56 protein-coding genes, 1 tRNA gene and 1 pseudogene (2 of these 58 only partly in view) are annotated in these 54820 nt (G+C 71.5%); 32 read left to right on the top strand and 26 right to left on the bottom strand.

Annotation, left to right across the window (positions count from 1 at the left end; genetic code table 11):
• Positions 1-272: the 3' end of a HelD family protein gene (locus STRCI_RS19175; RefSeq protein WP_269660188.1), read on the top strand. It extends 1735 nt beyond the left edge of the window; 272 of the gene's 2007 nt are visible here — the last part of the coding sequence; its start codon lies off the left edge, out of view; it ends in the stop codon at positions 270-272.
• A gap of 6 nt (positions 273-278) precedes the next feature.
• On the opposite strand, the gene STRCI_RS19170 is transcribed toward STRCI_RS19175, so the two are convergent.
• Positions 279-1196: an NAD(P)-dependent oxidoreductase gene (locus STRCI_RS19170; protein ID WP_269660187.1), complete on the bottom strand. Its 918-nt coding sequence runs from the start codon at positions 1194-1196 to the stop codon at positions 279-281.
• Positions 1197-1245: 49 nt separating this feature from the next.
• On the opposite strand from STRCI_RS19170, the gene STRCI_RS19165 reads away from it, so the two are divergent.
• Positions 1246-1584 (top strand): winged helix-turn-helix transcriptional regulator, encoded by a 339-nt coding sequence (locus tag STRCI_RS19165; RefSeq protein ID WP_269660186.1) that lies wholly within the window; start codon positions 1246-1248, stop codon positions 1582-1584.
• Positions 1585-1653: 69 nt separating this feature from the next.
• On the opposite strand, the gene STRCI_RS19160 is transcribed toward STRCI_RS19165, so the two are convergent.
• A complete protein-coding gene (locus STRCI_RS19160; RefSeq protein WP_269660185.1) occupies positions 1654-2085 on the bottom strand; it encodes a hypothetical protein in 432 nt (143 codons plus the stop codon).
• A gap of 72 nt (positions 2086-2157) precedes the next feature.
• Between STRCI_RS19160 and STRCI_RS19155 the strand changes: the two genes are divergently transcribed.
• From STRCI_RS19155 to STRCI_RS19145, 3 genes are all read left to right on the top strand, one after another.
• Positions 2158-3084, top strand: coding sequence for an NAD-dependent epimerase/dehydratase family protein (locus STRCI_RS19155; RefSeq protein WP_269660184.1), 927 nt, complete (start codon positions 2158-2160; stop codon positions 3082-3084).
• Positions 3081-4016 carry an RNA polymerase sigma-70 factor gene (locus tag STRCI_RS19150; RefSeq protein WP_269660183.1) on the top strand — a complete coding sequence of 312 codons (936 nt, stop codon included), beginning with the start codon at positions 3081-3083 and terminating at the stop codon, positions 4014-4016. Before STRCI_RS19155 ends, STRCI_RS19150 begins: the two co-directional genes overlap by 4 nt.
• A 76-nt stretch (positions 4017-4092) precedes the next feature.
• Positions 4093-4989, top strand: a complete 897-nt coding sequence (locus STRCI_RS19145) for an RNA polymerase sigma-70 factor (RefSeq protein WP_269660182.1) — start codon at positions 4093-4095, stop codon at positions 4987-4989.
• Between the two features lie 24 nt (positions 4990-5013).
• Here STRCI_RS19145 and STRCI_RS19140 read toward each other — a convergent pair whose 3' ends face one another.
• The 3 genes and pseudogenes from STRCI_RS19140 to STRCI_RS19130 form a co-directional block, all read right to left on the bottom strand.
• A complete protein-coding gene (locus STRCI_RS19140) occupies positions 5014-5424 on the bottom strand; it encodes a peptidase inhibitor (protein WP_269660181.1) in 411 nt (136 codons plus the stop codon).
• A 110-nt stretch (positions 5425-5534) separates the two neighbouring features.
• Positions 5535-6052: pseudogene (locus STRCI_RS19135) on the bottom strand (AAA family ATPase).
• Positions 6053-6118: 66 nt separating this feature from the next.
• Entirely contained in the window at positions 6119-6622 is a 504-nt protein-coding gene (locus STRCI_RS19130; RefSeq protein WP_418953358.1) for an NUDIX domain-containing protein, read from the bottom strand.
• A 144-nt stretch (positions 6623-6766) separates the two neighbouring features.
• On the opposite strand from STRCI_RS19130, the gene STRCI_RS19125 reads away from it, so the two are divergent.
• The 3 genes from STRCI_RS19125 (at position 6767) to STRCI_RS19115 (ending at position 8496) form a co-directional block, all read left to right on the top strand.
• A complete protein-coding gene (locus STRCI_RS19125) occupies positions 6767-7279 on the top strand; it encodes a helix-turn-helix domain-containing protein (protein ID WP_269660179.1) in 513 nt (170 codons plus the stop codon).
• Positions 7280-7365: 86 nt separating this feature from the next.
• On the top strand, positions 7366-8025 hold the full coding sequence (locus STRCI_RS19120; RefSeq protein WP_269660178.1) for a hypothetical protein: 660 nt from the start codon (positions 7366-7368) through the stop codon (positions 8023-8025).
• A 135-nt stretch (positions 8026-8160) separates the two neighbouring features.
• Entirely contained in the window at positions 8161-8496 is a 336-nt protein-coding gene (locus STRCI_RS19115) for a DUF2516 family protein (protein WP_269660177.1), read from the top strand.
• 111 nt (positions 8497-8607) lie between these two features.
• On the opposite strand, the gene STRCI_RS19110 is transcribed toward STRCI_RS19115, so the two are convergent.
• From STRCI_RS19110 to STRCI_RS19100, 3 genes are all read right to left on the bottom strand, one after another.
• On the bottom strand, positions 8608-9948 hold the full coding sequence (locus tag STRCI_RS19110; RefSeq protein WP_269660176.1) for a PP2C family protein-serine/threonine phosphatase: 1341 nt from the start codon (positions 9946-9948) through the stop codon (positions 8608-8610).
• Between the two features lie 283 nt (positions 9949-10231).
• Positions 10232-11317 carry a C40 family peptidase gene (locus tag STRCI_RS19105; protein WP_269660175.1) on the bottom strand — a complete coding sequence of 362 codons (1086 nt, stop codon included), beginning with the start codon at positions 11315-11317 and terminating at the stop codon, positions 10232-10234.
• A 206-nt stretch (positions 11318-11523) separates the two neighbouring features.
• On the bottom strand, positions 11524-12336 hold the full coding sequence (locus STRCI_RS19100; protein WP_269660174.1) for a class I SAM-dependent methyltransferase: 813 nt from the start codon (positions 12334-12336) through the stop codon (positions 11524-11526).
• 171 nt (positions 12337-12507) lie between these two features.
• Here STRCI_RS19100 and mshA point away from each other — a divergent pair, with 171 nt between their 5' ends.
• The 3 genes from mshA to STRCI_RS19085 all read left to right on the top strand — a co-directional run bounded on the left by mshA (position 12508) and on the right by STRCI_RS19085 (position 16078).
• The gene (gene mshA, locus STRCI_RS19095) at positions 12508-13845 is read left to right on the top strand and encodes a D-inositol-3-phosphate glycosyltransferase (RefSeq protein ID WP_269660173.1); all 1338 of its coding nucleotides are present in this window, start codon (positions 12508-12510) and stop codon (positions 13843-13845) included.
• Positions 13838-14323 (top strand): type III secretion system chaperone family protein, encoded by a 486-nt coding sequence (locus tag STRCI_RS19090; protein WP_269660172.1) that lies wholly within the window; start codon positions 13838-13840, stop codon positions 14321-14323. Before mshA ends, STRCI_RS19090 begins: the two co-directional genes overlap by 8 nt.
• A gap of 114 nt (positions 14324-14437) precedes the next feature.
• Positions 14438-16078, top strand: coding sequence for a glycosyl hydrolase family 28-related protein (locus tag STRCI_RS19085; RefSeq protein WP_269660171.1), 1641 nt, complete (start codon positions 14438-14440; stop codon positions 16076-16078).
• Here STRCI_RS19085 and STRCI_RS19080 read toward each other — a convergent pair.
• On the bottom strand, positions 16057-16857 hold the full coding sequence (locus STRCI_RS19080; protein ID WP_269660170.1) for a helix-turn-helix transcriptional regulator: 801 nt from the start codon (positions 16855-16857) through the stop codon (positions 16057-16059). The genes STRCI_RS19085 and STRCI_RS19080 overlap by 22 nt on opposite strands.
• A gap of 49 nt (positions 16858-16906) precedes the next feature.
• Here STRCI_RS19080 and STRCI_RS19075 point away from each other — a divergent pair, with 49 nt between their 5' ends.
• A complete protein-coding gene (locus STRCI_RS19075; protein WP_269660169.1) occupies positions 16907-17350 on the top strand; it encodes a DUF2000 domain-containing protein in 444 nt (147 codons plus the stop codon).
• A gap of 5 nt (positions 17351-17355) precedes the next feature.
• Here the strand turns inward: STRCI_RS19075 and STRCI_RS19070 are convergent, their stop codons facing one another.
• Positions 17356-18606: an MDR family MFS transporter gene (locus STRCI_RS19070; RefSeq protein WP_269660168.1), complete on the bottom strand. Its 1251-nt coding sequence runs from the start codon at positions 18604-18606 to the stop codon at positions 17356-17358.
• Positions 18607-18758: 152 nt separating this feature from the next.
• On the opposite strand from STRCI_RS19070, the gene STRCI_RS19065 reads away from it, so the two are divergent.
• Positions 18759-19520: a phosphoglyceromutase gene (locus tag STRCI_RS19065; protein ID WP_269660167.1), complete on the top strand. Its 762-nt coding sequence runs from the start codon at positions 18759-18761 to the stop codon at positions 19518-19520.
• A gap of 66 nt (positions 19521-19586) precedes the next feature.
• On the opposite strand, the gene STRCI_RS19060 is transcribed toward STRCI_RS19065, so the two are convergent.
• The 4 genes from STRCI_RS19060 to phoU form a co-directional block, all read right to left on the bottom strand.
• Positions 19587-19838, bottom strand: coding sequence for an SCO4226 family nickel-binding protein (locus STRCI_RS19060; protein ID WP_269660166.1), 252 nt, complete (start codon positions 19836-19838; stop codon positions 19587-19589).
• A gap of 15 nt (positions 19839-19853) precedes the next feature.
• The gene (locus STRCI_RS19055; protein ID WP_269660165.1) at positions 19854-20102 is read right to left on the bottom strand and encodes an SCO4226 family nickel-binding protein; all 249 of its coding nucleotides are present in this window, start codon (positions 20100-20102) and stop codon (positions 19854-19856) included.
• 116 nt (positions 20103-20218) lie between these two features.
• Positions 20219-20374 (bottom strand): hypothetical protein, encoded by a 156-nt coding sequence (locus tag STRCI_RS19050; protein ID WP_269660164.1) that lies wholly within the window; start codon positions 20372-20374, stop codon positions 20219-20221.
• 103 nt (positions 20375-20477) lie between these two features.
• On the bottom strand, positions 20478-21167 hold the full coding sequence (gene phoU, locus STRCI_RS19045) for a phosphate signaling complex protein PhoU (RefSeq protein ID WP_015659561.1): 690 nt from the start codon (positions 21165-21167) through the stop codon (positions 20478-20480).
• A gap of 233 nt (positions 21168-21400) precedes the next feature.
• On the opposite strand from phoU, the gene phoR reads away from it, so the two are divergent.
• Entirely contained in the window at positions 21401-22678 is a 1278-nt protein-coding gene (gene phoR / locus STRCI_RS19040; protein WP_015659562.1) for a two-component system sensor histidine kinase PhoR, read from the top strand.
• A gap of 5 nt (positions 22679-22683) precedes the next feature.
• A complete protein-coding gene (gene phoP / locus STRCI_RS19035; RefSeq protein WP_004000192.1) occupies positions 22684-23355 on the top strand; it encodes a two-component system response regulator PhoP in 672 nt (223 codons plus the stop codon).
• 79 nt (positions 23356-23434) lie between these two features.
• Here phoP and STRCI_RS19030 read toward each other — a convergent pair whose 3' ends face one another.
• A complete protein-coding gene (locus tag STRCI_RS19030) occupies positions 23435-24130 on the bottom strand; it encodes a copper chaperone PCu(A)C domain-containing protein (protein ID WP_269660163.1) in 696 nt (231 codons plus the stop codon).
• A 615-nt stretch (positions 24131-24745) separates the two neighbouring features.
• Here STRCI_RS19030 and STRCI_RS19025 point away from each other — a divergent pair.
• The 6 genes from STRCI_RS19025 (at position 24746) to STRCI_RS19000 (ending at position 31020) form a co-directional block, all read left to right on the top strand.
• The gene (locus STRCI_RS19025) at positions 24746-25228 is read left to right on the top strand and encodes a CarD family transcriptional regulator (protein ID WP_003953493.1); all 483 of its coding nucleotides are present in this window, start codon (positions 24746-24748) and stop codon (positions 25226-25228) included.
• Between the two features lie 323 nt (positions 25229-25551).
• Positions 25552-26316, top strand: coding sequence for a 2-C-methyl-D-erythritol 4-phosphate cytidylyltransferase (ispD, locus tag STRCI_RS19020; protein ID WP_269660162.1), 765 nt, complete (start codon positions 25552-25554; stop codon positions 26314-26316).
• A complete protein-coding gene (gene ispF / locus STRCI_RS19015; RefSeq protein WP_269660161.1) occupies positions 26306-26812 on the top strand; it encodes a 2-C-methyl-D-erythritol 2,4-cyclodiphosphate synthase in 507 nt (168 codons plus the stop codon). Before ispD ends, ispF begins: the two co-directional genes overlap by 11 nt.
• Before the next feature lie 33 nt (positions 26813-26845).
• Entirely contained in the window at positions 26846-28246 is a 1401-nt protein-coding gene (gene cysS, locus STRCI_RS19010) for a cysteine--tRNA ligase (RefSeq protein WP_269660160.1), read from the top strand.
• A 98-nt stretch (positions 28247-28344) separates the two neighbouring features.
• Positions 28345-29286 carry a 23S rRNA (guanosine(2251)-2'-O)-methyltransferase RlmB gene (rlmB, locus tag STRCI_RS19005; protein WP_269660159.1) on the top strand — a complete coding sequence of 314 codons (942 nt, stop codon included), beginning with the start codon at positions 28345-28347 and terminating at the stop codon, positions 29284-29286.
• A 117-nt stretch (positions 29287-29403) separates the two neighbouring features.
• On the top strand, positions 29404-31020 hold the full coding sequence (locus STRCI_RS19000) for a DoxX family protein (protein WP_269660158.1): 1617 nt from the start codon (positions 29404-29406) through the stop codon (positions 31018-31020).
• Positions 31021-31135: 115 nt separating this feature from the next.
• On the opposite strand, the gene STRCI_RS18995 is transcribed toward STRCI_RS19000, so the two are convergent.
• From STRCI_RS18995 to STRCI_RS18985, 3 genes are all read right to left on the bottom strand, one after another.
• Complete coding sequence (locus STRCI_RS18995; RefSeq protein ID WP_269660157.1) at positions 31136-31867, bottom strand: nucleotidyltransferase family protein; 732 nt, start codon at positions 31865-31867, stop codon at positions 31136-31138.
• Between the two features lie 102 nt (positions 31868-31969).
• Positions 31970-32425 (bottom strand): hypothetical protein, encoded by a 456-nt coding sequence (locus tag STRCI_RS18990; protein ID WP_269660156.1) that lies wholly within the window; start codon positions 32423-32425, stop codon positions 31970-31972.
• A gap of 205 nt (positions 32426-32630) precedes the next feature.
• Positions 32631-33767 (bottom strand): ABC transporter ATP-binding protein, encoded by a 1137-nt coding sequence (locus tag STRCI_RS18985; protein ID WP_269660155.1) that lies wholly within the window; start codon positions 33765-33767, stop codon positions 32631-32633.
• Positions 33768-33972: 205 nt separating this feature from the next.
• Between STRCI_RS18985 and STRCI_RS18980 the strand changes: the two genes are divergently transcribed.
• The 3 genes from STRCI_RS18980 (at position 33973) to fxsT (ending at position 39937) form a co-directional block, all read left to right on the top strand.
• Positions 33973-34046 (top strand) — tRNA-Thr (locus tag STRCI_RS18980).
• Positions 34047-34133: 87 nt separating this feature from the next.
• Complete coding sequence (locus STRCI_RS18975; RefSeq protein ID WP_269660154.1) at positions 34134-35606, top strand: VMAP-C domain-containing protein; 1473 nt, start codon at positions 34134-34136, stop codon at positions 35604-35606.
• A 5-nt stretch (positions 35607-35611) separates the two neighbouring features.
• A complete protein-coding gene (fxsT, locus tag STRCI_RS18970) occupies positions 35612-39937 on the top strand; it encodes an FxSxx-COOH system tetratricopeptide repeat protein (RefSeq protein WP_336298806.1) in 4326 nt (1441 codons plus the stop codon).
• Positions 39938-40009: 72 nt separating this feature from the next.
• Here the strand turns inward: fxsT and STRCI_RS18965 are convergent, their stop codons facing one another.
• From STRCI_RS18965 to STRCI_RS18955, 3 genes are all read right to left on the bottom strand, one after another.
• The gene (locus STRCI_RS18965) at positions 40010-41785 is read right to left on the bottom strand and encodes an HEXXH motif domain-containing protein (protein ID WP_269660152.1); all 1776 of its coding nucleotides are present in this window, start codon (positions 41783-41785) and stop codon (positions 40010-40012) included.
• 17 nt (positions 41786-41802) lie between these two features.
• A complete protein-coding gene (locus tag STRCI_RS18960; protein ID WP_269660151.1) occupies positions 41803-41985 on the bottom strand; it encodes a hypothetical protein in 183 nt (60 codons plus the stop codon).
• Positions 41986-42103: 118 nt separating this feature from the next.
• Positions 42104-43072 carry an effector-associated domain 2-containing protein gene (locus STRCI_RS18955; RefSeq protein ID WP_269660150.1) on the bottom strand — a complete coding sequence of 323 codons (969 nt, stop codon included), beginning with the start codon at positions 43070-43072 and terminating at the stop codon, positions 42104-42106.
• 205 nt (positions 43073-43277) lie between these two features.
• Here STRCI_RS18955 and STRCI_RS18950 point away from each other — a divergent pair, with 205 nt between their 5' ends.
• Together STRCI_RS18950 and STRCI_RS18945 are read left to right on the top strand one after the other, a co-directional pair.
• On the top strand, positions 43278-43451 hold the full coding sequence (locus tag STRCI_RS18950; protein ID WP_269660149.1) for a hypothetical protein: 174 nt from the start codon (positions 43278-43280) through the stop codon (positions 43449-43451).
• The gene (locus STRCI_RS18945) at positions 43448-45139 is read left to right on the top strand and encodes an HEXXH motif domain-containing protein (RefSeq protein WP_269660148.1); all 1692 of its coding nucleotides are present in this window, start codon (positions 43448-43450) and stop codon (positions 45137-45139) included. Before STRCI_RS18950 ends, STRCI_RS18945 begins: the two co-directional genes overlap by 4 nt.
• 24 nt (positions 45140-45163) lie before the next feature.
• On the opposite strand, the gene STRCI_RS18940 is transcribed toward STRCI_RS18945, so the two are convergent.
• On the bottom strand, positions 45164-45637 hold the full coding sequence (locus tag STRCI_RS18940; RefSeq protein ID WP_269660147.1) for a GNAT family N-acetyltransferase: 474 nt from the start codon (positions 45635-45637) through the stop codon (positions 45164-45166).
• A 9-nt stretch (positions 45638-45646) separates the two neighbouring features.
• Positions 45647-46462 (bottom strand): aminoglycoside phosphotransferase family protein, encoded by an 816-nt coding sequence (locus STRCI_RS18935; protein ID WP_269660146.1) that lies wholly within the window; start codon positions 46460-46462, stop codon positions 45647-45649.
• Between the two features lie 95 nt (positions 46463-46557).
• On the opposite strand from STRCI_RS18935, the gene STRCI_RS18930 reads away from it, so the two are divergent.
• Both STRCI_RS18930 and STRCI_RS18925 read left to right on the top strand, forming a co-directional pair.
• Positions 46558-47964, top strand: a complete 1407-nt coding sequence (locus STRCI_RS18930; RefSeq protein WP_269660145.1) for an NAD(P)/FAD-dependent oxidoreductase — start codon at positions 46558-46560, stop codon at positions 47962-47964.
• 45 nt (positions 47965-48009) lie between these two features.
• The gene (locus tag STRCI_RS18925; RefSeq protein WP_269660144.1) at positions 48010-48957 is read left to right on the top strand and encodes a bifunctional GNAT family N-acetyltransferase/NUDIX hydrolase; all 948 of its coding nucleotides are present in this window, start codon (positions 48010-48012) and stop codon (positions 48955-48957) included.
• Positions 48958-48966: 9 nt separating this feature from the next.
• Here the strand turns inward: STRCI_RS18925 and STRCI_RS18920 are convergent, their stop codons facing one another.
• Positions 48967-50367 carry a M1 family metallopeptidase gene (locus STRCI_RS18920; protein WP_418953357.1) on the bottom strand — a complete coding sequence of 467 codons (1401 nt, stop codon included), beginning with the start codon at positions 50365-50367 and terminating at the stop codon, positions 48967-48969.
• A 7-nt stretch (positions 50368-50374) separates the two neighbouring features.
• Here STRCI_RS18920 and STRCI_RS18915 point away from each other — a divergent pair, with 7 nt between their 5' ends.
• Positions 50375-50875, top strand: a complete 501-nt coding sequence (locus STRCI_RS18915; RefSeq protein WP_269664586.1) for a hypothetical protein — start codon at positions 50375-50377, stop codon at positions 50873-50875.
• Between the two features lie 6 nt (positions 50876-50881).
• On the opposite strand, the gene STRCI_RS18910 is transcribed toward STRCI_RS18915, so the two are convergent.
• Entirely contained in the window at positions 50882-51556 is a 675-nt protein-coding gene (locus STRCI_RS18910) for a pentapeptide repeat-containing protein (protein ID WP_269660142.1), read from the bottom strand.
• Between the two features lie 152 nt (positions 51557-51708).
• Here STRCI_RS18910 and STRCI_RS18905 point away from each other — a divergent pair, with 152 nt between their 5' ends.
• Positions 51709-52866, top strand: a complete 1158-nt coding sequence (locus tag STRCI_RS18905) for an NAD(P)-binding protein (protein ID WP_269660141.1) — start codon at positions 51709-51711, stop codon at positions 52864-52866.
• A gap of 67 nt (positions 52867-52933) precedes the next feature.
• Positions 52934-53914, top strand: a complete 981-nt coding sequence (locus tag STRCI_RS18900) for a zinc-binding dehydrogenase (RefSeq protein ID WP_269660140.1) — start codon at positions 52934-52936, stop codon at positions 53912-53914.
• 58 nt (positions 53915-53972) lie between these two features.
• Here the strand turns inward: STRCI_RS18900 and STRCI_RS18895 are convergent, their stop codons facing one another.
• Positions 53973-54548: a TerD family protein gene (locus tag STRCI_RS18895; RefSeq protein ID WP_015659590.1), complete on the bottom strand. Its 576-nt coding sequence runs from the start codon at positions 54546-54548 to the stop codon at positions 53973-53975.
• A gap of 177 nt (positions 54549-54725) precedes the next feature.
• On the opposite strand from STRCI_RS18895, the gene arfB reads away from it, so the two are divergent.
• Positions 54726-54820: the beginning of an alternative ribosome rescue aminoacyl-tRNA hydrolase ArfB gene (arfB, locus tag STRCI_RS18890; protein WP_269660139.1), read on the top strand. It continues 343 nt past the right edge of the window; 95 of the gene's 438 nt are visible here — the first part of the coding sequence; the start codon lies at positions 54726-54728; the stop codon falls past the right edge of the window.

Below are 54820 nucleotides of genomic sequence, written 5' to 3'. Positions count from 1 at the left end.
CGGTACGGCACGCACTCACCCAGGAGGGCGCCATCGGCGTGATCGCCGCCGACGCGGACGTCCCGCGCCTGCGCGACGCCCTCCCCGGCGACCCCCGCGTCACCCTGACCCCGGCCGGTCTCTGCAAGGGTCTGGAGTACGACCACGTGATCGTCGTCGAGCCCAGCACCATCGCGGAGTCGGAGGAACGGGGCCTGCACCGCCTCTACGTGGCCCTGACGCGGGCGGTGTCACGACTCGACGTGGTGCATACGCGGGGGTTGCCGTTCTGAGCCGGACTACTTGGGCCGGCCGGTCAGCAGGTCGGCCACCCGGATGAAGCCGCCCGTGCCGTGGCCCTGGGCCACCACCCGGCGGGCGTAGCCCTCGATCAGGCGCATCAGGCTCGCGTCGATGCCGTGGGACTCGGAGGCGTGGACGACGTGGCTCATGGTGGAGACGGCGGAGGTGATGGGGTTGAGCTCGCCGGAGTACGTGGCCTCGTCCAGGTCCGTGGCGAACTCCGTGAAGAGGTCCGGCAGGATCGCGGCGATGCCTCCGGCGAAGGGGGCCAGCTCACGGCCCGTGATGCCCTCGGCGCGGGCCACCGCGAGGGCGTGCGCGTAGCCCGCCATCGTCGTCCAGAAGATGTCGAGCAGGGCGACGTCGTAGGCGGCGGCCCGGCCGATGTCCTCGCCGAGGTGGGTGTGGCTGCCGCCCAGGACGGCGAGCGTGTGGTGGTGCCGGTCGTAGAGGTCCTTCGGGCCGCTCAGGATGAACACCGCGTCCGGCGTGCCGATGCTCGGCGTCGGGGTCATGATCGCGCCGTCGAGGTAGGAGATCCCGTGCGCGTCCGCCCACTCCGAGGTGGACCGCGAGCGGTCCGGGATGTCGGCGGTGAGGTTGACGACGGTACGGCCCTTCAGCGCGGCGGTGACCTCGTCCTGGCGCAGGATCGCGTCGGAGGCGTCGTAGTTCACGACGCAGACCACGGTCAGCGGGCTCGCCGCGACCGCCTCCGCCGCCGTGGCCGCGCTGATCGCGCCGGCGGCGACCAGGTCACGGTCGCGGCCCGGCGTACGGTTCCACACCGTGGTCCGTACTCCCGCCGCCACGAAGGCCCCGGCCAGCGCGCGGCCCATCGGTCCGAGGCCGATGACCGTGACGGCGGACTCGGCGACGGATTCGGTGACGGCAGACTGGTCGTACGTGGACATGCTTCTTCAACTCCCATAAGCGAATACGTGCGTATAAAAAGGGGCGATGATGACGCGCAGCCGTGCTCATGATCCGAACGTCTGTGGAGTGACCGCCGCCATCGCGGTGATCGACGGCAAGTGGAAGACGGGCGTGTTGTGGCTGCTGGAATCAGGCCCGCAGCGCCCCGGTGAACTGCGGCGCAAACTGCCCGGGCTCAGCGAGAAGGTGCTGACGCAGGCGTTGCGCGAGATGGTGGAGGACGGTCTGGTGCACCGGGAGGTGCATGACGTGCTCCCGCTGAAGACGGTCTACTCGCTGACCGACTTCGGCCGTGAACTCTCCGGACTCCTCGGCCCCCTCTCCGACTGGGGTCACCGCCGACTGGAGCGGCTGGCGGCTTCCTGATCAGGTGAGTTCAGCCTCGCTGGTGCGCGGGGCGGTGCCAAGTACCCACTTTTTTGTGGGTACGGACGGTCACAGATAGTCGAAGAAGCGGGTCCACCAGGTCGCCCCGGGGACGTGGTCGGCGAGCGGGGTCACCCCGTCGTACGGGTGCCGGAGCGGCTGAGGCGGTACGACGTCGTAGCCGAGCCCGGAGAGCACCGCCTCGGACTGCCCGTCCGGTGCCGGCGCGGTGAACGCGGCGAGATCGCCGTAGTTGCTGAGCCGTACCCCGAAGCCGGGGCCGCTCACGGTGAAGCCGAAGGAGGCGTCCTGCACGGCGTCGTCCAGCAGCCACCCGGGGCCGAGGGCCCGCGTGAGGCGGCGGGCCTGGGCTCGCGCCCGCTCGCGGTCGTACCCGTCGGGGAACTCCAGGTGGTCCGGCCCGGGGAGCCGGTCCAGGGTGCGCAGCAGATCCAGAAGCCGCGGGTCGTCGTGCATGGTGAGGAGCTTACGGCGGGGCATGTCACAGGACGGTGGGGCTGTCTCGTCCCAGGGAGTGAGGGGCGGGTACACGGAACCGGGAAGGTGAGGGTCATGCGGGTCTTCGTGGCGGGTGGAGCCGGGATGCTGGGCCGTCGGCTGGTGCCGCGTCTTGTGGCCCGTGGGCACGAGGTGACGGCGACCACGACCGGCGCGGGCAAGGTCGCGCTGCTGGAGCGGCTCGGCGCGCGGGCGGTCGTGATGGACGGGCTGGACGCGATGTCGGTCGGCGAGGCGGTGGGCACGGCCCGGCCGGACGCGATCGTGCACCAGATGACCGCCATCCGCGGCAAGCCCGACATCCGGCACATGGACCGCTGGTTCGCCGTCACCAACCGCCTGCGCACCGAGGGCACCGACCATCTGCTGGCCGCCGCCGAGGCGACCGGCGTCCGGCATGTCGTCGCGCAGAGCTACGGCGGCTGGAACGGGATCCAGGAAGGCGGCTGGATCAAGACCGAGGACGATCCGACGGACCCCATGACGGGCACGGCCGCCGAGCCGGTCATGACGGCGATCCGGCACGTCGAGGACGCCGTCACCAAGGCGGGCGGCGTGGCACTGCGCTACGGCGCGTTCTACGGCGACGGCGCCCTCGACAGCCAGATCGCGCTGCTCCGGAAACGGCAGTTCCCGCTGGTCGGACAGGGCACCGGGTACTGCTCGTGGATCCACCTCGACGACGCGGCGAGCGCTACGGTGCTGGCGCTGGAGCAGCGGGCGACGGGCGTGTACGACATCGTCGACGACGAACCCGCCCCGGCCGCCCAGTGGCTGCCGTACCTGGCGGACTGCGTGGACGCGAAGCCGCCGATGCGGGTGCCGGTGTGGCTGGCGCGGCTGCTGGCGGGGGAGGTCGCGGTGGCGATGATGACGCGGGGGCGCGGTTTCTCCAACGCGAAGGCGAAGCGGGAGCTGGGCTGGGAGCCGCGGTACCCGTCGTGGCGTGAAGGGTTCAGGAAAGAGGAGTCCTCGGCGTGACCCGTACCGACGATTTCGAGGAACTGCGGCCCCTGCTGTTCGCCATCGCCTACCGGATCCTCGGCAGCGTCAGTGAGGCGGAGGACGCGGTGCAGGAGACCTGGCTGCGCTGGGAGGCGGTGGCGACCCGGCCCGCGTCGACCAAGGCGTATCTGTCGGCGGTGGTCACCCGGATCTCTATCGACGTCCTGCGTTCGGCGCGGGTCCGCCGGGAGCAGTACGTCGGCCCCTGGTTCCCCGAGCCCCTGCTGAACGACCCCTACGAGGACCCGGAGCGCTCGGCGGAGCTGGCGGACTCGCTGTCGATGGCGGCGCTGGTCCTGCTGGAGCGGCTGTCCCCGCTGGAGCGGGCGGTGTTCGTGCTGCGGGACGTGTTCGGCTTCGGCTTCCCGGAGATCGCCTCGGCGGTGGACCGCTCGGAGTCGGCCTGCCGTCAGCTGGCGGTACGGGCGCGGCGGCACATGGACGCGGGGCGGCCCCGTTTCGAGGCGGACCGCAAGGAGCGCGAGGAGCTGGCGGAGCGGTTCTTCGACGCGTTCCGGGAGGGGGACGTCGACGGGCTGCGGGAGCTGCTGGCCGGGGACGTCCAGATGGTCGGCGACGGCGGCGGGAAGGCCCCGCAGTGGGCGCGGGCCATCGCGGGCGCCGAGCATGTGTCCCGGCTGCTGGTGGCGCTGGCGCACCCCTTCGTCCAGATCGGCGTGGGCGCCGAGCCGCACGAGATCAACGGCCAGCCGGGTGTGATCTTCCGGGACCGCGACGGCAAGGTCATCAACATCATGGCGCTCGACATCGCGGACGGCCGGATCCAGACCATCCGCTCGGTGATCAACCCCGAGAAGCTGACCCACCTGGGCCCGGTGGCGGACGCCTGGGCGGTGATGCGGGAGGCGAACCGGGCGCGGCGGGAGGGGGCGGAGTCCGGAAGGTGATCCGGATCACCCGGTGTCACAGCGGTCCCGGACGCGGTGTCTGGTGTGCGGACCCACTGGAGGGAAGACACCGACCATGAGTGATCACGCCACCGACGCGGCGACGGACGTCTTCGTCGCCCACCGCAATCTGCTCTTCACCGTCGCCTACGAGATGCTCGGCTCGGCGGCCGACGCGGAGGACGTCCTCCAGGAGACCTGGCTGCGCTGGGTCGCGCTCGACCTGGACGAGGTGCGCGACCCCCGCGCCTACCTGGTGCGGATCACCACCCGCCAGTCGCTCAACCGACTGCGCACCATGAAGCGCCGCAGGGAGGCCTATGTCGGCCCCTGGCTGCCCGAACCCCTGCTCACCTCGCCGGACGTGGCCGAGGACGCCGAACTCGCCGAGAGCGTCTCGATGGCGCTGATGCTCGTCCTGGAGACACTCACACCGACCGAACGCGCCGTCTTCGTCCTGCGCGAGGTCTTCGATGTCGGCTACGACGAGATCGCCACCGCCGTCGACAAGTCCCCGGCCGCCGTACGCCAGATCGCCCACCGTGCCCGGCTCCACGTCGAGGCCCGCCGCCCCCGCGAGGCGGTCTCCGCCGACCGGACCCGCGCGGCGCTGGACTCCTTCCGCCGCACCATCGAGACCGGCGACCTCCAGGGCCTCCTGGACGTCCTCGCCCCCGACGTGGTCCTCATGACCGACGGCGGCGGCGTCAAGCAGGCCGCGATCCGCCCCGTCATCGGCGCCGACCGCGTGGGCCGCTACATCATCGGCGGCACCGGAAAGGCCCCGGTCACCATCGACTACGTGCCCACCGTGGTGAACGGCCACCCGGCCCTCGCCCTGCACGCCGACGGCGTCACCGACGGCATCATGGCCATCCGTTTCGAGTCCGACCGCATCACCGGCATCTACTACGTCCGCAACCCCGAGAAGCTGACCCACATCGCTTCGGAGACCCGGCTGACGCTGCGCTGAACTCCGTGACGAAGACGGCTGCTTCTACGGTCGCCTGGCGCCGCCAATGCAGATGTACCCGTTGTCGCCGAAGTTCCCGCTCTTGCTGTCGGAGCTGAAGCCGCCGGACCGGATGGTGCCGTCGAGATGGAGGGTGTACTTGATGGGGTCCAGGTGGTAGACGTCGACCTTCACCGGCAGCCGGTTCCAGTACGACCCGATGCCCCAAGTGAACGTGCCGACGCCGTACTTGGGATCGGTCAGGTCGAAGCAGGCCGCGGTGCTGCGAGCCACGAACTCCGGGTTCGTCACCCACCCGGTGCGCTGCCAGAGACACAGCGCGTTCGCCGGGCAGTTGTCCTTCGCCGCCGAGGCGGGCGACGTGGTCGCCGCCAGTCCGCCCACGGCCAGTCCGCCGGCGAGTGCCAAATTCACGAGCTTTCGCTTGAAGTTCACTACTACTCCTGGTCAGAGAGTGCACAGTGTGGTGTTGCGCGGCGGCACCATCCTTCCGACCCTCGATCCCCCTTTCCACGTCGGGAAATTGCAGACAAATCCATGACCGCTCACGCCTTGACCGCCTCCGCGATCCGCTGGGCGGCCTGCGCCGGCGTGAGGTGCGTGGTGTCGACGACCTCGGCCTCGGCGTGCAGCCAGGTGCGGGCCGCCTCGGCGTAGGGCTCCAGGTACCGGAGGCGGAAGGCGGACGGGCCCATGACTGTGTCCCCCTCGATGCGCCCGCGCAGGGTGTCCTGGTCGGCGTGGAGGACGAAGTGCCGTACCGGAATGGCGTGCTGGGCGAGACCCGCGCTGATCTCCCGCCAGTACTCCTCGACCAGGACGGTCATCGGCATCACCAGGGTGCCGCCGGTGTAGTCGAGCACGTGCCGGGCGGTCTCGACGACGAGCGGCCGCCACGGCGGCCAGTGCTGGAAGTTGTCGGTCCCGGGCAGCCCCGGCGAGATGTCCATGAGCGTCTCGCCGACCTTCTCCGCATCTAACACCCGCGAGTCAGGAGCCGCTGCACGAGCGAACTGGTCGTCGTCTTGCCCGCGCCGTGGGTGCCGTTGAGCCATACGATCATGGCCCCGACGCTAGGGCCTGTCGTCACCGGGCCGGGAATGAGCCCGGAAGGTGTCGTCCTCCGGGGTCAGGACCGCGTGGCCGGGGATGCGGGATACCGGCTGAAGACCTCGTGGCTGTCGGGGGTGAAACGCCACTCCAGCAGGGCCGACCGCAGCTCCGGCTCGGTCAGCCGGCCATGCCAGGCGACCTCCTCGGGATCGGGGACCACGGAGTCCGGCACCAGGGCCTCGTGCACGCCGAGCCAGTGAGGGCTCAGTCCGCCGCGGTTGAGGAACGTGAACAGCAGGCGCGGCAGCACATGGATGCCCAGCTCTTCGGCCAGCTCCCGCGCGGCGGCCTGTTCATAGGACTCACCGACAGCCACGGCGCCACCGACCACGACCTCGTAGCGCCCGGGGTAGCGCGACAGCTGCTCCGACCGCCGGTGGACGAGGATCCGCCCGCGCTCATCACGGCACACCGTCACGGCGACCCGGTGCAGCCACCCCTCCCGGACGGCCTGCCGGCGGCTGACCACCACCCCCAGCTCACGATCCCGGTCGTCGACACGCTCCACCAGTTCCTCCACGACGCACACCCTGGCAGAGCACACTGACAACGCCGCGTCCCGAGAGCACCCGTACCAGGGGGCCGCACCGGGCCCGGCATGACCTAGCGCACTTTTGCAAGCGGGTGCTTGCAATAGTTAGCGCGACTGGGGCAAGGTGGGGGTATGGCAACGCTCAACGTCGGCAATCTCGGTGAGTACCTGCGCGAGCAGCGGCGCAACGCCCAGCTCTCGCTGCGGCAGCTCGCCGAGGCCGCCGGGGTGTCCAATCCGTATCTGAGCCAGATCGAGCGCGGGCTGCGCAAGCCGAGCGCGGAGGTGCTCCAGCAGGTCGCCAAGGCGCTGCGGATCTCCGCCGAGACGCTGTATGTGCGGGCCGGGATCCTGGACGCCGAACGGGACCGGGACGAGGTGGAGACGCGCGCCGTCATCCTCGCCGACCCCACGCTGACCGAGCAGCAGAAGCAGGTGCTGCTCCAGATCTACGAGTCGTTCCGCAAGGAGAACGGCTTCGGGATCACGGCGGCCGAGGACACCGACGTGGCGCGTCACGGGCACGACGACGTGCCGGATGCGCCGGAAACGCTCGATGCGCTCGATCCGTCAGACCCGCTCGATCCGCAGAACGCACCGGACGACACCGAGGACCCGCGGGAGCCGCGGCAGTCGGCCGGCTGAGCCGGGCAACCGGCCGCCGTCGCACCGCCCCGGCGGGACCTCACCACAAAACCCTCAGCTCCAAGCGACCCGGGAGGACCAGCACCATGGCCATCACCGACGACCTCCGCAAGACCTTCAGCGACCCGACTCCCCTCTACTTCGCCGCCGGCACCGCGGACCTGGCCTTCCAGCAGGCAAAGAAGGTCCCCGGCCTGGTGGAGCAGCTGCGCGCCGAGGCCCCGGCCCGGATCGAGGCCGTGCGCGGCACCGACCCCAAGGCCGTCCAGGAGCGGGCCGCCGCCCGTGCCAAGGAGGCCGGCGCCCGCGTCAAGGAGACGCAGGAGACCCTCCAGGCCCGGGTCAACGAGTTCATCAGCACCCTCGACGGCGACCTGAAGAAGCTCGGCACCACCCTCGACGCCGACCTCAAGAAGCTCGGCGAGTCCGCCCAGGACATCGCGCTGCGCGGCGTCGGCGTGGCCGCCGAGTACGCCGTCAAGGCCCGCGAGACCTACGAGAAGGTCGCCGAGCACGGCGAGCAGGCCGTGAAGACCTGGCGCGGCGAGGTGGCCGAGGAGATCGAGGAGCTGGCCGTGGCCGTCGAGCCGAAGGCCGAGCCCGTCGAGGTCAAGGACGAGGCCAAGGCGGACAAGCCGGCCGAGGCCAAGCCCGCCACGGCGGCCGCTCCGGCGAAGAAGCCCGTCGCCAAGAAGTCCGCTCCGCGCAAGGCCACCGCGAAGAAGACGACCCCGCCGGCGAAGTAAGCGGCGCCCGGGGCGATAACCGGACGGGTCGGGCACTTACCGGGTGCTCGGCCCGTTGACCGGGTAGCGGGCGGGCGGTTGCGGGTACGGTGACCGCGTAGGGACGAGCCGAGTCGGGTGGTGGACGTTGTGCTGATGCAGGGCTTCGCAAACTTCATGTGGCTGCTGAGCATGGCCCTGATCCTTTTCAGCGGCTTCGCGCTGATCGACGCCGCCACGCGCCGCGAGGACGCCTACCGTGCGGCCGACAAGAAGACCAAGCCGTTCTGGCTGATCATCCTCGCCCTCGCCTTCGTGGTGAACCTGATCTTCAACATCCTGTCGTTCCTGCCGATCATCGGCCTCATCGCCACGATCGTCTACATGGTCGACGTCCGCCCGGCACTGCGCTCGCTGCCCGGTGGTGGCCGCAACCAGCGCCGCGGCTCCAGCAGCGATGGCCCCTACGGGCCGTGGAACGGCGGCCGCTGAACCAGGAGTACGGGGAGCGCGCCCCATCAGGGGCGCGGGGAACTGCGCGACCAGCCACGACGAACCCGCAGACGGCCTACGACAGCCCCCGCAACGGCGCCGAACCGCTGCTCACGCCACCCGATCCAGCAGCAACACAGCCACGTCATCGGTCAGCTCGCCGCCATTGAGGTCCCGCACCTCGTTCACCGCGGCCCGGAGCAGAGCCTCGCCCTGCAACCCCTCCGCCAGCTGCCGCCGAACCATGGACACCATCCCGTCCTGCCCCAGCCGCTCCCGACCCTCGCCGATCCGTCCCTCGATCAGCCCGTCGGTATAGAGCATCAGGCTCCACTCGGCCCCCAGCTCGACCTGCGTCCGAGGCCACCGGGCCCCAGGCAGCAGACCCAGCGCAGGCCCGTTCTTCTCATACGGAAGCAGCCGGGCCGCCCGTCCGGGCCGGGCGAGCAGCGGCGACGGATGCCCGGCCAGACACAGCCCGGCACGACGACCGTCCGGCGCGATGTCAACGGTGCACAGTGTCGCGAAGATCTCGTCGTCCGCCCGCTCGTGCTCCAGCACCTGCTGAAGCGTCCCCAGCAGCTCGTCCCCGCACAGCCCGGCCAGCGTCAGCGCCCGCCAGGCGATCCGCAGCTCGACACCGAGCGCGGCCTCGTCGGGCCCGTGTCCGCAGACGTCACCGATCATCGCGTGCACGGTCCCGTCGGAGGTCCGTACGACGTCGTAGAAGTCACCGCCGAGCAGCGCCCGCGACCGGCCGGGCCGGTAGCGCGCGGCGAACCGCAGCGGTGAGCCCTCCAGCAGCGGCGTAGGCAGCAGCCCACGCTCCAGGCGGCGGTTCTCCTGGGCGCGGACGCGGCCCTCGGCGAGACGCCGCTCCGCGGAGTCGGAACGTTTCCGCTCCACCGCGTACCGGATCGCGCGGCTCAGCAGCCGGCCGTCCAGTTCGTCCCGGTGGAGATAGTCCTGGGCGCCCACCCGCACCGCCTCCGCGCCGCGCTCCGCGTCACCGGACGCGGTGAGGGCGAGGACGGCGTGCCGGGGCGCGAGCTCCAGCACGTGCTTGAGCACGGCGAGCTCGTCACTGTCGTCGCCGCGGCCGGGCGCGGACAGCGCCAGGTCCAGCAGGATGCAGTGGACGTCGTCGGTCAGCAGCCGCTCGGCCTCGGTGAGGTTGCGGGCGGTGCGGACGCGGATCGGCCTGCCGGAGCGGTCGAGCAGCTCGGGCAGCACCGTGGAGCCGCCGGGATCGTCCTCGATCAGCAGCAGCGTCAGATGGGGGTGCGCGGCGCCGTTGGCACCGGTGTGGTGCGTGTTCTCGGTGTGCTCGCCCGTGTTGTCCGGGCGCGGGGCCGGCTCGGCCGAGGGGCCGCCGTTGATGGGTGCGGCCGTCGGCGCCTGACCACTCTCCACGGCCGGGATCGCTCTCTGCCGCGGTACGGGTACGGGCATCGTCTTGGGTTCCTTCCCTCCCCCCGAGGGCATGGCGGGGACGAGGGACCTCGACCCACCGACGGGGACCATAGCGGTAGTCGGCACCGCAAAGGAATGGTGCAGGCCACGCCGCCCCGCGGCTGGCCGCTGTCATATGCCGCGTTCCGTACCGCAGTTGGGCAGGGTGCTGGGCGCCGAGGAATGACGAACGTCACGTCCACCCCGGGTTTGGGGCGGCATTTGGGGTGCGGTGCGTCACGTGGCCCCGGTCACCACCCGGACATTTAGGGTGACTTCGGTCTCAGGCGCCCGGCCGTACGACCGCCAGGATCGGCATCGAACCGGCCCCCGCGACCGTCACCGTGCGCCCCGGCCGCGGGGCGTGCACGATCGCGCCGTCCCCGACGTACATCGCGACATGGCTGGCGTCGTCGTTGTAGATGATGAGGTCACCGGGCCGCATGTCCTTGATGTCGATGCGCTTGAGCTGCTTCCACTGCTCCTGCGAGGTGCGCGGAATCGGCTGTCCCGCCGCGGCCCAGGCCTGTGAGGTGAGCCCGGAGCAGTCGAAGGTGTCCGGCCCCTCGGCGCCCCATTCGTACGGCTTGCCCAACTGTGCGGTGGCGTACGCCACGGCCTTCTTGCCCTGCGCGGTCGCCTTGCCGTCGATCTCGTCGAGTATCCCGGAGTCCAGCCAGTCGGTCTGGGCCTCGTGGGCGGCCTGCCGTTCCAGCTCGGCGAGGCGCTCCTTCTCCTCCGCCTCCAGCTCCGACTCCAGCTCCTCGGCGGCCTTGATCTGCTTCTTGATCTTCGCCTTCGCCTTGGCCTTGGCCTTGCGGTTGGTCTCCAGCTTCTCCCACTGGGCGGAGGCGTCCTTGGAGTACTGCTCCAAGTCCTCCTGGGTGCGGGTCATTTCGCCGAGCAGCCCCTTGGTGGCGCGCTCGCCCTGGATCACCCGGCCCGCGCCGTCGAGGAACTCCTGGGGGTCGTCGCTGAGCATCAGCTTGGCCTCGTCGGGCAGTCCGCCGCTGCGGTACTGCGCGGCGGCCGCGGCGCCGGCCCGCTTCTTCAGCTCGTCCAGCTTCTTCTTGCCCTGGACGATCTTCTTCGCCAGCGCCACGATCTCGGCCGACTGCTTCTCGGCCTTCTCCTCGGCGAGGTTGTACGCGTCGGTGGCGACGGCGGCGTCGTGATAGAGCCGGTCCAGCTTCTTGCGTACGGCCTCAAGCTCCGCGTTGGTGACCGGAGTCGGGGTGGGCGTCGCGCTGGTGCTGGGCGTGGGTGTGGGCGTCGGACTCGCGAAGGCGGTGCCCGGTGCCGCCAGGACGGTCACCGCGCAGACCACGGTGATGGCAGCGGCGATGAGGCTGCGCCTGCCCGTACCCATACCACTTCCCCCAACCTGATTTACCGTCAGTAACTTACGGACGTCTGGGGGATGGTGCCATGTCCCGACGTAAAACGACAGAGGCTGTGCATCCTGCTGCTTCCCCCCTTACCCGCCCCGTCATGACGATCTCCCCGCCTATGTGACGAACGACTCACGGAGATCGTTCCCCGCAGGTCGCAGGGGGCGAGCCGGTCCTACGGCTCTCACCGGACCGGCGCCAACGCCCCCCACGCCACCGTCACTTCCCCCTGCCGCCACCGCACCGGCCCGTCCGTCACCGGCCAGTCGGCCGTCAGATCCCGCACCGCGCGCATCCAGCGCTGTCGGGCGCCGTAGGAGGCGTAGGGCGCGGCGGCGGCCCAGGCGCGGTCGAAGTCCCGCAGGAAGGCGTGCACCGGTTCGCCGGGCACGTTCCGGTGGATGAGCGCCTTCGGCAGCCTTTCGGCGAGATCCGAGGGGCGCTCCAGCGACCCGAGCCGGGTCGCGAAGGTCACCGTGCGCGGCCCCTCAGGACCGAGCGCGACCCACACGTGCCGGCGCCCGATCTCGTCACAGGTCCCCTCGACCAGCAGTCCGCCCCGCGAGCCGTTCGCGGCCGGGGCGAGCCGCGCGCACAGCCGCTCCCACACGGCGGCGACCTCGCCCTCCTCGTACTGGCGCAGCACATTGGCGGCCCGGACGAGCATCGGCCGCCCGGCGAGGGGGATCTCGAACCCGCCGTGCCGGAAGACCAGTCCGGCGCGCTCGTAGGGGCGGGCCGCCGCGACCCGGGCCGGTTCGATCTCGACGCCGACCACCCGCGCGCGCGGGGCGACGGTTCGCAGTCGCCCGAGCAGTTCCACGGCCGTCCAGGGGGCCGCGCCGTAGCCGAGATCGACCGCGACGGGATCCCCGGCCCGGCGCAGCTCGGCGCCGTGCGTCGCCGCGATCCAGCGGTCCATGCGGCGCAGGCGGTTGGGGTTGGTGGTCCCGCGCGTCACCGTGCCTACGGGGCGGGAGGCGGCGCGGGCTGTCATGCGTACGAGGGTATCGGCACGCAACCGGGCATCGAACGGTTGAGCGATCAGCGGTAATGATTCGGCAAAGAACCCTCCGCCGGAAATGGAGCCGCCGCCTCCGGTGTTGCACCCCCGTGGAGGGCCCGCACGTCCTCCCAAAGGCATGCCCGCAGCGAGGAGGAACGCCACGTGAGCCACTACGTCAGCAGGCTCGGGCGTCGCTCCCCGGCGGCACCCTCCCGGCTGCGGCTGCACCGCCGCCCCCGCCGGGTCGCGATGCTCTCCGTGCACACCTCACCGCTCCACCAGCCCGGCACCGGTGACGCCGGCGGCATGAACGTCTACATCGTGGAGCTCGCGCAGCGCCTCGCCGCGATCAACATCGAGGTCGAGATCTTCACCCGCGCGACCACCGCCGCCCTCCCGCCCACCGTCGAGATGGCCCCGGGCGTCCTCGTCCGGCACGTCGACGCGGGCCCCTACGAGGGCCTGGCCAAGGAGGAACTCCCAGCCCAGCTCTGCGCCTTCACTCACGGTGTGATGCAGGCCTGGGCCGGTCACCGCCCCGGCTACTACGACCTGGTCCACTCGCACTACTGGCTCTCCGGCCACGTCGGCTGGCTCGCCGCCCAGCGCTGGGGCACCCCCCTGGTGCACGCCATGCACACCATGGCCAAGGTCAAGAACGCCAACCTCGCCGAGGGCGACACCCCCGAGCCCGCCGCCCGGGTCATCGGCGAGACCCAGATCGTGGCCGCCGCGGACCGCCTCATCGCGAACACCGCCGAGGAGTCCGACGAACTCGTCCGCCACTACCACGCGGCCCCCGACAAGGTCGCCGTGGTCCACCCCGGCGTCAACCTCGACCGCTTCGCGCCCGCCGACGGCCGCGCCGCAGCCCGCGCCCGCCTCGGCCTGCCCCAGGACGCCCTGATCCCGCTCTTCGCGGGTCGCATCCAGCCCCTGAAGGCGCCGGACGTCCTGCTCCGCGCGGTCGCCGTCCTGCTCGACCAGCGCCCCGAGCTGCGCTCGCGCATCATCGTCCCGGTCGTCGGCGGCCCCAGCGGCAGCGGCCTCGCCAAGCCCGAGGGGCTCCAGAAGCTGGCGGCCCGCCTGGGCATCGCCGATGTGGTGCGGTTCCGTCCGCCCGTCGGCCAGCAGCAGCTCGCGGACTGGTTCCGGGCCGCCTCGGTCCTCGTCATGCCCTCCTACAGCGAGTCCTTCGGCCTGGTCGCCATAGAGGCCCAGGCGGCCGGCACCCCGGTGCTGGCGGCGTCGGTCGGCGGACTGCCGGTGGCCGTGCACGACGGGCGGACCGGTTTCCTCGTACGCGGCCACCAGCCCGCCGAGTACGCGCGCGTGCTGCTCGATTTCGCCGAGAACCCGGAGCTGACCGCCCGGATGGGCGCCGCCGCGGCCCGGCACGCCCAGTCCTTCGGCTGGGACACCGCGGCCGCCGCCACGGCGGACGTCTACACGGCCGCGACCCAGGCCCACCGCCGTCGCGTACGCTCCCACCATGGGTGACGCGCGGCAGGTCGTAGAGGATTTCCTCCAGGACGCGGAGCTGGAGTGGGAGAGCCCCGACCCCGGCACCTACGTGGTCAAGCTGCCCGGCACCCGCAAGCTGTCGACCACCGTGTCCCTGCTGCTCGGCCGCCACTCCCTGTCGCTCAACGCCTTCGTCATCCGCCACCCCGACGAGAACGAGTCCGGCGTCCACCGCTGGCTCCTGGAGCGCAACCTCAAGCTGTACGGCGTCAGTTACGCCGTCGACCACCTCGGCGATGTCTACGTCGCCGCCAAGCTCCCGCTCTCGGCGGTCACCGGCGAGGAGCTGGACCGGCTGCTCGGTCAGACCCTGGAGGCCGCCGACGGCGCCTTCAATACCTTGCTGGAGCTGGGCTTCGCGAGCGCCATCCGCAGGGAGTACGAGTGGCGCGTGGCGCGCGGTGAGTCGACCCGCAATCTGGACGCGTTCAAGCATCTGACCGAGCGCCCGTAACGCGCTCGTCGCTCACGCACACCCCTTTCCCCGCCCAGGGGCTCCGTGGCATGCTCACGGCCAGCACATTCCTGAACGTCGTTCATATCCATGAATATGAAGGGGTGGCTGGACATGAACCACGGGAACATCGGCAGACGCGCATTCCTGATCGGCGCCACCGCGGTGGCCCTCGGCGCGACGGCCGGACCGGCGCGGGCGGCCGAAGTCCCGGCCCTCTGGCGGGAGTTCACCCGCAGCCCCTTCGACCACCCGCAGATCCCCTACGTCGGCCGGGCCGGCAGCCGCGCCAGGACCACCCGCCCGCGCCCCGTCACGAGCGTCACCGACTTCGGCGCCGTCCCCGACGGCACGACGGACTGCGCTCCCGCGATCAACCGTGCCATCGCCGCCGCCGGAAGGGCCGGCGGTGGCACGGTGCTCATCCCGCCCGGCACCTTCCGCATCGACGACGTGATCCGCCTCGGCCACTCGAACGTCGTCCTGCGCGGCGCCGGCAGCGCCCGTACGACGCTGTACGCGACCAGGCACCTCACCGAGCTGATCGGCGTCTACGGCTCCCGCTACGGCGGCGACAAGTCCTCCTGGTCCTGGGCCGGGGGCCTGATCTGGCTGGCTCCGGAGGCCCGTTGGCGGTCCCTGACCGACGCGATCCGCGCGAAGGCGTGGCCGTTCGAGGGCTGGACCGGCAACAAGCGCGACGAGTGGAGCACCCTCACCACCGTCGAACCGGCCCGCCAGGGCTCCTGGACGATCACCGTCGCCGACCCCCGCCCCCTCAGGCCCGGCGCCCTCGTCCTGCTCCGCCTCGCCGATGACGCCGACCACACCCTGCTGGAGCACATGTGCGGCGGCGGCCCCGGCACCGAGGCGTACTCCTGGGACGACAAGACGAAACTGACCTCCTACGTCCCCTACGAGTGGCCGGTCCGCGTCACCCGCGTACAGGGCCGCCGTATCACCCTCGAACGCCCCCTCCCGCTGGATATCCGCCCCGAATGGGACCCCCGACTGACCACCCACGCCGAGGAGTTGACCGGCTCGGGCGTCGAAGGGCTCACCCTGGAGGCGACGGAGACCCCGCAGCAGCCGCACCTCCTCGACAAGGGCTTCAACGGCGTCACCTTCCAGTGCGCGTACGACTGCTGGGCGGACGACGTCACCGTCCGGCACGTCGACAACGGCTTCGGCCTGGTCGCCGCCTCCGCCTGCACCCTGCGCCGCACGCGCGTGGCGGGCCGCGGCTCGCACCACCCGTACTTCTGCCGCGAGGGCTCGCACGACAACCTCATTGAGGACTTCACGATCGAACAGCGCACCACCCCGGCCCCGTCCGGCACCCAACTGCACGGCATCAACGTCGAGGGCCTGTCCTCGTACAACGTCTGGTCGCGCGGGGTCATGGAGATGGGCACCTTCGACAGCCACCGCGGACTGCCCTTCGCCAACGTCCGCACCGACATCACGGTGAACAACAACGGCCGCCACGGCGGCGACGCGAGCGCCGGGCCCCTCTTCGGCGCCCGCTTCACCCACTGGAACATCCGCGTCACCAACGGCCGCGCGGGCCTGATGAAACTCGACGGACTCGCCCCCTGCAGCGCCACGGTCGGCATCAACGAGGTCCGCGAGTTCGACCAGATCGACGTCCCCGACTTCACCGGCGACCTGAACACCCGCCTGGAGCTGTACGGCACGACGGACGCCGTACGGCCCCGCAATCTGTACGAGGCTCAGGTCGAACTGTCCCGGTAGCGGCCCGGGGTCACCCCCACCAGACGCCGGAAGTGCCGGGTGAGATGGGCCTGGTCGTAGAAGCCGGTGCCGAGGGCCGCGTCGGCGGGGCGGGCGCCCGCCAGGAGCAGCCGGCGGGCCCGCTCGACCCGGCGCGAGGTCAGGTACTGGTGCGGGGCGATGCCGTAGGCGCCGCTGAACGTCCGTACGAGATGGGCGGGATGTGCCTCCAGCAGCTGCGCCGCCTCCTCCAGTGCGAGCCCCTCCACGACGCGTTCGTCGAGGAGTTCGCGCAGGCGGCGGGCGAGGGCGGGGTCGGGGCGGTCCCCGCCCTGCGCCTGTGGCGTCGCCCGCAGATGCTCCCGCAGCCGTTCCCCGACGAGCGTGAGCCGGCTCTCCGCCTCCAACTCCTCACCGGGGCGGGCGAGGGCGGTGTGCAGCTGGCCCACGCGGTGCCTGAGCAGCGGGTCGCGCAGGTCGGGGGTGTCCACCGCGGCGCCGATGAGCCGGTCGTCAAGACGGGTCGTGTCCAGGTAGATCACCCGCTTGCGGAAGCCGTGCGGGGTGGCGGGGGAGCCGTTGTGCGGGACGTGCGGCGGCAGCAGGCTCACCGTGTCGTGCGGGGTGCCGTGCTCGTGCCGGTCGAGGTCGTAGCGGACGGCGCCGTCGTCGACGATCAGCAGGGTCCAGGCCTCGTGGACGTGCATCGGGTAGGCGTACTCGGTGAAGTGCGCGTGGAAGACCTCCACGACCCCCGGGACACGGGGACGCCAGGCGGTCACCTCGGGCTGCGCGGCCATGCAAAAAACGTACAAGACGCGGGCGTCGGGCGGTCGGCAGTCTCGGAGTATGAGCGAGCAGCCTTTCCGAAGCGTGCAGCCTGTCCGATTCGACACGAAGATCGCCGTGGTCCTGCGGGACGACCTGGAGCCCTGGCAGCGGCTGAACGTGACCGCGTTCCTGGTCAGCGGCCTGGGGACCGAGATCCCGGAGGTGATCGGGGAGCCGTACGAGGACGCCGACGCGGTGGCGTATCTGCCGATGTTCCGGCAGCCGGTGCTGGTCTTCGAGGGCTCCAAGGAGACGCTGAAGGCGGCCCACGCGCGTGCGCTGTCCCGCGCGCTGCCCCGGGCCGTCTTCACTTCCGACCTGTTCACCACCGGCAACGACCGCGACAACCGGGCCGCCGTACGGGCCGTGTCCACGGGCGACCTGGACCTGGTGGGGCTCGCGGTGTACGGCCCGCGCAACGCGGTGGACAAGGTGGTGAAGGGGGCGCGGATGCACCACTGAGGGGATCAGGCGGCGGCGGTCTCGGAGCGGGCCGGAACCATGGCGACCGGCTCCTCGACCGGGAGGCGCCGCATCAGGACGCCGTACCCGAGCCCGGCCAGCGTCCCGATCACCGCGCACAGCCCCCACAGCCACTCCGCCCCGTACCGGTCGATGACCAGGCCCGACATCAGCGGCGCGACGAGGGAGGCGACGGCCCAGGACATCGTGTACATGCCCTGGTAGCGGCCGCGGCCATGAGTGGGGGAGAGCCGGACGACCAGGCTGGTCTGGGTCGGGGCGTTGACGATCTCCGCCAGGGTCCAGACGCAGACGGTGAGCGCGAACACCCCGACGGACCCGGCGAAGGCGGTGAGCCCGAAGCCGTACCCCGCGAGGACCGAGGAGATGACGAGCAGCCGCCGCGGATCCCGGTGCTCGATGAACCGGGTGACGGGAATCTGGAGAACGACGATGAGGAACCCGTTGACGGCGATGGCCATGCCGTAGTCGGCCGCGGTGAATCCGGCGTCGCCCATGGCGACGGGCAGTCCGACGGAGCCCTGCTGGAAGACGAGCGCGATGAGGAACGACAACCCCACGAGCCCCATGAACCGCCCGTCCCGCAGCACGGTCCCGAGACCTACGGCGGCCTCCTCGGCCTTCGCTGTCGCGGTGCGCTCGGGCCGGGACTCGGGCACCTTGAGGAAGACGACGATCGCGCAGACGAAGGTCATGGCGGCCTCGATGACGAACCCGGCCCGGTAGCTGTACTCGGCGATGAACCCGGCGGCCATGGAGGAGACGGCGAAACCGAGGTTGATGGCCCAGTAGTTGAGCGAGAAGGCGCGGACGCGGTCCTCGGGCCGGACGATGTCGGCCATCATCGCCTGCACGGCCGGCCGGGAGGCGTTGGAGGCCATGCCGACCAGGAAGGCGACCCACGCGATGGCGACGGGGTGCTGCACGAACCCGAGCGCGGCGACGGCGAGGGCGGTGGCGCTCTGCGAGATCAGCAGCGTGGGGCGCCGCCCGAGCCGGTCGGTCATCACCCCGCCGCCGAGCGAGGAGATGACCCCGCCGAGGCCGTGGAGGGCGGCGACGAGACCGGCGTAGGAGGCGGAGTAGCCGCGGTCCAGCGTCAGATACAGGGCCATGAAGGTGGCGACGAAGCCGCCGAGCCGGTTGACGAGGGTGCTGGTCCACAGCCACCAGAACTCCCGCGGCAGCCCCGAGACGGACTCCCGGGCGGCACGTCTCAGGGCGGCGACGGACATGGGGATCCCCCGGGTGGTGTAAGTGGCGTAGGCGGCAACGACAACTTACGAAGCCTCGGCGCCCGGGGGCTACTCAATTAGCAGATCCCGTCAACCGTCCGCGTTCTGGTCGGGGGCGCAACCGATCAGAGGGTTCGATTACGCTCCTTCCCATGGCCGACGCACCGTACAAGCTGATCCTCCTCCGCCACGGCGAGAGCGAATGGAACGCGAAGAACCTGTTCACCGGCTGGGTGGACGTCAACCTCAACGAGAAGGGCGAGAAGGAGGCGGTCCGCGGCGGTGAACTCCTGAAGGACGCCGGTCTTCTCCCCGACGTGGTCCACACGTCCCTCCAGAAGCGCGCGATCCGCACCGCCCAGCTCGCCCTGGAGTCCGCGGACCGCCACTGGATCCCGGTCCACCGCTCCTGGCGCCTGAACGAGCGCCACTACGGCGCCCTCCAGGGCAAGGACAAGGCCCAGACGCTCGCCGAGTTCGGCGAGGAGCAGTTCATGCTCTGGCGCCGCTCCTACGACACCCCGCCGCCGGCCCTTGCGGACGGCACCGAGTTCTCCCAGTCCGAGGACCCGCGCTACGCCTCCATCCCGCCGGAGCTGCGCCCGCGCACGGAGTGCCTGAAGGACGTCGTCGTCCGCATGCTCCCCTACTGGTACGACGGCATCGTCCCCGACCTCCTGGCGGGCCGCACGGTCCTGGTCGCCGCCCACGGCAACAGCCTGCGCGCCCTGGTCAAGCACCTCGACGGCATCTCCGACGCCGACATCGCGGGCCTGAACATCCCCACGGGCATCCCGCTGTCGTACGAACTGGACGCCGACTTCAAGCCGCTCAACCCCGGCGGCACCTACCTCGACCCCGAGGCGGCCGCGGCCGCCATCGAGGCGGTCAAGAACCAGGGCAAGAAGAAGTAACCACGCTCACGGCCAAGGCCCCCGCCGGTGGATTCTCCGCCGGTGGGGGCCTTGTCGTCGGGGTGCTCACACGGCCAGGGGTACCGCGTGGATCTCGTCCGGGCGGGTTGCGCCCGCGTGTTCGTGGGCCCGGTGCACGGCTTCCGCCGAGGGGCCCTCGGAGAGGCAGTAGACCGTGCCGGACTCCGGGTCGGCCCAGGCGTGCTCGAAGTGGACGCCTGCCTCCTTCTCGATCGCGACCGCCGCTTCGTGACCCTCGCGCAGCTGGTCCGCCGTGATGCCCTGCATCCCGTGGTGGACGTCCATGAATCGGGTCATGGCCCATCGCCTCCCTTATACCGACAACGGCACCGGGTGGATCTCGTCGGCCTTGTGACCGGTGCGCTCGTGGATGCGCTGGACCGCTTCCGCCGAGGGTGCCTCGGAGAGGCAGTAGACGATCCCGGACTCCGGGTCGGCCCAGGCCCGCTCGAAGTGGACTCCCTCTTCCTTCTCGATCGCCAGGTCCGCCCTGTGGGCCGCCATCAGCTCGTCGGATGTGATGCCCTGCATTCCGTGGTGTACGTCCATGAACCGCGCCATGGCACGACTCCTTCCGGTCTCCTCCGGCTCTTCCTTCCATGCTGCGCCCGACCGGCGGCGGCAGCACGATGAAGGGCCCCGGCGCGATGCCGGGGCCCTTCACCGTCGTAGAACGGTCAACCGCACTGGCACGGGTTGCCGGACTGGCACCCGCAGCCGCACCCCGAACCGCAGCCGCACGCGGCGATCAGGGTCAGGTTCCTGATCTCGGCGGGCTCTTCGGTCCGGCGTTCCTGCGTGGGGTCGGGCGTGGGGTTGGGGGAGTCGGCCATGGTCCCTCCTCGGTGAGGCCGGTGCCTCTTTCCCCATTGCATGCCCGCCCCACGCGGCGCATCAACGGCGCACGGAGGCTCCGCCGCACGCCCCCGAGTGCGGTCAGGCGCCCTCGACGCCCGCCACCGGCTGGATGTCCTGCTGGAGCTCGTCGGCGTGCTCACCCGTCACCAGGAACACCACACGCTTGGCCACGGCCACCGCGTGGTCGGCGAACCGCTCGTAGTAGCGGCCCAGCAGCGTCACGTCCACGGCCGTCTCGATGCCGTGCTTCCAGCGCTCGTCCATGAGGTGCTGGAAGAGCGTGCGGTGCAGCAGGTCCATCTCGTCGTCGTCCGTCTCCAGCTGGAGCGCCAGGTCGACGTCCTTCGTGATGATCACCTCGGCCGCCTTCGCCATCAGGCGCTGCGCGAGCTGCCCCATCTCCAGGATCGTGGCGTGCAGGTCGTGCGGGATCGCCCGCTCCGGGTACCGCAGCCGGGTCAGCTTGGCCACGTGCTGGGCCAGGTCGCCGGAGCGCTCCAGGTCCGCCGACATCCGCAGCGAGGTGACCACGATCCGCAGATCCGTGGCGACCGGCTGCTGCCGGGCGAGCAGGGCTATCGCGCGCGCCTCCAGGTCGTGCTGGAGATCGTCGACCTTCTGGTCCGCCTCGATCACGCTCTCCGCCAGCTTGAGGTCGGAGTCGAGTATGGCGGTCGTGGCGCGTCCGATCGCCGACCCGACCAGCCGGGCCATCTCCACCAGGCTGTCGCTGATCGAGTCAAGTTCCTCGTGGTACGCGTCCCGCATGAGGGTTCCCTCTCGTACGTGTTCTTGGGGGTTCCGGGGGCCGGGGCCAGTGTGCACGTCCTGCTGAACCGGCGCTATCGCACCCCACGCTCATACCCTCTGACCTGCACGCGTCCGTTTCCGCCACCTCAAATGAACCATTGCTGGCTCCTGGGTGAACTCTGGGCGACGAGTGTTCGAGGTCGCAGTCCGATGGCTGTGGCCATGACCGCAGGCGTGCCTAACCTGGATGCATGGACGTGAACGCGGCGGTCGCCGCAGCGGCAGCGATCGCCGGGGTACTCACCGGTGTCATCGCCATGCTGGCGTTCCGCTGGAGCGAACGCGACCAGGCGCGACCCACCCGAACCTCCCTGCACACCGACCCGGTACTGCCCCCGGGCGTCGACACGGTGCTGTCCGTGCTCCGCTCCTCCGCGGTCGTACTGGACGAGGCCGACGCCGTCGTCAAGGCCAGCTCCGCCGCGTACGCCCTCGGGCTGGTGCGTGGCGGCCGGCTCTCCGTGGAACCGATGCTCCAGATGGCCCGGGACACCCGGCGCGACGGCGAGATACGCCAGGTCGAGCTGGATCTGCCCCGGCGCGGCGGCGGCCGCGGCGAGGCCCTCGCGGTCTCCGCCAGAGTGGCGCCGCTCGGCTCCCGGCTGGTGCTCCTGCTCGTCGAGGACCTCACCGAGGCCCGGCGGATAGAGGCGGTACGGCGCGACTTCGTCGCCAATGTCAGCCATGAGCTCAAGACCCCCGTGGGCGCGCTCTCCCTCCTCTCCGAGGCCGTCATGGACGCCTCGGACGACCCGGAGGCGGTGGAGCGGTTCGCGGGGCGCATGCAGATCGAGGCGACCCGGCTCACCAACCTCGTCCAGGAGCTGATCGACCTCTCCCGGGTCCAGAACGACGACCCGCTGGATGACGCCGAACCCGTTCGGGTCGACGAACTGGTGGCCGAGGCCATCGACCGCTGCCGGCACGCCGCCGGCACCAAGCAGATCACCATGGCCGCCGGCGGCACCGCCGACCTGAGCATCTGGGGTCACCGCGGCCAGCTCGCCGCGGCCCTCGGCAACCTCGTCGAGAACGCCGTCAACTACTCCCCGGCCCGCACCCGCGTCGGTATCGCCGCCCGCCGGCTGACCGCGCCCGGCGGGGACCACATCGAGATCGCCGTGACCGACCAGGGCATCGGCATCTCCGACAAGGACAAGGAGCGCATCTTCGAGCGCTTCTACCGCGTCGACCCGGCCCGCTCCCGTGCCACCGGCGGTACGGGGCTCGGGCTGGCGATCGTCAAGCACGTGGCCGCCTCGCACGGCGGGGAGGTCACGGTGTGGAGTTCCGAGGGACAGGGCTCCACGTTCACCCTGAGACTGCCGGAGGCGGGCGCGGCCCGCGACCGAGCTCAGCAGCATCCCGTCCTCGACGACGAGGCCGGGCGCCCCGCCGACCCGTCCCACGACACACCCCCCGAGTCAGCCGCGTACCAAACGCTTTCCGCCCCGGAGGTCCATCCGTGACCCGAGTGCTCGTCGTCGAGGACGAGGAATCCTTCTCAGACGCCCTGTCGTACATGCTCCGCAAGGAGGGCTTCGAGGTCGCGGTCGCGACCACCGGGCCCGACGGACTCGACGAGTTCGAGCGCAACGGCGCCGACCTCGTCCTCCTCGACCTGATGCTGCCCGGCCTGCCGGGCACGGAGGTCTGCCGCCAGCTGCGCGGCCGCTCCAACGTCCCCGTCATCATGGTGACCGCCAAGGACAGCGAGATCGACAAGGTGGTCGGCCTGGAAATAGGAGCCGATGACTACGTCACCAAGCCGTTCTCCTCGCGCGAGCTGGTCGCCCGTATCCGGGCCGTGCTGCGCCGCCGCGGCGAGCCCGAGGAGGTCACCCCGGCCGCGCTGGAGGCGGGTCCGGTCCGTATGGACGTCGACCGTCATGTGGTCACGGTCTCCGGCTCCAAGGTCGACCTCCCGCTCAAGGAGTTCGACCTCCTGGAGATGCTCCTGCGCAACGCGGGCCGCGTCCTGACCCGCATGCAGCTCATCGATCGCGTCTGGGGCGCCGACTACGTCGGCGACACCAAGACCCTGGACGTCCACGTCAAGCGCCTCCGAGCAAAGATCGAGCCGGACCCGGGCGCGCCTCGATACCTGGTGACGGTCCGGGGCCTCGGCTACAAGTTCGAGCCGTAGACCAGCGCGTAGCGATACGACGAAGGCGGGCCCCCTCTCCACAGAGGGGGCCCGCCTTCTTGCGTGCTGCTACGTCGGCTCAGTGGCCGGCGGCCTCGTGGGACGCGCTCGACGACGCCGAGGCGGCGTCGGTCGGGGTGCCGGAGGCGCCGTCGGCGGCCTCGCCCGTGGCTTCGCCGGTGGCCTCACCCGTCGCCTCGCCGGTCGCCTCGCCCGTCGGCTCACCGGTCGGGGACGCGGTGTCCTCGCTCGGCGCCGCCGGGACCTCGGTCGGGCCCCAGCCGGTGAAGTAGCTCTCGGCCGGGACCACGAAGGCCTGCAGGCTCACGTCACCGGTCGTGCTGAAGGTGAAGGTCACCTCCTGCGCGGCGCCGTCCTGGACGGACTCCGGGGTGGCCTCCAGCACCGCGGACGCGTTGTCCGCGCCGCCGATGATCAGCGAACCGCCGGCCGGGATGTTCAGGCTCCGGCCCTTGGCGGCCTTCAGCGCCACCGGCCCGTCGGCCCCGTCGACGGTGATCGACTCCAGCTTCTGGGCGCTGGTGCCCGTGTTGAACAGCGTCGCGGAGACGGCGGCCGGGCCGCTGGCCTCGGGGTCCGGCTGGGTGATGACGACGGCGTTCTGGATCTTGATGTCGCCGACCGTGGTGGCCGCGTTGTCCGGCTGGATCTCCAGGGTCTGTGCGTTGTTGCCGGCGCCGCACGCGGCGAGCGGGAGAATCGAGAACGTGATGGCGGCCGCGGCGAGGGCGCCGCGTCGAAGGCTGCTGCTCACGGCGGCGGCAACTCCTTGACTCGAACGGGGCGGGCGCGTAAAGCCGCCCTAAGTGTCTGTCAGCGGCCTTAGGTTACCGAGCCGTTCCCGCGCGGCCGCACCCGACCCTCCCCTGGGCGCGGTAAGTGCCTCCGTCTTCACCCGTCCCGGCGCCCACAAGTGACCCGCCGGTCACTTTGCGGTCGTCCTGGTCCGCCATTCACATAAGTCCCGTGGGCATACCCACGACACCGGCCCGCGAAATTTCCGTGAAGGAATGCACGACCCACCGGAAATTGATCACCGACCGTGCCTCGACCGCCCCTCGTGATCAATTATGGAATCGTCCGGTACCCGACTCGGGACGCCGAACGGACTAGCGGAAGTCGCACAACTGGAACCGGACATATCGGGATGTTCATCCGCCTGGGAGGGCTGCCGGAAGTGTGTGACGTGCGCGTTTCACGTCCCCTGGAGAGCCGCTCCGACCTGCGAATACCTTCTTCCGGTCGGCCCGCGCAGCACGTTCCTGTTGCTGTTGTCAAGCCCCGAGATATGCCCTGACCTGCGAAAACGCCATTCAGAACCCGCAGTTTCCGTGTTACCCTGGATAGCCACGGAAGGGGTACCTGTCACATGACGTTCAAGGTTGGCGACACCGTGGTCTATCCCCATCACGGGGCCGCGCTGATCGAGGCCATCGAAACTCGCCAGATCAAAGGCGTGGACAAGACCTACTTGGTGCTGAAGGTCGCCCAGGGTGACCTGACGGTACGTGTGCCAGCGGACAATGCGGAGTTCGTCGGCGTGCGTGATGTGGTCGGTCAGGACGGGCTGGACCGGGTCTTCGAGGTGCTGCGCGCGCCGTACGCCGAGGAGCCCACGAACTGGTCGCGTCGTTACAAGGCAAATCTGGAGAAGCTCGCCTCCGGCGATGTCATCAAGGTCGCGGAAGTCGTGCGTGACCTGTGGCGTCGTGAGCGCGAGCGCGGACTCTCCGCTGGTGAGAAGCGCATGCTCGCCAAGGCCCGCCAGATCCTGGTGAGCGAGCTGGCCCTCGCGGAGAACACCAACGAGGACAAGGCGGAGGCCCTCCTCGACGAGGTCCTCGCATCCTGACGCCCGCTGTAGGCGGTCAGCCCACATTGCTGCGTTAGTCAAGAAAAGTGCCGCGGTGCCCGATGACGTTTGCCGTCGCCGGGCGCTGCGGCATGTTCGCATATATGACGTATATGAGTGCCGACCAAGGTCGTACACCCAGCCGTCCACCCAAGCCGTCCATCCAAAGGACACCTTCGGGAGGACTTCCCCCCGATACTTGGCGTGCCGGGCCCGGGCAGCTGGCTCGACCGGTGTCACGGAAGGGTCCGGTCAAGGCGTCGCGCCCGGCACTTCCCAGGCCATACCCACGCCAGGCCAGCACACAAACCTGACAGGAACCGATGTCTGACGAATCGCGCCCTTCGCCCGCGCAGGCCAGTCCGACCGCTCGCACGGCTGCCGTGATTCCGGCCGCCGGCCGGGGTGTACGCCTCGGTCCCGGCGCCCCCAAGGCGCTCCGTGCGCTGGGCGGCACCCCCATGCTGATCCACGCGGTGCACGCGATGGCCGCGTCCCGTGCCGTCTCCCTGGTCGTCGTCGTGGCCCCGCCCGACGGCGCCGCCGAGGTGAAATCCCTGCTCGACGCGCACGCGCTGCCCGAGCGCACCGACTTCCTGGTGGTCCCCGGCGGCGCCGAACGCCAGGACTCCGTGAAGCTCGGGCTGGACGCGCTGCCGCCCGAGTACGACATCGTCCTGGTGCACGACGCGGCCCGCCCGCTCGTCCCGGTGGACACCGTCGACGCCGTCATCGAGGCGGTACGGGACGGCGCCCCCGCGGTGGTGCCCGCGTTGCCGCTCGCCGACACCGTCAAGGAGGTCGAACCGGCCGGGACGCCGGGCGAGCCCGAACCGGTCGTCGCCACCCCGCCGCGGGCCCGGCTGCGGGCGGTGCAGACCCCGCAGGGCTTCGACCGGGCGACCCTGGTCCGCGCCCACGAGACGGTCACCGACCAGGTCACCGACGACGCCGGCATGGTCGAGCAGCTCGGCCTCACCGTCGTGGTCGTGCCCGGCCACGAGGAGGCCTTCAAGGTGACCCGCCCGCTGGACCTGGTCCTCGCCGAGGCGGTCCTGGCACGCCGGAGGCTCAACGATGGCTTCTGAGCGGTACCCCCTGCCCCAGGTGGGCATCGGCACCGACATCCACGCCTTCGAGGAGGGCCGCGAGCTGTGGTGCGCGGGCCTGAAATGGGAGGGCGAGGGCCCGGGTCTCGCCGGTCACTCCGACGCCGACGTCGTCGCGCACGCCGCCTGCAACGCGCTCTTCTCCGCCGCCGGTCTCGGTGACCTCGGCCGGCACTTCGGCACCGGCCGCCCCGAGTGGTCCGGTGCCTCCGGGGTGACCCTCCTGACGGAGGCCGCCCGCATCGTCCGCGAGGCCGGTTTCGTCATCGGCAACATCGCGGTGCAGGTCGTAGGCCCGAGACCGAAGATCGGCAAGCGCCGGGACGAGGCGCAGAAACTGCTGTCGGAGGCGGCGGGGGCACCGGTGTCGGTCTCGGGCGCGACGACGGACGGACTGGGCTTCCCGGGCCGGGAGGAAGGCCTGATGGCGGTGGCAACGGCGTTGGTCGTCAAAGCAGCGTTCGGAGAGGGGTGAGGGCACCGTCCCCGGCCCACTACCCTAGGCATCGTGACTATTCGCCTGTACGACACCAGCGCCCGGCAGATCCGTGACTTCGCCCCGCTCACGCCGGGTTGTGTCTCGATCTACCTGTGTGGCGCCACCGTGCAGGCGGCCCCGCACATCGGCCACATCCGGTCCGGCCTGAACTTCGACATCATGCGCCGCTGGTTCGAGTACCGCGGCTACGACGTCACGTTCATCCGCAACGTCACCGACATCGACGACAAGATCATCACCAAGTCGGCGGACCAGAACCGCCCGTGGTGGTCGATCGGCTACGAGAACGAGCGCGCGTTCAACGACGGCTACACCGCCCTCGGCTGCCTGCCGCCGACGTACGAGCCGCGAGCCACCGGCCATGTCACCGAGATGGTCGAGATGATGCGCGGCCTGATCGAGCGCGGCCACGCCTACGAGGCCGACGGCAACGTCTACTTCGACGTGAAGTCCTTCCCGGAGTACCTGCGCCTGTCCAACCAGGAGCTGGACAACCTGCTCCAGCCCTCCGGCGAGGGCGAGACGGGCAAGCGGGACCCCCGGGACTTCGCGATGTGGAAGTCGGTCAAGCCGGGCGAGCCGAGCTGGGAGACGCCGTGGGGCCGGGGACGGCCCGGCTGGCACCTGGAGTGCTCGGCGATGGCCCACAAGTACCTGGGCTCGGCCTTCGACATCCATGGCGGCGGCCTGGACCTGATCTTCCCCCACCACGAGAACGAGATCGCCCAGGCCAAGGCCTTCGGTGACGAGTTCGCCCGGTACTGGGTGCACAACGCCTGGGTCACCATGAGCGGCGAGAAGATGTCCAAGTCGCTGGGCAACTCCGTGCTGGTCAGCGAGATGGTCAAGACCTGGCGCCCGATCGTGCTGCGCTACTACCTCGGCACCCCGCACTACCGCTCGATGATCGAGTACAGCGAGGACGCCCTGCGCGAGGCCGAGTCGGCGTTCGCGCGGATCGAGGGCTTCGTGCAGCGCGTGGTGGAGCTCGCCGGGCACGCCGTGGAGCCGGCCGCCGAGGTGCCGACCGCGTTCGCCGAGGCCATGGACGACGACCTGGGCGTCCCGCAGGCGCTCGCGATCGTGCACACCACCGTCCGGCAGGGCAACTCCGCCCTCGCCGCCGACGACAAGGAAGCCGCCGTGGCCCGCCTCGCCGAGGTGCGCGCCATGCTCGGCGTCCTCGGCCTGGACCCGCTCGCCCCGCACTGGGCGGGCGAGAGCGACCGCGGCGAAGATCTGCACGGCGTGGTCGACAGCCTCGTACGCCTGGTGCTCGACCAGCGTGAGGCCGCGCGGGCCCGTAAGGACTGGGCCACCGCGGACGCCATCCGGGACCAGCTGGGACAGGCCGGACTGGTCATCGAGGACAGCCCGCAGGGGCCGCGCTGGAACCTCGGCGCGCGCTGAACGCAGTGATCGATTGTGCCGCCCGGCCGTCCGGGCGGCACACTGCATAGACGTACGCCCTTTTTTGGGTTCACCGCTACACAGAGAACAGGTAGGTCATGGCCGCGAACAACCGCCGCATGTCCGGCAAGAAGGGCGCGCAGGTCGGCAGTGGCGGCCAGCGGCGCCGGGGCCTGGAGGGCAAGGGGCCGACGCCGCCCGCCGAGATGCGCAAGGGGCACAAGAAGAACCGCATCGCCAGCGCCAAGGCCAAGCAGGTCCAGCGCCGTCCGGTGGCGCGTGGCCGGGGCGGCAAGGGCACCTCCGAGCTGGTGGTCGGCCGTAACCCGGTCGTCGAGGCGCTGCGCGAGGGCGTGCCCGCGAACACGCTCTACGTCCAGCAGTTCATCGACAACGACGAGCGGGTGCGCGAGGCGCTCCAGCTCGCGGCCGAGCGCGGCGGCATCAACCTCATGGAGGCCCCGCGTCCCGAGCTGGACCGGATGACCAACGGCCTCAACCACCAGGGCCTGGTCCTCCAGGTCCCGCCGTACGAGTACGCCCACCCCGAGGACCTCGCCGACGCCGCCGCCGGCGAGGGCGCGGACCCGCTGATCGTCGCCCTGGACGGGGTCACCGACCCGCGCAACCTGGGTGCCGTCGTGCGCTCCGTCTCCGCCTTCGGCGGCCACGGCGTCGTCGTCCCCGAGCGCCGCGCGGCCGGGATGACCGCGGGTGCCTGGAAGACCTCCGCCGGTACGGCGGCCCGTACGCCGGTCGCCCGGGCCACCAACCTGACCCGCGCGCTGGAGCAGTACAAGAAGGCCGGGATCGTGGTCGTCGGTCTCGCCGCCGACGGCGAGGTCGAACTCGGCGATCTTGAGGCCCTCGGCGGCCCGGTCGTCGTCGTGGTCGGCAGCGAGGGCAAGGGCCTGTCCCGACTGGTCGGCGAGACCTGCGACTTCCGCGTCCGCATCCCCATGCCGGGTGGTGCCGAGTCGCTGAACGCCGGTGTGGCGGCGGGGATCGTGCTGTACGAGGCGGCGCGGCGACGCGCCTGAACGCTCGTCCGGGGCGTCACCCGTACGGGGTAATCCGGTCGTTCAGGGCAAGCTTGACGCGGTCCGGACAGATCCGGCAGGTCAAAGCAGTGTCCTAAACACACGTCACTCTGTTAGATGAGTGTGGACACCAGAACACCCCGCACACCCACGGGGGACCGCTCGTCGGGATTCGACGACGCTCCCGCGCTGAGCATGGTGAAGGTGCCGAGCGATCCGGCGCAGATCATCGTCAATCACGCGAGCTTCCGCGTGCAGTTGGGCGCGTCGACGAGACGCAGCCAATCGCCGCGTATCGCACGGCACTTGAGCGCCACCGAGGGCACCCCCCGCGTCCCGGTGGCCGGCGCCACCGCCCGCCGTCGGCCCGTCGTCTGGAGCGGCAGGTCGGCGCCCGACGACACCGGCGCCCACCGGCTGCTCCAGGCGGTGCGGGGCGCCGGCGTCGGCCATGCCGAGGAACCGGCCGACGCGGGCGCCACCCAGGTCATCCCGCGCGTCGGGGTCAACGACGGGTACGGCGGGGGCGGTTACGACGACCTCGCGCAGACCGTGGAGACCCCCGTGGTCGGCGCCCAGCGCACCCCGCCCGACGGCGACGGCACCCGCCTGCTGCCCGACATGCGCCGGGTCGGCAGCGCCTACGACGAGGAACTCGACTACGACGACCGGGAGTTCGCGGAGCCGGACTTCGCGGAGCCGGACGAGGAGTCGCGGGCCGGGCGCCCCGCGGACGACCCCTCGCGGCACGCCTACTACCCGGGCCGCCGCCTGAACCTGGGCGTCGTCCTCCTCCCGCTGCGCATCTTCCTCGGCTTCATCTCCATCTACGCCGGCATGGGCAAGCTCTGCGATCCCGTCTACTTCGACGGTGGCAAGCGCGGCTCGATGGTGAAGTGGCTCAACACCCTGCACCCCTGGGAAGTCGCCGAGCCGCTGCGCCAGTTCGCCCTGGAGCACCCCGTCGGCTCCGGCCTGGTGATCGCCTTCTTCCAGGTCATCGTGGGCGTCCTCACGATCCTGGGCTGCTGGCAGCGGGTCGCCGCCGTGGTCGGCGCGCTGCTCTCGGCCGCGCTGCTCGTCACCGTCAGCTGGAAGAGCGTCCCCGTCTACGACGCCCCCGACATCATCTATCTGGCCGCCTGGTCCCCGCTGATCATCGCGGGCGCCCCCGTCTACTCCATCGACGGCCGTCTCGCGGGCATGGCCTGGCGCCGCCTCGGACCGCGCTCCGACATCTGGGAGCTGCGCCGCTACGTCCTGCGCCGTGGCGCCCTGATCACCGCCATCGTCACCGGGCTGACCCTGCTGCTCGGTTCGCTGCTCGGCGGCGCCGTCCGCGACTCCGACCGAGTGGTCGTCCCGGGCCCCGGCGAGGCCCCGCGCAACGAACTCCCCGGCTCCCCGCTCCCCTCCGAGCCCGGCGAGCGCCGGGAGCGCACCCCGTCGGCGTCCACCTCCCCGACCCAGGGCGCCACTTCGGCCCCCTCGGCCGGCACGACCGCGACCCCGGACGCCACCCGCGACACCGGCACCGCGGGCACCCCCAGCCAGACGCAGGGCACGGCGGGCCAGGCCCCGCCGCAGCAGTCCGCTCCGGCGAACGAGGCCCCGAGTACCAGCGCGGGCCCGACCTCAGGCGGCACCACCGGCGGCGGCAGCACGCCGGGCGGCACGGGAGGCGGAGGATCCACCTCCGGTGAACCGGGCCTGGTAGGCGGCCTGTTGGGGTAGATGGGCCGGTGGGCGGGATTCTGGGTTAGCCCACCGGCAGCAACAACCGAACCCATGGTTCCCCGCGCTCCCCAGGGGCGCGGGGATCCGCGCGCTCAGCCCCCACCAAGCCGCGCTATTTCCGAAGAGCGGACAGCTCCTTGGCAGCCTCGGTCAGATCCTTCGCCGTATCGATGGCCCGCCAGTACGCGCCCTGCGGAATGGGGAAGCCGGCGAGCCGCAGCTCCCGGGCGAGCCGCGGAAACGTCGTCCGCTCATGATCCCCCCGCTCGGGGAGCATCGCGGCGAACGAGGCGGAGAAGACGTACACACCCGCGTTGATCTCGTACGTCGTCGGCGGCGCCTCGATGAAGTCCGTGACGTGTCCGAAGCCGTCCGTCTGCACGGCGCCCCAGGGGATCCGCGGCCGGGCCAGCGCGAGGGTCGCGACGGCGTCGCGCTCGGCGTGGAAGTCGGCCATGTCGCGCAGCGAGAACCGGGTCCAGATGTCGCCGTTGGTGGCGTACCAGGGGCGGTCGGGGTGCGGCAGATGGGCGGCGGCGTACTTGAGGCCGCCGCCGCGGCCGAGGGGTTCGGTCTCCACGACCGTGGTGACCTGGACCGGGAGGTCCGCCTGGGCGAGCCAGTCCTTGAGGACGTCCGCGAGGTGGCCGCAGCTGACGACGACGTCGGTCACGCCCTCTTCCGCGAGCCAGGCGAGCTGGTGGCCGATGATCGGCGTGCCCGTGCCGGGGATCTCGACCATGGGCTTGGGGCGGTCGTCGGTGTACGGGCGCAGGCGGGAGCCTTGGCCGCCGGCCAGGATGACGGCCTGGGTGGGGCGGGAGGCGGCGTTCGGATCGGTCATGCCCGAACTGTATGTGGCTCTGGTGCCCACGGGGGTGGGGGGTGCTGTGTGATGCGCGCCTGCGGCCCCCCGGGCCCCTGCCAGGGGCCCGGGACGGCTGCGTCAGTTGTGGGCCGCTGCCACGCCCGTGGCGAAGGCCGTGTCGCAGACCGGGCGGGCGTAGGACTGGGCGTGGGTCGGGCCGTAGACGCGGACCGCCGCCCGGCCGAGGGCGCGGGCGATGGAGGCGCAGTGGCGGGCCAGGGAGGGGCGCTCGTCCACGGCCTGCTGGAGGTGGGTGAGCGCGACGCCCGGGTTCTTCCGGGTCAGCTCGGCGATCAGCTGGTCGCGCAGCACGTCCTGCGGGGCGCGGGAGACCGAGCCGGGCTTGGCGTCCGACACCGAGGCGTCCGATGCCGTGAGCACCGAGTCCGAGGGGTTCCCCGACCAGTTGACCCGGGTGACCGCGAGGGTCCCGGAGAGCACCAGGACGACGGGCAGGACAAGGGCGAGCGAGCGGCCGATCCGGCGGGCGGGGCCCTGGCCGCGTCGCGTCTGTTGGTTAGTGGAGTGCTTCACGCGAGTGAGGGTAGCGCCCGGTAATGATTTGGCGACATTTAGTCACCGGTTCGGGGGACGAAGTGCGGCCACTTTTTGGGTAGGGGGTTGACGCCCGCTGATCGAAATGGGTGGTATGCCGGGGTATTTGTCGACAGCGAGAAGGGCCCCGCAGTGGTCTGCGGGGCCCTTCTCGTCAACCTGGGTGATTCACCCGGTTCGTCACTCAGTCGGTGAGACGCTCACCCGTGGAGGTCGAGAACACGTGGGTCTCGCCCGGACGCGGCACGACGTGCAGCTGCGCGCCCTTCTCCGGGACCTGGCGGCCGTTGACCCGGACGACCAGGTCCTTCTGCTCGCCGTTGACCTCGGCGGTGCCGTAGACGTAGCCGTCGGCGCCGAGCTCCTCGACGACGTTGACGGAGACCGCGAGACCGGCCGGGGCGTCCTCGGTGTCCTTGGACAGGGAGGCGGCGGCGCCGCCGTTCTGTTCGACGATGTCGAAGTGCTCGGGGCGGACGCCGACGGTGACCGTGCGGTCGCCCTTGTCGGCGGCGGCCTTCAGGGCGTCACGGTTGACCGGGACGACGCTGTTGCCGAACTTCACGCCGCCGTCAGTGATCGGCACCTCGACCAGGTTCATGGCGGGGGAGCCGATGAAGCCGGCGACGAAGAGGTTGGCCGGGCGGTCGTACATGTTGCGCGGGGAGTCGACCTGCTGGAGCAGACCGTCCTTGAGGACCGCCACACGGTCGCCCATCGTCATGGCCTCGACCTGGTCGTGGGTGACGTAGACCGTGGTGATGCCCAGGCGGCGCTGGAGGGAGGCGATCTGCGTACGGGTCGAGACACGGAGCTTGGCGTCGAGGTTCGACAGCGGCTCGTCCATGAGGAAGACCTGCGGCTCACGCACGATGGCGCGACCCATCGCCACACGCTGGCGCTGACCACCGGAGAGGGCCTTGGGCTTGCGGCCGAGGTACTCGGTGAGGTCCAGGATCTTCGCCGCGTCCTCGACCTTCTGGCGGATCTCCGCCTTCGGCACACCGGCGATCTTGAGCGCGAAGCCCATGTTGTCGGCGACCGTCATGTGCGGGTAGAGCGCGTAGTTCTGGAACACCATGGCGATGTCCCGGTCCTTCGGCGGCAGGTGCGTGACGTCGCGGTCACCGATGCGGATGGCGCCGCCGTTGACGTCCTCGAGCCCCGCGAGCATCCGGAGCGAGGTGGACTTGCCGCAACCCGACGGGCCGACGAGTACGAGGAACTCGCCGTCCTCGATGTGGATGTCGAGAGCGTCGACGGCGGGCTTCTCGGTGCCCGGGTAGATCCGGGTCGCCTTGTCGAACGAGACAGTGGCCATGGTGATGGGCCCCCTTCTACCGGCAGGAACGTGCCGGACGATCCGTTGTAGGAAGGTGGTGGTGTAGTCCATGTGAGTGGACTGACCTCGGACGGTACCTGGCGTTCACCTGCTCTGTCAGCACCCGGACCCCTGTGAACTTCGCGGAAATTTTCGACAGGGGCACGCCGGGCCGTGGGTACACTGCACGGGCACGTGCGTGCACGCCTCCTTAGCTCAGCTGGTCAGAGCGCCGCTCTTGTAAAGCGAAGGTCGTCGGTTCGAATCCGACAGGGGGCTCTTCCTTCCTTTCCCAGGGCCCTGCCACGGCACCCCCTGCGGCCGTACGCTGGTCGGCACAACCGCGCCGGCTGGGGAGGTCACGGGGTGAGAGGGCGCAGTCCGGAACGGGTCCGCAATGAGCTGGTCGTAGCCATTTCGGACGCGCTCCAGGAGTCGGCGACGGTGAGACAGACCGGCAGCCGGGAGTTATGGCGGGAGATGCTCGCCGATGAACTGGGCGCGCAGGTGGAGCCGTTCGGCGGTGACCGGCTGCGGCCCTGGCTGCTCCAGGTGGTCAAGGCGAGTACGGCCGTCGAGTACGGCGCGGCCTGTCTGGTGCGGGCGCTGGAGTACGTGGAGCAGGAGTCGGCGACGGTCGCCGCGTTATGGCCGCTCGTGGACGAGTGGGAGGCCGTCGACTTCTTCGACAGCGCCGACCTCGGCCATCTGCGGCCGGTCCTGGAGTCCCTGCGCACCACCGAGCTGGCGTCGATGGCGCGGCGCGCGAGCCGCTCCCGGGTCCAGGAGCTGCCCCGCTGGTGCCAGACCGGCTGGCAGGTCTTCCTGAGGCTGGCGGGTGAGAACACCCCGCCCGGTGAGCTGCCGCCCAGCATGGCCTTCGTGGCACTGGCCGCCGACCGGTTCGTGGAGGAGGGCTGGATGGAGGCCGCGGAGGGGCTGCGCCGGTTCAACCGCGGCCAGTCCCAGCGGCTGGGTCTTGAGGGCCTGCTGGCCGAGTGGCAGCACGCCGAGCTGCCGCAGCCCGCGCCCTCGGTGGTGCCCGCCTATCTGATGATCCAGTTCGAGCCGGACCGCAACGAGGACGGCCGCTACTACCTCACCCACTGGCGCCAGTCCGACTCCACGGGCTGGCACCCGGTACGCGGTGAAACAGTCCATTTGTGCAGAAATGAGCTGCCGGGTGCGGTGGAGCGGCTGATCGAGGCGTCCGAGGCGCGCTGGGCCGAGATGCGTCAGCCGGTCATTCTGGAGTTCGTCCTGCCTTGGGAACTGCTCAACGAACCGGTCGAGTGGTGGTCGACGGATTCGGATCATCCCGATCCAACCCCTTTGGTCATGGATTATCCCGTTCTGATCCGTTCGCTGGAGCGGCTTCAGCGGGCCGCCTGGCACCGGCCCTGGCACGCCAAGTGGCGGCAGTTGAAGGAGCGCCCGGCCGACAGCCAGCCGCACTGGAGCCGGCCGGCCGAGGACGGCTCGTACTTCTTCCATCTGGAGCGGGAGCTGAAGGAGGACGGGCATGCCGTGTGCCTGGTGCTCAGCGAGCCGCCGGGCGACGACTCGGGCACCGGGCGCCGTGAGGTGCTGGCCGGGCTGCGGGCCGGGGTGCCCGCGATGATCTGGCACCGCTCGGACTGCTCCGACCCGCACTTCCAGGACGCGATCAGCGAGATCCTCCAGGACCGGGGGCTCGGCTCGCTCGCGGAGAGCGTCGGCAAATGGCGCAATGACGCGCTGGCGCTCGGACCCGACGGCTGGGACGGCCATGTCGGGCGTCATCTGGCCATCCTTCTGGACGACCCCGAGCGCAAGCCGGGCCCCCCGGGACCGGTGTAGCGGCGATGACTTCGCAGAGCGCGGCGCGAAGCATGGCCGGGCGCCTGCCGCGGCCCGGCGGCGGCTTCTTGTCCATACGCGCAAGAGAGTGGCAGACGGCCTTGCGGGCGGCAGTGGGCGGTGCCACGCTGGACGTCAGAAGAGCCGGCGTGCTCGACACCGCAGGGGGGCGTGTTCCATCCGCCGTTCCTTCACCCTCCGATCGACTGTCCAGTTTGTACCCTCACCCCCTGTGGCCTGCCGTCTTGCACTGTATGCAGACCACTGTCAGGCTTGGCACGTGGATGTCACGCATGCCCTTACCGGACGCTCTGAGAGCGCTTATGCAGTGTGACGATGTCCCACGAACAGCGGCGGAACCGGCGTCTGACGAAGCGTCACTGGATGCCGTACCGCTTGCCCTGAGCGAACTGGCGCGGCCGGTATCCGCGGATCCTCCGTCCGTGCTCCTCGTCGTGGACGATCACGCGACGATGCGGGTGTGGGAGGAGACGGTCCAGAAGCTGGCCGGTGAACTCGCCCGCGAGGAACGGCTGGGCGGGATCACCACGGTACGGCTGCTCAGTTCCGATGACACCGAGCCGGCCCGGATCCGGCTGGAGCAGCTGCCGCCCTCCCCGTCCGAGCGGCGGGTGGTGCTGGTGCTGACGGACGGTCTGGCCGCGGGCTGGCGCTCGGACGCGGTGCTGCCGCTGCTGCGGGAGCTCGGGCGGACCGAGCCGCTCGCCGTGCTGCATCTGCTGCCGCAGCATCTGTGGTCCCGGGCCGGACTCGACGTGAACCGGATGCGGTTCGGCTGCGCCCGCCCCTGGGCGCCCAACGACACCCTGCGCTGGGAACTGCGCGCCTCCCCCCTCGAACCCGTCGACGATCCGGACGCCCGCACCGGCGTGGTCCCGGTCCCCGTGCTGGAGCCGACCGAGAGGTCGCTGTCCGGCTGGGTCGATCTGGTCACCGGCGGCTCCGACGGCTGGGTGGAGATGTCGGGGATCAGGGCCCGGGACTGGAAACGCCGGGCGGACGCGGCGCGGGCGGTGCCCTGGGTGGAGGACGTGCCGGACCCGGCCAGTGCCGTACCGCCCTGGGAGCGGGTCTCGGACTTCAGGGCTGCCGCCTCGCCCAAGGCGTTCGCGCTCGCCACCCGGCTCGCCGCGGCTCCGTTGACGCTTCCGGTGATGAACGCGGTGACCGCCTCGGTGCCGGGGGCCGGGCCCGCGCATCTGGCGGAGCTGCTGATGAGCGGTCTGGTGCGGACCTCCGGCGCGGACGCCGAGCGCGCCGCCGACGTGGTCTTCGTCTTCGGCCCCAACATCCGCCAGGAGTTATTGGCGCTGTCCCGGCGCAGGGACACCGCCCGGGTGCTGCACGATGTCCGGGCCCTGCTGAGCGCCGGACCGTACGACGTCGGCGCACCCCCGGCCACCGGCACCCCGCCCGGAGTCAGCGCCCCGTCGGCCGCCGAGCCCCAGGTCGCCGAGCCGCTCCTGCCCGCGCCCGAGGAACCCTTCGAGACGGCCGACGTGCCCTCGGTGACCCGGCGCAATGTCGCCTTCCTGCGCGTCGAACTGGCCGCCCTGCGCGCCCTGTCCGGCAAGTTCCTCCCCAGAGCCGACCGGCTGGCCCGCGCCCTGCGCGACTACGACCGGCAGAACTCCGTCAGCCTGCGCAAGGGCGTGGGCTTCCGCACCGCTCCCGAGAGCGATCGCCACGCCCAGGAACAGGCCCCGACGGGGGCCGGGACAACTTCAGAAGGAGCCACGGCCATGACCGCCACGCATACGCAGCCCGCGGTGGAGAGCGGGCGTTCGACGCCGCGTATCTGGGGCAACATCCCGCCGCGCAACCCCAATTTCACCGGCCGCGTGGACCTTCTCGAACGTCTCAGTGAGCGACTTCTCGAGGGCACCACCACCGTGCTGCCCGAGGCGATCCACGGCATGGGCGGCGTCGGCAAGACCCAGCTGGCGATCGAGTACGCCTACCGGCACCAGTCGGAGTACGACGTCGTCTGGTGGATCCCCGCCGAGCGCCCCGGCCAGATCGGCCAGGCGCTGGTGGAACTGGCCCAGCGGCTCGGCCTGGTGACCAGCGCCGAGGCCAATATCGCCGGCCCCGCGGTGCGCGAGGCGCTGCGCGAGGGGCGGCCGTACTCCCGCTGGCTGCTGATCTTCGACAACGCCGACAGCCCGGAGCGGGTACGGGACTACTTCCCGACCGGGGGCAGCGGCACCATCCTCGTGACCTCCCGCAACCGGCGCTGGAGCGTGGTCGGACCCTCCCTCGAAGTCGATGTCTTCACCCGTGAGGAGAGCAAGGAGCTGCTGCGCCGCTCCGGGCCCGACGACCTCGACGACGCCGAGGCGGACCGGCTGGCCGACGCGCTCGGCGACCTGCCGCTGGCGCTGGAACAGGCCGCGGCCTGGCGGGCGGAGACCGGGATGCCGGTCTCGGAGTACCTGCGGCTCTTCGAGCACAAGCGGGCTGAGCTGCTGGAAGTCTCGCCGCCGCCGGACTACCAACTGCCGGTCGCCGCCGCGTGGAACGTCTCGCTGGACCACCTGGAGACCCGCAGCCTCACCGCGCTCAGGCTGCTCCAGCTCTGCTCCTACTTCGCCCCCGACCCGATCTCCCGCTCCATCTTCTCCGGGCTCGGCGGCTCCACCATCGACCCCGAGCTGGACCGCGCGCTCAACGACCCGATGCGGCTCGCCCGCGCGGTGCGGGAGATCAACCGCTACTCCCTCGCCCGGATAGACCACCGCACCAACTCGATCGAGATGCACCGTCTGGTGCAGGCCGTACTGATCCACCGTATGACCCCCGAGGAACAGAAACGCATGCGCAATGGGGCCCACACCCTTCTGGCCGCCGCGGACCCCAAGGGTCCCAACCAGTCGACCAACTGGGGGCGGTACGCCGAGCTGTACGGCCATGTGATCGCCTCCGGCGCGATCGAGTCCGACCAGCCATGGGTCCGCGAGCTGGTGATGAACGTCGCGAGGTACCTCTGGTACTGGGGCGACCACAAGGTGGCCCGGGAGTTCACCGAGCAGGCGTGGCAGACCTGGCAGGCGCTGTTCGGCGAGGAGGACCAGCAGACCCGGCTGATGGGCTGGTGGCTGTGCTTCCTGTACCTGAAGGTGGGGCGCTACGACGACGCCTCCCGGCTGGTCTCCCAGCTGAAGGACATCTACGCCCGCACCGCGCCCGAGGGCCGTGAGGACACTCGCGAGGACGCGCTGGAGACGATGAACCTGGAGGCGGCGGTACGCCGGGTCCAGGGCGACTTCGCGGCCGGCGCCGACCTGGACGAGATGGCCTACGACCGGGCCCGGCGCGCCTTCGGCGAGGACGACCCGACGACCCTGGGCACCGCGCACAACCTCGGCGTGAGCCTGCGTCTGGTGGGTGAGTACCAGCGGGCGCTGGAGCTGGACCAGCACACGCACTCGCTGAAGACCCGGCTGTACGGACGGGACCACCACCAGTCCCTGATCACCGAGGGCAGTATCGCCATCGACGTCCGCGAGACCGGCGACTACGTCGGCGCGCGGTCCCTCCAGGAGGCCGTCGTCGACGGCTTCCGGCCCGTCTTCGGCGCCGGGAACCCCTCCACGCTCCAGACGCTGCGCCAGCTCGGCGAGGCCTGCCGCAAGGAGGGCGACCATGAGAAGGCGCTCGAACTGGCCCGGGAGGCCTTCAGCCAGTTCACCCGGCGGTACGGCGACACCCACCCCGAATCCCTGACGGCCGCGCTGGCGCTGTCGGTGGCGTTGCGGCACAACGGCGAGCTGGAAGCGGCCCTGGACCGTGGTGTGAAGACCAGCGAGCGGTTCCGGCGGGTGTTCCGGGCCGATCATCCCCATGTGCTGGCCGCGGATGTGGACCTCGCGGTGACGCTCCGGCTGCTGGGCCGGGTGGACGAGGCGCGGGCGCTGGACGAGGAGGCGCTGGCCTCGCTGACCGAGCGGCTGGGGGAGGGGCATCCGATCGCCCTGGCCTGTGCGATCAACCTCGCGAGCGATCTGAGTGCGCTGGGGCAGGTGACCGAGGCGCGTGAACTCGGCGAGCGGTCACTGGAGTTGAGCCGGGATCGGATGGGCGAGAACCATCCGACGGCGCTGGTCTGCGCGGCGAATCTCTCGCTGGATCTGGCCACGCTCGGTTCCGAGGAGGAGTCCGAGGCGCTGCGGGAGGACACCTTGGCCCGTATGGAGCAGGTGCTGGACGCGCCGCGCCTGCGGTCCGCGGAGCCGGCCCCGCACCCGGCGACGGTGCAGGCCCGCGCCCGGGAGCGGGCGAACTGCGACATCGACCCGATGCCGCTGTGAGGTAGCGGTTCGGGTCCGCGGCGGCGCGGGCGGGCGAGGTGTCGCCTGCCCGCGCTTGCGTTTGTGCGGGAGCTAGTTCGCCAGCCACGTCGCCAGCGCCACCGGGTCCGGTGGGGTGCCTGTGGCCGTTGCTATCGCCGCGTGGACGGCTCGGGCTCGTTCCGGGTGGTGGCGTAGGAAGTGGGCCGCGGTCAGGGAGGTCTGGGCGAGGGTCAGGCTTTGGGAGAGGCCGGACCAGGCTGTCGGGTGGCCCGGGTCGGCTGCCAGGTGGGTCGCGTACGCCTGTTGGGCCGCCCGCGCTTCGCCGGCCGCCAGGAGGGCGTCGGCCCCGAGCGCTCCGGTCACCGCCGCCTTCTCCGGGTCGTCTCCCGCCAGGCGGTGGCGGGTCAGGACGGCCAGGGTGTCCAGCCAGCGGGCGGATTCGTCGGTGCGCACCTCGGGGGGTGCCGTCAGGGAGCGGGGCGGGGCGGGGGCTCCGGAGAGCCAGGCCCCGGCGGCTTCCGCCACGGCCTGCCGCGGTGGGCGCAGATGGTGGGCGCGCCAGCGGGCCGCGTGGTCGGCGGCGCAGCCGCGGGCCAGGGCGAGGGGGGCTTCCGGGACCGGCTCGTCCAGCCAGCGGGTGCACAGGGCGTACAGGCGGTCCAGGAGCTGGGCGCCGATCGGTGTCAGGCGTTCATGGCGGTGGACCTGGCGCAGGGCCGTGGTCACATGGGCCCGCCACAGCGCGAACTCGAAATGGGCCAGGGGGGTTGCGGCACCCGAGGCCAGCCGGTGGGTGCGCCAGAAGCGGGCGATGCCCACGAAGGCGTAGATGCCCTGCAGCAGACCGTCCAGCGGGCGGGGGTCGTCCCGCCAGGGGGCGTACCAGAGTTCGGGGGATTCCGAGGTCTCCCGGGTCAGCAGGGGCGTCAGGTGCAGCAGGCCGCCCAGCTTGGTGTGCTGGAACTCGTGGACCAGGGTCACCGCCAGCTGGACCACGTCGTCCGGCTCCGAGGACTCGACGCCGCCGAACGCATCCCCAGCCGTCACACTGCGTGGCCGAAACCTTTCCCTCGCCGGGCCCGGTGTCAGCGACAGCAGCCCCCGGCGCATCGCCTCCGCGGTCCTCGGCTGCTCGTCCAGCAGTACGGTCCAGGCCCGCTCCAGCACGCGCCGCCACTCCTCGGCGGCCTCCTCGGACAGCGGGCGCGGTTCGGTCGGCCGGGGGTAGGTCCGGTACGGGTCGACGTCGTCCAGGGCCAGGGAGAGGCGGTGGGTCGCGGGGCCGAGCAGCAGTCGGCGCAGTGGGTGCCAGCCCGGCGCCGGGGTGTCCGGCGAGGCCGGGACGGTGACCGTGGCACCCGGTGCCGTGACGAGCGCGCTGCCCGCCTTCCCCCGTACCGTCGCCGTCGTCCACGGCTCGGTGGTGGGGAGTTCGGCGCAGCCCAGGGTGGGCAGGGGGACTCGGCCGTGGCGCATCGGGACCTCGATCGAGAAGTCCAGCTCCGCGCGTAGCGCCGCCGCGGCGGCCAGGCAGGACACATGGCCCAGCACCACCCACAGCGGCGGATCGTCCTGCGGGGCACTGCCGCGCAGTCGGCGCAGCGCCGTGGCCAGCCACATTCCGGTCTGCGGGTACATCAGCAGCTCGTCGACGACGTCCGGGGCCCGGCGCTGGGCCGCGGTGAGCAGCTCCCAGGCGGGGTCGAGGCCGGTGGCGTCGTCGAGCATCCGTAACAGCAGCAGCCGGCGGCTGCGTTCGGCCGCGAGCAGTAGGTCGATCGTGGCCGGACCGCCCTCGCCGCAGCTCAGTTCCTCCAGGCCGGACGACGGAAGACGGTGATGGGGGAGCGCGGGCTCAGCACGCATCGGCGGCCCTGGCCTCCTCAGTCGTACCGCTCCGCACTCGGGTTGAAGTCGCTGACGCTCGCCTGCGCGAGGTCGATGCGCTGCCGTAGTTCGTCCAGTGATCCGGCGAGTACCTGACCGTCCATGGAGCGCAGCGTTTCAAGAGACACCCCCGCGAGATCGACTAGGTTGGACTCGACGGCGGCCACAGACGGCTCCATGACGGCCAAACCCCTTCCCCCCGGCTGCACTTGTGCGGCGGGCTGCTCACATCCCCCTGATAATGGCCCGCCGTGCCGGGGATGAAACCCCGCGTTCGAGCCGCGCCGCGATATCAGGTCAGCGGTGGCGCCGGGACAACTCCACCGCCTCCTGGTCCATTCGGACGACCCCGACGGATTCGCCCTCCACCAACCGTATCGCTTCCAGGAGTTGGTCCAAGGTCCCCCGATAACGCAGACACGTACGCAGAATCCCGAACACGTCCGGCCGCAGCGCGGGAGAGCGCGGGCTCATGGCCGAGATCACCGGGTCGATGCTGTCCAGGATGAGCGTGAGGCCGTTGCGGTCGCTCACGGAGGGCAGCAGGGTCAACGCGGTGACCAGGCCGTCGAGTTCGCGCAGGGGGAGGGTCTCCGGCAGATCGGCCAGGGAGACGGGGCCGTCGGGGTCCGGCGCGGGGACCGGGATGTGCGTCAGGCCGGCCGGGGTGGTCGGCAGGCCGGCGTGCCGGTGCAGCAGACGCAGTTGGGCGTCGGTCAGCAGCTCGTACCAGCGCTCGACGCGGACGGCGGCGAGGCGGCCCAGGGCGTCGGTCCGGCGGTGCGGGCCGACCAGGCCGATCAGCGTGTCGTCGTGCCAGACGGCGGCGCCGGCCATGCGCTCCCAGGGCGAACGATCCGGACGAGGGCCCCGGTCCACCGATCCGATGGCGAGTTCGAGGGCGCCTCCGCGGGGGTCGGTCCGCACCGAGATCGTTCCGCCCGTGCAGAAGGCGTCATGGGTGTCGAGGCCGAGGTGGCCCATGACGGTGATCGGCAGCGTGGCAGCCGTCCGCGGCACGGCGCCGTACGCGGGTGGCGCACAGTCGTCATGCACCTGGCCCGTGATCTCCAGCAACGCCACATCGGCCTTGCCGGAGGCGAGCGCCACCTCGGCGGGCGCGGCCCACATGCGGTCGCCGTGGCCCGGTGCCACCCACACGACGGTCACCCGCGCTTCGCTGACCAGGTGGGCGGAGGTGAGGACCCAGCGGTCGCCGACCCGATACCCGGAGCCATGCCGTCCCGGACCGCGATCCGCACCCACGACGACTTCTGCCACCCGTTCCGAAATCAGCGCAACTCCTCGATCAATTCTGCGAGTTCCCTCACGCACGCTGCCTACCCGCACCGCTGTTCCGTCACTCGATCCGGGCTGATTCGGCGTCGTGAAGCTGTGCGGTCGCTGTGATGCACTAGGGTCGCCGCTGGAAAACGCGTAAAACACCTGAAATAGCGAAATGGACGGGGTCATGGACAAGTCCGGAGTCGAGTCCGAGCTGATCGACCTGAGCGGGGTTCCGCTGGACGCCTGGCCCTCCCTTCCGCTTCCGTCCGCCGACGGCTCACTGCGGCGGCTGCTCAGCCGTATCGACGACCCGGCCAGCAGCCTCGGCGGCTACAACCCGCAGCGCGACGAAGCGTGACCAGCCCGCACGTCCTTCCGGCCGACTCCTTCGACGAACTGCTCGGCGGTGGGGGCGGCCCCGCCGCCGTGGCCGAGCTGCGGGCCAGCGAGCGCAGCTGGCGGCTGCTGGTCGTACGCGCCCTGCTGGACGCGTCCGGCGAGGCGCCCGCGGCGGCCTGGCGGCTGCTCATGCGGGCCCGCGCCGCGGACCAGGCCGCCTTCGAGGAACTGCTCGCCTATCCGGCCGTCGGCGTGTGGGCCGCGCACACCCTGCGGCGGCTGCGCGGTACGGCGGCCGGTGACGGCGCCCCGGACACCGGCTATCTGCACGCCGTCGCCGCCGGCGCGGCGATCCGTGCCGGACTGGACTTCCGTACCGCCGTCCCCGTGCACGAGGGCTGGGCGGTGCTCCCCGCGCTCGGCGCCATGCGGGTGGGAGGCGGGGCATCGGCCGAGGTCACCGCCGTCGACGGTCGTGTGCTGGTCGCCGGGCGGCCGCTCGGCGGGCCCGACTGGCACCCGCTGACCCGGCTGACGGCCGAGGGGTGCGGGCTGCTGCTGGACGACACCGACCCGTACCGCACCCTGCGCACCCCCCTCCCCGCCGAGCCCGTCGACACCGACGCCTGGCAGGGGCTGTTCGCCGAGGCGTGGGAGATCCTGCGCGGGCTGGACGGGAGCGCGGCCCGCGCGCTGGCCGACGGTCTGGTGACCCTCGTACCGCGCCCGCGGGCCGAGCGGTTCCGGCCGCACAGCGCTTCCTCCGGGGACGCCTTCGGCGCGGCCCTCGCCTCCGTCCCCGACGACGGGGAGCAGCTCGCCTCGACGCTGGTGCACGAGTTCCAGCACAACAAACTCAGCGCCTTCATGCACCTGTTCACCCTCTACGACGATCAGGGCAGCGGCGGCGGACGGCTGCACTACGCCCCCTGGCGGGACGACCCGCGACCGCTGGGCGGGCTCTTGCAGGGCGTGTACGCCTTCTTCGGGGTCACCGGGTTCTGGCGGCGGCGCGCGCATCCGCTCGGGCGCTTCGAGTTCGCGCTGTGGCGGGCCCAGACCGCGCACGCGCTGCGGGGGATCGGTGCGGCGGAGGGGCTGACCGGGCTGGGGCGGCGCCTGGTGGCCGAGCTGGAGGGACGGCTCGCGCCCTGGCTGGCGGAGCCGGTGGAGCGGCGGGCCGCCGTGGCCGCCGAGCTCGCGGTGGCCGATCACCGGGCGACCTGGCGTGCGTATCACCTGCGTCCCGACCCGCGGGTGGTACGCGCCTACGCGGCGGGCGGCCCGCCGGTGGCCGACCCGGCCGCGCCGGACCTCGTGCCCGGCACCCCGTCCCGCGGTCTCGACACGCGGGCCGTGCTGGCGCGCTGGCTGCTGGCCGACCCGGCCGGGTTCGACGCGCTGCGGGCGGACCCAGGGGCCACCGTGGAGGGCGCCCGGCCCGAGGACGCCGCCCTGGTCGGCGGGGATCCGGAACGAGCGGCGCGGCTGTGCCGGGAGCGGATCGGACGGGGCGACGGGGACCCCGAGACCTGGGTGGGCCTCGGCCTCGCGGCCCGGGCGTCCGGGGATCCGGCGGGCGCGGCGCTGCTCGCCCGGCCGGAACTGGTGATGGCGGTGCATGCGGAACTCGGGGCGGGGGCCGATCCGTTGGAGACCGCCCGGGGGTTGCTCAGCGAACCGGCGCCGGCGGTGCCTCTTCGGTGAGCCCGCACACCGCTCGGGGGCTGCTCAGGCGCCCAGCGTCAGCAGTGCCTCGTCGGTGAGGCGGTACACCGTCCACTCGTCCTGCGGGCGGGCGCCCAGGGACTCGTAGAAGGCGATGGACGGGGCGTTCCAGTCCAGGACGGACCACTCCAGGCGCTGGTAGCCGCGGTCCACGCAGATCCGGGCCAGTTCGGTGAGCAGGGCCTTGCCGTGGCCGGCGCCGCGGGCGGTGGGGCGGACGTAGAGGTCTTCGAGGTAGATGCCGTGGACGCCGCGCCAGGTGGAGAAGTTCAGGAACCACAGGGCGAAGCCGACGGGTTCGCCGGTGGTGTCGTCGACGGCCATGTGGGCGTAGGCGGCGGGGCGGTCGCCGAAGAGCGCCTCGTGCAGTTGTTCCTCGGTCGCGTTCGCCTCGTCCGGGGCCTTCTCGTACTCGGCCAGTTCGCGAACGAGGGCGTGGATGACGGGGACGTCGGCGGGGGTCGCGGTGCGGATCATGGAGTGAGGCTAACCCCGGTGGGCGCGCAGCCGTTCGGCGATGTCCAGTTGCTCCGGAAGCGGAGGGTCGCCCTCCTCGATCTGCCACACCGCGTTCTGGAGCACCCGGCCCAGCGTCCAGGCCTGGGCCCGGTCCCGGTCCAGGCCGAGGACCTCCGTCATCGCGTCGAAGCGCCAGAGGACCTCGTCGGGGTCGAAGCGGTTCCAGAGGGCGGGGAGAAGCTCGAAGCCGGGGTCGCCCGCCAGCGGCTTGGGGTCGATGGCCAGCCAGGGGGCGCGGTCCGAGGCCAGGACGTTCTCGAAGTGCAGGTCCCAGTGCAGGAGCCGGTCGCCGGGCTCCTCCGCCACCTCCCGTACCGCCGCCGCGCAGTCCGCCAGCAGGGACGGTTCCCCCGTCCGGGGGAGTACGGACGCGGCGCGGTCCAGGAGGCGTGGGGCCAGGTCGCCGAGGCGGCGGAGTTCCGGTGGGGCGGGGGCGGCGGTCAGGCGGGCCAGCAGCCCGGCGACGACGAGGGTGGCTTCGCGGGTGTCCTCCAGGTCGTCCAACGGGCGTTCCGCGGCGAGGCGTTCGAGGAGCAGGGTGCCGTTGTCGGCGGCCAGGAGCCTTACGGCGCCGTCGCCGTTCCAGGCCCGTAGCGCGACCGGCTCTCCCACGGTCTCGTCGTCGACGTCCTGGAGCTTGAGCACGGCGGGCGTTCCGTCGGCCCGGAGCACGGGCAGGACATGTGCGCAGCGGCCTCGCATGGGCGGGCCGTCGCGGCGCAGCTCCCACTGTCGGAGGAAGTGCGCGGCGCGTTCCGTCAGCTCGTCCGGGAGGTCGGTCACGGGCCGACGGTAGCGGTGTTCCCGGGTCGCTCACCACGCGATATCGACGAAATCCGAAGGAGACAGTGGCCGTCGGCGCGGGTTAACGTCCGGCCATGAGCAGCTCGGGCAGCGATGTCGTCAACGGCGGCATCTCCTACTGGTACGCGGACGACGGTCTCCCTGCGGTGCGGGAGCCGCTGCCCGGGGACGCCTCCGCGGACGTGGTGATCGTCGGTGGCGGATACACGGGACTGTGGACCGCGTACTACCTGAAGAAGGCCGCGCCCTTCCTGCGGATCACTGTCCTTGAGCAGAAGTTCTGCGGCTACGGCGCCTCCGGGCGCAACGGCGGCTGGCTGTACAACGGCATCGCGGGCCGCGACCGGTACGCGAAACTGCACGGCCAGGACGCCGCCGTACGGTTGCAGCGGGCCATGAACGACACCGTCGACGAGGTCGTCGCCGTCGCGGCGGCGGAGGGCATCGAGGCGGATGTGCATCAGGGCGGGGTGCTCGAAGTGGCCCGCACACCCGCACAGTTGGCCCGGTTGCGGGCCTTCCACGAGGCGGAGCTGGCCTTCGGCGAGCGGGACCGGGAGCTGTACGGCGCCCAGGAGACCGCCGAGCGGATCCGGGTCGCGGACGCGGTCGGCTCGACCTGGACCCCGCACGGCGCCCGGGTGCATCCGGTGAAGCTGGTGAAGGGGCTCGCGGCGGCGGCCGAGGCGCTCGGGGTCGTCATCCACGAGCGGACGCCGGTGACCGGGATCCGGCCCCAGCACGCGGTGACGCCGTACGGCACCGTCCGCGCGCCCTACGTCCTGCGCTGCACCGAGGGCTTCACCGCCGCGCTCAAGGGCGAGCGGCGGACCTGGCTGCCGATGAACTCCTCGATGGTCGTCACCGAGCCGCTGACCGACGAGCAGTGGGAGTCGGTCGGCTGGGACGGCCGCGAGACGCTCGGCGACATGGCGCACGCCTACATGTACGCCCAGCGCACCGCCGACGGCCGGATCGCGCTCGGCGGGCGCGGGGTGCCCTACCGCTTCGGCTCGCGGACCGACAACGACGGGCGGACCCAGGACGCGACCGTCGAGGCGCTGCGCGAGATCCTGCTCGGGTTCTTCCCCTCCCTCGCGGGCGTGCGGGTGGCGCACGCCTGGTCCGGGGTGCTGGGCGTGCCCCGGGACTGGTGCGCCACGGTGACCCTGGACCGCTCGACCGGGCTCGGCTGGGCGGGCGGCTACGTCGGCTCGGGCGTCGCCACGGCGAATCTCGCCGCCCGCACCCTGCGCGACCTGGTCCAGCAGGACTCGGGGCAGGGCGGGCGCACGGAGCTGACGGAACTGCCCTGGGTGGGCCACAAGGTGCGCAAGTGGGAGCCGGAGCCGCTGCGCTGGCTGGGGGTGCAGGGCATGTACGCCGTGTACCGGGCGGCCGACCGGCGCGAGACGTCGACGCACGGGGCCCAGTCGTCGCGGCTGGCCCGGGTCGCGGACTGGGTGGCAGGGCGGAACTGAGGTCGGTGCGGCGCGGGTTGGGCCGTGCGCAGTAGCGTCGTCGGTGTGATCCTCGAACCCCTTTCCGTCACCCCCGACCACGACATCCCCGCCCCGCTGCTGACCGAGCTCACCGCGCTCTACGCCGCCAACCGTGATTTCCACGCCCTCAGCGGGGACTTCCCGGATCCGGACGATGTGCGGCCCGAGCAGGTGGCGGTGGCGCTGGCGGACGAGCTGGCGAACCCGGACGCCGAGGTGCTGCTCGCCCGGAGCGAGGGGCGGCTGGTCGGGGTGGTGATCACGCTCGCGCGCCATCCCGACCCGGCCGATCCGGACCCGTGGATCGGGCTGCTGATGGTGGACGCGAGCATGCACGGCCGGGGGTACGGGCGGCGGATCGCGCACGGCGTGGAGGACCGCTTCCGCGCGGCCGGGCGGACCGCCGTACGGCTGGCCGTGCTCGCCGGCAACCCCAAGGGCCTCACCTTCTGGACCGCCCTCGGCTACGAGGTCGTCGACGAGCGCGAGGACCGGGCGATGGGCCGCCCCTGCACGGTCCTGCGCAAACCGCTGCGCACCCCGCGCCGCGCCGCCCGGGTGGTCGTGGTGGACCCGGAGGGGGCGGTGTTCCTCTTCCGGTACGACAATGTCGAGGTCGGTGTCCACTGGGCGCCGCCCGGCGGCGGGCTGGAGTCCGGCGAGGGCCCGCGCGAGGGCGCCCTGCGTGAGCTGCGCGAGGAGACCGGCTGGACCGATCTGGAGCCGGGGCCGCTGCTGTGCACCTGGGAGCACGACTTCACGCACGCCGTGGGCCCCGTCCACCAGCACGAGCACGTCTACGTCACCCGCGGCCCGCGCCGCCCGCCCACCGGCCCCCACCTCGCCGCCGCGCACGCCGAGGACGGCATCCTCGCCTGGCGCTGGTGGAGCCGCGAGGAGCTGGCCGCGGCACCGGATCCCCTGTGGCCACCGGATCTGGCGCAGCTGCTGGCGGGGTTCGCGGGGCCCTGAGCGCGCCCGTCAGCCGGGCCGGTCCGGCTTGCCCTCGCCGTACAGCCAGTCCTCCCAGACGGAGTCGAAGTCCTCGTCCGGAGCCTGCTGTTCGACGTACCGCGTGAAGTCCTCGGTGTCCGCGTTGCCGTGGCGGTGGGCGGCCGTCCAGCCCTGGACGAGGTCGTAGAACGCCTCGTCGCCGACCTGCGCTCGGATCCGGTGGACGACCATGGCACCGCGGTCGTAGACCGGCCGGTCGGAGATGTCCGCCGGGCCGGGCGGCTCGGCGGGCGGGAAGGCCCACAGGTCGGTGTCGTCGCTGTCGTACAGCGCCTGGAAGGTCTCCTCGGCGCTGTCGCCGCCCTGGTCCTCCTCCCACAGCCACTCGGCGTAGGTGGCGAAGCCCTCGTTGAGCCACATGTCCCGCCAGGTGCGGGGCGTCACGGAGTTGCCGAACCACTGGTGGGCCAGCTCGTGGACGAGCAGCTCGGTGTCGGGGGCGCCGGGGAAGACGGGGCGGTTCTGGGTCTCCAGCGCGTAGTCGGAGGCGCCCGCGCGGGCGATGATCATGCCGGTGGAGGAGAAGGGGTACGGCCCGAAGTTGTACTCCGCCCACTCCAGGACATCGGGCAGCTCGCCGATCGCCTCCGGGCTGCCCTCCTCCGGGTCGACGGCGGTGTACACCGGCACGTCCCCGGCCGTGCCACGGCGGATGTCGTACTCCCCGATCGCGAGCGTGGCGACGTAACTCGCCATCGGCTCGGCGACGCGCCACTCGTACGTCGTACGGCCCCTGGCGGTGCGCCGGCCGGCCGGCTCCCCGTTGGAGACGGCCTCGACGCCCTTCGGGACGGTGACCGTGATGGTGTACGACGCCTTGTCGGCGGGGTGGTGGTTGCCGGGGAACCAGGCCATGGAACCGGTGGGCTCGCCGAGTGCGAGGGCGCCGTCGGGGGTGCGCAGCCAGCCCTCCTGGGAGCCGTCCGGGTCGGTGATCGTCCTCGGGGTGCCGGAGTAGCGGACCCGCACGGTGAAGGTCTCGCCGTCGTCGAGGGGCTCGGGCGGGCGGACGGTCAGTTCCGTGCCGTCGCGGTCCCAGTCGGCGCCCGCGCCCTCGACGGTGACGCCGTCGACGGTGAGCCCTTTCAGGTCCAGGTTGAAGGAGGAGAGGTCCTGGGTGGCGCGGGCGGTGACGGTCGCGGTGCCGGAGAGGCGGCGGGTGCCGGGCTCGTAGTCGAGGACCAGGGCGTAGTGGCTGACGTCGTAGCCGCCGTTGCCGGCCTTCGGGAAGTACGGGTCGCCCAGGCCGGGGGTGCCGGGGGAGCCGTGCCCCCCACCGGCGCAGGCCGCCAGGGCGAGCAGGGCGGGAACCAGGCGTAGCTGTACGAACCGGGACACGACCGTGATCCTACGAGGCCGTGACACCATCACCTACGTGCTCGACATCGGCTATGCCCTCTCCAACCGCTTTCCGGACCCGCCACAGATGGACTATCGCCGCGCGGATGTCCACGCGCTGCGGCACGACCTGTTCTGCGGTGATGTCTATCTCGCGGACACCAAGGCGGACCGGGAGCTGTCCACAGCCTGGGGATGGGTGCCGGTGCTGGACTTCGCGTGGGCGCTGTGCGACATCGTGGAGCGCATCGACCAGGACCCGGCGGGTTCCCGGGCCTCCCGGCCGCAGCGGGCGGAGCTGGACTTCACCGAGTCCACCGACCGGATGCTCTTCGAGCGCCGCTTCGGCTGGGTCGACGTGGAGTCGGACTGGATGCCCGCGGAGGAGGCCCCGCTGACCTTCTCGCACACCGAACTCAGGCGCGAGGCCCGGGACTTCCTGCACGACCTGATCGCCGACCTGTGCGATCTGCACGAGGACCTCGCGGAGAACCCGGCGATCTGGACCCTCCAGGCCCGCTTCCCGCGCCTGCCCTGAGCCCCGCTACTCCACCCGGATCCCCAGGGCGGCCGCCAGCACCGGTGCCAGATCCAGCAGTTGCCCCGTGCTGATCACCGCCCCCGCCAGCCGGTCCACACCCCGCGCGATCTCCAGGGACGCCGTCTCTCTGAGGTCGACGTCCGTCAAGGTCGCCCCCGCGAGATCCGCGCCCTTCAGCACGCACCCCGGGAACGAGACCCGCTCCAGCCCGGCGCCGCCGAAGTCCGGCTCCACCAGGACGCAGTTCTCGAAGACCACGTCTCTCAGGCGGGCCGCGCGCAGGTTCAGGTAGTCGATCTTGCCGCCGCGGATCAGGACCCGCTCCAGGGCGGCGCCGTGCAGCTGGACCCCGCCGAGGCGGGCGTCGAGCAGCTCCACGTCCCGCAGCGTCGCCTCCGCCAGGTCCGTACCGACCCCGCGCGGGGCGGTCAGCACCGAGTCCAGGAAGCGGGCGTGGGTGAGCCGGGTCTCGTCCAGCGCGCACGCCTTGAGCGCGCAGTCCATGAAGCGCGCCCCGCCCCCGTCCTGCCCCGCGAGATCAGCCTCCCGGAACTCAAGGCCGTCGTAGTCGCCGTCCGGCTCCAGCTCCCCCTCGGTGAACTCCGCCAGCGCCGGCAGCCGCACCTCGGGGCGCCGGACCGCCTTCACCTTCGTACCGCCGCCACCCGTAGTCGCCATGCCCCCATGCTGCACCCGACCACTGACAAAGCCCCTGACCTGCGAAGATCCAGCCGCTCTCGGGCCGATGTCACATTTGGCGGCCCCCGTCGCGTCGTACTTGCAGAGAAAGGCCACCGAGCAGCAGGCCACCCGAGCAGAGGGAGACCCCTATGCGCATCACCGTCATCGGCGGCGGCTTCGCCGGACTCGCCGCGGCCATCACCGCCGCCGAATCGGGCGCCGACGTCACCGTCTACGAGGCCCACCACACCCTGGGCGGACGGGCGCGGACCGCCGAGGGGCCGTACCGCACCAACGAGGGACCGCACGCCCTCTACAACGGCGGCCCGCACTGGTCCTGGCTCCGGCAGCGCAGCCTCATCGGACCGCTCGCCCAGCTCCCGCCCCTGGAGGCCGCCCGGCTGCGGCTGCGGCACCACGGCGCACTGCGCCGCACCCCGCCCTTCGGCATGCTCAAGATGCTGCGCCGCGGTCTGCCCCAGGCGCCGGTCGACGTCGACTTCCTGACCTGGGCGACCGGCATCGCGGGCGAGGAGGGCGCCCGCGCGGCGGCCCACTACTCCGCCGTGGCCCTCTTCCACCACGACCCGGGATCGCTGTCCGCCGCCTTCGTGCAGGAGCGGCTGCGGCGGGCCACCAAGCTGCCCCCGGAGGCGCACTACCCGCGCGGCGGCTGGGGCAGTGTCATCGGGCGGATGGCCGACCACGCCTGGAACCTCGGGGTCCGGATGGAGACCCTGTCCCGCGTCGACACCCTCCCGACCGACACCCCGGTCGTCGTCGCCACCTCGCTGGACTCCGCCCGGCGGCTACTCAAGGACGACAGCCTGACCTGGACGAGCGGCCGTACGGCGCTGATCGACCTCGCCCTGCGCACCCGGCGCGGCGACGCCTTCGCCGTGTCCGACCTGGACCGCACGGGATGGATCGAGCGGTTCACCGCGCAGGACCGGACCCTTGCGCCGGCCGGTGAGTCGCTGATCCAGGGGCAGATCCCGCTCGGCCCCGACGAGTCGAAGGCGGCCGGGATCGCCCGCGCCGAGGAGCTGCTGGACCTCGCCTTCGAGGGCTGGCGGGACCGGGTCACCTGGCGGCGGGAGGCCCTCGCGAACGGCCGTACCGGCGCCGTGGACCTGCCCGGCACCAGCTGGCGGGACCGGCCCGCCATCGACCGCGGGGACGGCGTCTATCTCGCGGGCGACCAGGTGGCCGCGCCCGGCGTGCTCTCGGAGGTGTCGTTCAACAGCGCCCTCACCGCGGTGTCGCTGGCGCTCGGCCAGCGGACCCTTGACCTCAAGCATGCTTGAGGTTGAAGAGTTGGGGGCCTGAGACAGCCGTACGCACCTAGATGCGCACCTCGATGGGGGTCCCCTGATGCACGCCATCCGTCTGCACGCCTTCGGCCCGGCCGAGAACCTCACCCACGAGCAGGTCGAGGATCCCCGGCCCGGCCCCGGCCAGGTTCGGATCGCCGTCGCCGCGGCCGGCGTCCATCTGCTCGACACCGCTCTGCGTGAGGGCCATGCGGGCCCCGGCCCGGCCCCGGCCGCGCTGCCGACGATCCCGGGCCGGGAAGTCGCGGGCGTGGTCGAGTCGCTCGGTGAGGGGGTGGCCGAACTCTGGCTCGGCAAGCGGGTGGTGGCCCACATCGGCTTCGCGCCCGGCGGTTACGCCGAACTGACCGTCACCGAGGTCGAACGGCTGCACGAGATCCCGGCCGGCCTGGACTTCGCCGAGGCGGTCGCCATGATCGGCACGGGGCGTACGACGATGGGGATCCTTCAGTTCGCCGAACTGGGCCCGGACTCCGTGGTCGTCGTCCCGGCGGCGGCCGGGGGCATCGGCACCCTGCTCGTGCAGTACGCCAGGCACGCCGGGGCCACGGTCATCGGCCTGGCCGGCGGTCCGGAGAAGGTCGCGCGCGTGCAGGCGAGCGGCGCCGACCTGGCCGTCGACTACAAGGACCCCGACTGGCCGGAGAAGGTGCGCGCGTGGCTGGGTGGGCGGACGGCGACGGTCGTCTTCGACGGTGTGGGCGGCACCGTGGCCCAGGAGTCCGTCGCCCTCCTCGGCGCCGACGGCAAGCACATCGTCTTCGGCTGGTCCGGCGAAGGCATCCACGACGGCGAGCCCTACCTCGTCGAGGGCCTCTCCGAGCAGGTCCTCGGCGCCTCGATGCTCGGCAAGGCGGGCGGCCCCAACCCCGTCCGCACGCTCGAACTCCGCGCGTTGATGGAGGCGGCGGAGGGCCGTATGGTTCCGGCGGTCACGCGCTTCCCCCTCGCGGAGGCGGCCGCGGCACACCGGGCGCTGGAGACGCGGGGGACGGTGGGGAAGGTCGTGCTGGAGCCGTGAGACGGGCCCACCACGCCGAAACCCCCGGCCGGAGCCGGGGGTTTCGGGTGGGTCGGTGTCAGACGTTGACGCCGAAGTCCTGGGCGATGCCCACCAGGCCCGAGGCGTAGCCCTGGCCGACGGCGCGGAACTTCCACTCGGCGCCGTTGCGGTACAGCTCGCCGAAGACCATGGCCGTCTCGGTGGCCGCGTCCTCGGACAGGTCGTAGCGCGCGATCTCGGCGCCGCCGGCCTGGTTGAGGATGCGGATGTAGGCGTTGCGGACCTGGCCGAAGTTCTGCGAGCGGCCCTCGGCCTCGTAGATCGAGACCGGGAAGACGATCTTCTCGATGTCGGCGGGGAGGCCCGCCAGGTTGACGTTGATCGCCTCGTCGTCGCCCGCGCCCTCACCCGTGCGGTTGTCGCCGGTGTGGACGATGGTCTGGTCCGGGGTCTGCTTGTTGTTGAAGAACACGAAGTGGGCGTCGGAGTAGACCTTGCCCTGCGTGTTGACCGCGATCGCGGAGGCGTCGAGGTCGAAGTCCGTGCCGGTGGTGGTGCGGACGTCCCAGCCGAGGCCCACGGTGACGGCGGTCAGGCCCGGAGCCTCCTTGGTGAGCGAGACGTTGCCACCCTTGGACAGGCTTACAGCCATTGTTGGGAGTCCCTTCCCTCGTTTGCGTACGGCAGTACGGCCTTGAAGCTACAGCTACCCCTATGAACGCGGAGAGGGGTGGCCAAGGTTCCAGGTGTCTTTACTTTCTTTACCAAGCACCATTCGAACGGCTCCACCGCGATATTGGGGTGACGTGGACCGGACAGAGCGGGGAACATGGACGGCATGTCCGGTCCTCATGTCATCCGCGGCTCCGTCTCCCTTCCCGAGGCCGAGCTCCAGTGGCGTTTCTCGCGTTCCTCCGGGCCCGG

It is taken from the genome of Streptomyces cinnabarinus, from assembly GCF_027270315.1.
Classification (GTDB): Bacteria; Actinomycetota; Actinomycetes; order Streptomycetales; family Streptomycetaceae; genus Streptomyces; species Streptomyces cinnabarinus.
Note: the sequence above shows the minus strand (reverse complement) of the source record. Positions and strands in the feature narration are given on the sequence as shown.

Excerpts from the sequence above, each read along its gene's own strand:
- STRCI_RS19170 (WP_269660187.1), bottom strand. The coding sequence starts at position 1,196 with ATGTCCACGTACGACCAGTCTGCCGTCACCGAATCCGTCGCCGAGTCC.
- STRCI_RS19165 (WP_269660186.1), top strand. The coding sequence starts at position 1,246 with ATGACGCGCAGCCGTGCTCATGATCCGAACGTCTGTGGAGTGACCGCC.
- STRCI_RS19160 (WP_269660185.1), bottom strand. The coding sequence starts at position 2,085 with ATGCCCCGCCGTAAGCTCCTCACCATGCACGACGACCCGCGGCTTCTG.
- STRCI_RS19155 (WP_269660184.1), top strand. The coding sequence starts at position 2,158 with ATGCGGGTCTTCGTGGCGGGTGGAGCCGGGATGCTGGGCCGTCGGCTG.
- STRCI_RS19145 (WP_269660182.1), top strand. The coding sequence starts at position 4,093 with ATGAGTGATCACGCCACCGACGCGGCGACGGACGTCTTCGTCGCCCAC.
- STRCI_RS19125 (WP_269660179.1), top strand. The coding sequence starts at position 6,767 with ATGGCAACGCTCAACGTCGGCAATCTCGGTGAGTACCTGCGCGAGCAG.
- STRCI_RS19120 (WP_269660178.1), top strand. The coding sequence starts at position 7,366 with ATGGCCATCACCGACGACCTCCGCAAGACCTTCAGCGACCCGACTCCC.
- STRCI_RS19115 (WP_269660177.1), top strand. The coding sequence starts at position 8,161 with ATGCAGGGCTTCGCAAACTTCATGTGGCTGCTGAGCATGGCCCTGATC.
- STRCI_RS19110 (WP_269660176.1), bottom strand. The coding sequence starts at position 9,948 with ATGCCCGTACCCGTACCGCGGCAGAGAGCGATCCCGGCCGTGGAGAGT.
- STRCI_RS19105 (WP_269660175.1), bottom strand. The coding sequence starts at position 11,317 with ATGGGTACGGGCAGGCGCAGCCTCATCGCCGCTGCCATCACCGTGGTC.
- STRCI_RS19100 (WP_269660174.1), bottom strand. The coding sequence starts at position 12,336 with ATGACAGCCCGCGCCGCCTCCCGCCCCGTAGGCACGGTGACGCGCGGG.
- STRCI_RS19090 (WP_269660172.1), top strand. The coding sequence starts at position 13,838 with ATGGGTGACGCGCGGCAGGTCGTAGAGGATTTCCTCCAGGACGCGGAG.
- STRCI_RS19085 (WP_269660171.1), top strand. The coding sequence starts at position 14,438 with ATGAACCACGGGAACATCGGCAGACGCGCATTCCTGATCGGCGCCACC.
- STRCI_RS19080 (WP_269660170.1), bottom strand. The coding sequence starts at position 16,857 with ATGGCCGCGCAGCCCGAGGTGACCGCCTGGCGTCCCCGTGTCCCGGGG.
- STRCI_RS19075 (WP_269660169.1), top strand. The coding sequence starts at position 16,907 with ATGAGCGAGCAGCCTTTCCGAAGCGTGCAGCCTGTCCGATTCGACACG.
- STRCI_RS19070 (WP_269660168.1), bottom strand. The coding sequence starts at position 18,606 with ATGTCCGTCGCCGCCCTGAGACGTGCCGCCCGGGAGTCCGTCTCGGGG.
- STRCI_RS19065 (WP_269660167.1), top strand. The coding sequence starts at position 18,759 with ATGGCCGACGCACCGTACAAGCTGATCCTCCTCCGCCACGGCGAGAGC.
- STRCI_RS19060 (WP_269660166.1), bottom strand. The coding sequence starts at position 19,838 with ATGACCCGATTCATGGACGTCCACCACGGGATGCAGGGCATCACGGCG.
- STRCI_RS19055 (WP_269660165.1), bottom strand. The coding sequence starts at position 20,102 with ATGGCGCGGTTCATGGACGTACACCACGGAATGCAGGGCATCACATCC.
- STRCI_RS19050 (WP_269660164.1), bottom strand. The coding sequence starts at position 20,374 with ATGGCCGACTCCCCCAACCCCACGCCCGACCCCACGCAGGAACGCCGG.
- phoU (WP_015659561.1), bottom strand. The coding sequence starts at position 21,167 with ATGCGGGACGCGTACCACGAGGAACTTGACTCGATCAGCGACAGCCTG.
- phoR (WP_015659562.1), top strand. The coding sequence starts at position 21,401 with ATGGACGTGAACGCGGCGGTCGCCGCAGCGGCAGCGATCGCCGGGGTA.
- STRCI_RS19025 (WP_003953493.1), top strand. The coding sequence starts at position 24,746 with ATGACGTTCAAGGTTGGCGACACCGTGGTCTATCCCCATCACGGGGCC.
- ispD (WP_269660162.1), top strand. The coding sequence starts at position 25,552 with ATGTCTGACGAATCGCGCCCTTCGCCCGCGCAGGCCAGTCCGACCGCT.
- ispF (WP_269660161.1), top strand. The coding sequence starts at position 26,306 with ATGGCTTCTGAGCGGTACCCCCTGCCCCAGGTGGGCATCGGCACCGAC.
- rlmB (WP_269660159.1), top strand. The coding sequence starts at position 28,345 with ATGGCCGCGAACAACCGCCGCATGTCCGGCAAGAAGGGCGCGCAGGTC.
- STRCI_RS19000 (WP_269660158.1), top strand. The coding sequence starts at position 29,404 with ATGAGTGTGGACACCAGAACACCCCGCACACCCACGGGGGACCGCTCG.
- STRCI_RS18995 (WP_269660157.1), bottom strand. The coding sequence starts at position 31,867 with ATGACCGATCCGAACGCCGCCTCCCGCCCCACCCAGGCCGTCATCCTG.
- STRCI_RS18985 (WP_269660155.1), bottom strand. The coding sequence starts at position 33,767 with ATGGCCACTGTCTCGTTCGACAAGGCGACCCGGATCTACCCGGGCACC.
- fxsT (WP_336298806.1), top strand. The coding sequence starts at position 35,612 with ATGACTTCGCAGAGCGCGGCGCGAAGCATGGCCGGGCGCCTGCCGCGG.
- STRCI_RS18965 (WP_269660152.1), bottom strand. The coding sequence starts at position 41,785 with ATGCGTGCTGAGCCCGCGCTCCCCCATCACCGTCTTCCGTCGTCCGGC.
- STRCI_RS18960 (WP_269660151.1), bottom strand. The coding sequence starts at position 41,985 with ATGGAGCCGTCTGTGGCCGCCGTCGAGTCCAACCTAGTCGATCTCGCG.
- STRCI_RS18950 (WP_269660149.1), top strand. The coding sequence starts at position 43,278 with ATGGACAAGTCCGGAGTCGAGTCCGAGCTGATCGACCTGAGCGGGGTT.
- STRCI_RS18940 (WP_269660147.1), bottom strand. The coding sequence starts at position 45,637 with ATGATCCGCACCGCGACCCCCGCCGACGTCCCCGTCATCCACGCCCTC.
- STRCI_RS18930 (WP_269660145.1), top strand. The coding sequence starts at position 46,558 with ATGAGCAGCTCGGGCAGCGATGTCGTCAACGGCGGCATCTCCTACTGG.
- STRCI_RS18920 (WP_418953357.1), bottom strand. The coding sequence starts at position 50,367 with ATGGTGTCACGGCCTCGTAGGATCACGGTCGTGTCCCGGTTCGTACAG.
- STRCI_RS18910 (WP_269660142.1), bottom strand. The coding sequence starts at position 51,556 with ATGGCGACTACGGGTGGCGGCGGTACGAAGGTGAAGGCGGTCCGGCGC.
- STRCI_RS18905 (WP_269660141.1), top strand. The coding sequence starts at position 51,709 with ATGCGCATCACCGTCATCGGCGGCGGCTTCGCCGGACTCGCCGCGGCC.
- STRCI_RS18900 (WP_269660140.1), top strand. The coding sequence starts at position 52,934 with ATGCACGCCATCCGTCTGCACGCCTTCGGCCCGGCCGAGAACCTCACC.
- STRCI_RS18895 (WP_015659590.1), bottom strand. The coding sequence starts at position 54,548 with ATGGCTGTAAGCCTGTCCAAGGGTGGCAACGTCTCGCTCACCAAGGAG.